Genomic DNA, 57,241 nt, shown 5'->3' on the forward strand with positions numbered 1-57,241 from the left:
AACGGCATCCCCGCCGCTTTGAGCCTTAAACCCGGAAAATTCCAGCTCTCCGTGGCCCAAAATCGGGGTGCACCTCAAAAAACCGCTGGAGCGAACTCAAAACTGGATAAAACTTGGGGGCAAGGTCAGGCTCCATCAGCAAAATTCACTCACCGGACGTTCACGTTCTGTCGTGGTCCCGCTGATATGAAGTGGGGACTTCAACAGTGATTAACTATCTTCTCACAAACTTGCAAAGATACAATCGTTGAGACGTCGCATTCATAGCGACCATTTGAATAGCCTTACTGTTTTGAATTACCTTACTCCAGTACCGGTTATGTCTCGCGTTTTCTTCACTTTGGGAATTTGAGAGATATTCACCTTAGATTTTAATTTTCCAGCACGGAACTGAAATGATCGTTTTACGGCCCCAATCAGCATTCGAAAGCTTTTCCGAATGCTGATGTTTGTATACTCGTACCTATCCAATGGATGTTTGTTCAATTTCCAATAACTTAGAACTTGGGCTAAATAATATGTATAGTGGTCAGGAGCGAGAGATACAATTTTCTGATATTTATATTCGAGGTATCCGTAGTTTTGCGCAGCCTGAGTCGGGGTCATAACATGATGAACGGTATAACCGGCATCCATAGCGGCATATCCGATGAGGCGCTCAAGGGCGTGTGCTAGGCCACCATCAATGTGGTATGGCTCTTTGTTGAAATCCGACCACTGCCATTCATGGCTGAATAACTTACGTAGTGCTTCGGGGCGAAACCAGAACATTGTTCCATACGGTGCGACGGGTGTATCCTCATCGATTTTCACTCGAATATTTAGTTCTTCACATAAATCTTGTACTTTTTCTTTGTTCTTGAACCAAGCTTTGCCAAGCGTTGGATAAGAAAAATGTATTACAGGAGGGAATGCCAAACCAAGACACTTATTCTCTTGAAAATGATGAAGTATGCTTTCGGCATACGGTGCCGATCCAACAAGGTTTTCTATCAGGTGTCTTTTGAAGACGGAGCTATGCTCTGCCGCAACTTGCGGGGACTTTTTTGTATGGAGTCGCAAAACGAGATCATATTGATCGTCGAGGAACAAATCTCTACATGCTATAAAAAGCGCAGACATGTCTCGTCCGCGATTTTGATCGACCAAGCGAACTATGATGTTGCTGATGGACGTTCTCGTGGAAGCTGCTTTTTCGATATGCTGCTTTTTTTCCAAGCTGTCGGTTGTGGCAATTAAGTCGTAAGGGAAAGGCAGATTGTCGGCTGCATCCAATAGCTCGTCTATCATATCTTCGTAATAAATATGAGCACAAAGAGCTATCTTGACCTGCTGCGGGGGTGCGCGCTCGGCTACCCGATAATCTGGTAAAATCTTTGTCAGTGCAGCATTAGTGTTTAGGATGCGCGGTTCGGCACCACGCACAATATTTTTCCAGATTAGGTTCGTGTCATAATCGGAATATTTCTCAATAAAATTGATAGCTCTTGGTACATCTACAGCATGATGATCAAGGAAAAGTGGGTCATGAAAAAATAAGCGTCTCTTTAGGATGGGACTCCTTTCTTCGAGTGACTTGCTTATGTTTAGAAAGACCGGATATGGTGTGTCGTAGTCCTTTAGATCAACATAAGTACTCCACTTATACCCATATTTCTCAAAATATGATGTGAAACGAGACTCATGCTTAAGTACGGACTCATCATACGTATTAATTTTATCCATTTTCTCCCAGTATTGGCGGAATATCTGAGAGCTTAATAATGGCTGTCGTACTGCAATGAAGTGCGAATTTATGTGCGTAGGGAGGACACCAGATCCGGTGAATGGGTTTGGGTCAAGTTGTCCATGTGAGGATATCCCCCAGAAATCATCTGGCCGCTTCTCCATCTCATCGAACATTTCTGAGAACGGGAAAATGGGTCCATAAAAGGTGTGATTGTAAAGCAGGACTTCATCATATTCTTTGAGACGGTCATAGCCGATGTGTTCAAGGCCAGCCTTATAGGCCCAAACGTCGAACCCTTCATTTTTGCGAAGAATTATCTCTTCGGCGACATCGTCCAAGGCGATCTCGGAGGCTTTGGAAAGTGGCCCGTTAGAAACAAAAATCGTATGATCAACGAATGGCTTTAGATGCCTCATGAGATAAATCATATAGTCGTCAACTATATGATTTTCGTCAAAGAAAAACGCGATAGCAAGCCGTTTAGTCATATTTTCCCAAAACCCAATGTGCCCGAAAGTTCAATACTACGCTTATTATGGCGTCACTTTATATGCAATCCGGTCGTTGTGATGTCTGCATCGTAAAAAGCATATCCGCGCACAGGCGCAGTATCTTTTTACCTGAAGGTATATGCGCGCGAATAGCTCGTCGGAATTCGTCTTACTGACACTCCCACCACATAAAGGAAGATATCATGGGTAAAACCGTTCCCGTTGGCGCGGCGCTTCGGTAATCCCCCCGTTTTTAACGGGGCTCGTCAGTAGAATTCACGCAGCCGCTTTTAGTTTGTAAGCGCGATTTTCGATGCGCCTAGACGGCCTCTTCAGGCGTAACCCTCACGGGTTCTAGCGGTACCCAGCTTTATTGGGCATTTGCCTTGGAGAAGTTGAACGGCAGCAGGTCGCCGATGTCGGCCGTTTCTTCGCGCTGAGGTAGCTCAGTAAGCACGTGGCGTAGCCAGGTGAGCGGGTCGACACCACAGGCGCGGCAAGTCAGCATCAGACTGTAGATCACAGCACTGGCCTTGGCCCCGTCAGCGGTATCGCTGAACAGCCACGATTTTCTGCCGGTGGCAAAAACTCTGATCTCGCGTTCCAGAATGTTGTTATCGATCGGCATCCTGCCGTCGCTGGTGTAACGCGTCAGGTAACTCCATTGGTTCAGGGTGTAGGACACCGCATCGCCGAGCTTGGTATCCGGCACGATCTTTGGCGCGATATTGTCGAGCCACGCCTTTAGGGCGTTCAGGACAGGCAGGCTGTGCTGCTGGCGGAAACGGCGAATGCAATCGGCCTTTGTCTCCCTCGGATCTGGGGTCTTGTCTCTCGCCTGCCTTTCGATCCGGTAGAGCTGTTCGAAGAACCGGAGAGCTTGCTCCGGCGGGCCGCCACCATTCTTTCTCGCCTTGAGGGCATCAACGAAGCGCCGCCTGGAGTGAGCCATGCATCCGACATGGGTTGCGCCATTCAATGTGCGCCAGGCGGTGTAGCCATCAGTGACGAGTATGCCACGGTAGTCACCAAGGAAGGTCTGCGGGTAAATCTGACCACGGCCGGGCTGGTAGTCGAGAAGCACGATCGGCTCGTCACTGTTCTCGCTGCTGCGGTACGCCCACATGTACGACGTGCTGGTGGCTTCCTTGTCCTTTTCCTTCAGCACCTGAACCGTCGTCTCATCGCCATGGATGAGAGACTGCGATTGCAGCCGCAGCTTCAAAGCATCGTAGATGCGATGTAAATGCTTCTCGCTCGAGCCGATGACCCAATGCGCAAGAGCACCACGGCTAATCGGAACGCCAGCACGCTCGAATGTCTGAGCCACGCGGTAGAGCGGCGTGCCATCTACGTATTTGTGGACGAGAGCAAAGGCGAGCGTCGACGCGGTGGCGATGCTGCCCGGCAGGGGTTGCGTGGGCATGGGCGCGATTACGACGGGCGTGCTAATCCCTGTACGGTCACAGTGCCGGCAGGCGTATTTGAACCGTACGTTCTGCAGGACGTTTGCCTTGATCTCGATATGGAGCTGCTCGCTAACGGCTTCTCCCATGCGATGCATTTGGCTTTTGCAGCACGGGCAAGCCTTCTGATCGTCAGCAAGGTCGTATTCGACACGCTCGCGCGGCAGGTCTGCCGGTAGAGGCCTGCGCCCCCGCTTTTTGCCCGTAGCGCCCCCGGCCGCAGGCAAGCCAGTATCCGGAAGCTCGACGTCATCGTCTTCCTCGCTACCACCTTCGACCGCAGCCTCTTCGGCCTCGTTGAAGAGACGATCAATGTGCTTTTCACTGCGCGGGGCAAAGCGGTGCAGCTTTGCCAGTGCCAGTTCTTCTTCAAGCTTGACGACCCGCTGCGAGAGCGCTTCCTTCCCGGCTTTGAGTGCGGCGATTTCGGCAGCATTGGCTGCCAATTGCGCCATCAGTTCTGCAATGCTCGGTTCGCCGGTGCGCGTCATCAGATTCTTGAATCTGAACCGCCCCTGCGCGTCAATCGCAATTTGTCATCCTCAGCCAGCAATCTGATACTGCCGCACGGGATGGCGGACCATCGCATCGATATCGATGCCATCGAGGATCCAGTGGAGTTGCTCTGTCGTCAGCGTCACCACCGCAGTTTCCCGGCGGGGCCACCTGAACCGATCTTCTGTTAGCTTCTTCAGGACCATAACAAACCCGGACCGATCAAAGAACAAGAGCTTCACCCGGTCACGCCTGCGATTGCAGAAGGCAAACACCGATGGAGCAAACGGGTCCAGCTCCATCACCTCTTGCACAAGGACCGCGAGGCTGTTGATGCCCGCGCGGAAGTCGATGGGTTCCCGATGGAGGTAGACCTTCAGATCAGCGCCCAGTCTGAACATGGCTCAACGCTCCTATGATTGCCGCCAGACCATCGACATCGCTGCATTCCAGCGTCAGGCTGATACCGTTCGGCAGCACCGCGCTCAGCTTGGATGCATGACATCGCTTGCCGACCGGCTCCACATTCGTCGGTGGACCGCTGGCAGAAGACGACTGCATATCCGTAGCTATCTGAACCGGAACGAACGTAGATACCGCAGGTAAAGCACTATCTTCTTTGGCTCTCTTTACCCACTTGCGAACGAGATTGGCGTTGACGCCGTGCTCCAGAGCTAGACGCGAAACCGAAACGCCGGGCTCTAAACACGCTGCGACAAGCCGATCTCGGGAGGCAGGGTCATATCGACGGCGGCCGTCGCGGCCAACAAGCCGCACCTGCAGTTTAGGAGTATCGTCCATGATTTGGTGTCCACCTGTTTTGGTGGACACTTCATGCATCAGAGCACTGTGCTTCAGAAGGTGCACAGAAATTCGCGCTTACTTTAGTTTCTGTGCGGGTGTGATGCCGCCGATGCCCATATTGGGCCGTTCGTTGTTGTAGGTCCAGAGCCATTGCGTGGCGAATTCCTGTGCCTCCTCGATACTTTCGATGGTGTGTTGGTCAAGCCATTCATGTCGCACGGTGCGATTGTAGCGCTCGACATAGGCATTCTGTTGCGGTTTTCCGGGTTGGATGTGGCATAAAGCAATTCCTTGCGTTTCGGCCGATTCCATCAGTTTGCCACTGACATATTCAGGCCCATTATCCACGCGAATGGCGAATGGTTTGCCGCGCCATTCGATGATCTGGTTCAGGCTGCGGATGACGCGTTCAGCAGGCAGCGAAAAATCCACCTCGATGCCCAGCCCCTCGCGGTTGAAGTCGTCCAGGACATTCAACAGCCGGAATTGCCTGCCGTCTTCCAGGCGATCCGCCATGAAATCCATGGACCAGACCATGTTTGGCGCTTCGGGCACGGCCAGCGCATCGGGTTTGTCGCGCTTCAACCGCTTGCGTGGCTTGATCCTGAGGTTCAATTCCAGCTCGCGGTATATGCGGTATATGCGCTTGTGGTTCCAGCGATGCCCCTGGACATTGCGCAGGTAAAGAAAACAAAGACCGAAGCCCCAGCTCTTCTTCGCTCGCGTTAGCCCGATCAGCAGATCGGCGATCTGCTCGTTCTCTTCGTTCAGCCTGGCGCTGTAACGATAGCAGGTCTCGCTGACACCAAAGGTACGGCAGGCCAGTGCAATGCTGACGCCGCGTAACGCCACAGCTTTCCTGGCCATCTCCCGGCGTTGAGATGACCGCGTCATTTTTTTCCAAGAGCCTCTTTTAAAAGCTCTGCCTGCATGCTCATCTCGGCATACATCTTCTTGAGCCGACGGTTCTCATCCTCCAGAGCCTTCATCTGGCTGATCATCGACGCATCCATGCCACCATACCTGGCGCGCCACTTGTAGAATGAAGCGTTGCTCATTCCATGTTCGCGGCATAGCTCCGGTACTGGAACACCACCTTCTGCCTGACGCAGGATCGCAAGAATTTGCGGTTCGCTAAATCTGCTCATCTTCATCAAAAATCTCCTCGATCATAATGCCGAGAAAATTCTACTTTTGAACCCTATTAATTCCTGGGGGGATTACCGGGTAGCCTACCCGCTTACCGTCCTGTTCCTTCAAGATTCTGATATTCTGCCCGTCAGTGAACCGTGAACGCTTCATCTGTCCGTCTCCTTGTCGTGACGGACACTACCAAGTTTGGAGGAAACGCAGGGGCTCAGGTCAATATTGCCGCAGATGCTGATTGAAAGATTGGAGAAAGTTTCTCAAAACCGGGAATTGATTTTGAGATAAAATGTTAAAAAAGCTAATAGATAGCGCATTTCCGACGATACAATTTAAACTGGAAGTGCTCTTGGTCAGATATGTCGATTGCTTAAAGAATTCCGACGGCTACGCGGACCTGTTGGACCATTGACAAGCGTTGTGGAGTTCCCTTTTTTTTCAATTCTGAAACGATAGCTTCCAGATGTCCTTCGTCGCCAGTCTCTTGGAGCCTTTTTTCAATTTCTTCGATTGAAAACTGCAGCCGGTAGACAAGGTCTCGCTTCATGATGGGGCATCCGAGGAATTTCCGGTACAAGAATGCTCCCGTATGGACCTGAGATCTTAGGGCGACTTTATCTGCGAAAGCCTGCGGAATGTCTTGCAGCAGAGTTGCTTGTAAGTCCAATTCAGTAAAACGGATTTTTTGAGGCAAGAGGTTGTTCAGATCGACAAGTTGATCTTTTCCAATGCCAGATACCGGCGCAATAAGATCATTGGGCCGATAGATAATTTCTATCTGCTCGGATAATGGAACCATGACTTTTGACAGACCGATTTCACCCTGTTGGATCGCCCAAAGCCGTGAATTAACCGGAATATAGTTTTCCCAGAAACGTTGAAATGTATCATTTAGAAATAAATTTCCACTTACAGAAAAGCAAAAAGACTGAATATGATAATGATGCTCCCAGTTCTCAAACGTACCGCAGATATCTGCGGATGATGCAGCCAGTTTTTCGAATATATTGATCAGGTTTTCTTTAAAGTAATATACGCTATCATTCATATATATCACGCGAGATGGATGGTTTTTTACAGTATTTGCGAGGTACAGGGTGGCATCCCTATATCCGCCGATATCTAGGCCTGTATTGTCCCGAATTAGTACGCGATGAGATCGTGCTTTGAGATAGGCGAGTCTCTCTTCTCCCAAATCATGATTCACGACGATAACTGGGTTTATTTCAGCCGCGTTTAATGCATCGAGCGCGTTTTCAATGTACCAGGTAAATTGGTTGGGTTGCCATATTAGGAAAATTGCATAGGTGCCACTTCCGTGGTTTTGAGTGCCTGCATGTTGAGAGAGAATGGATAGCTTTCTGAGCGAGTTGCGCCGTAGATAGGCAGATGCAACCTTCGTATCATGATAGGCAAACTTAACGACCCGCTTCGCGGTTACAAATACAGCGCGCTTGAGAAGCCATAATATATCCATCCGCTACCCGATCCCTTTTCTTTAAGGCTTTCTAGAAGTTGTATTTTTAAAAAGATGCGCAGCTTTAAAAAATTTTGATGCCATGAGACAAGAAGAATAGTACCGCCGATCGTCCAAATTGTTTAATATGCCACCAGCCTTTCCGCGCGGCATTTCCGCCGCTATGAACTATCTGAACAGTCGGGACATATGCTATTCGCGCTGCTTGACGTGCGCGTATCGAAATGTCGAAATCTTCGAAATAGAGCATGTATCGCTCGTCAAAGCCCTTTATTGCGCAGAACGTATTGCCGCGGAAAAACATGAAGCAACCACTTACGATGGGAGGGTCCCAATAAGTAATATGGTTTGTTTTATCGCGCATCTCATAGCGAGCGAGTTCGGTTCTGAACAACTTGCGCATAAAACGCGGCGCGAAACCTCTGAGGAAGAGGTCAAACAAGCTGGGATACTGTTTGCACAGATACTGCTTAGTCCCGTTTGGATAGGATGCGGATGGAGTGAGAAGCCCGCATTCTGGATGTTTGGACATAAAACCAATGGCGGCTTTTAAAGCATGGGTAGGCATCTCGACATCGGGATTGAGAACGAGATGAAAGTCCCCAACACCTTCTGCCAGGGCATAATTATTGGCTCGTGCAAAGCCGACATTACCTTGTCCATGTATGATTTTCGTTGAAATATCAGCCAGCATTGGATGGAAAGTTGTATCTATTGACACTGTATCGGAGTTGTCGACAATTAAAAGACTAAGTGAAACATCCTGAGCGGTATTATGCGCAGCTGCTTGAAGGCCAGAAAAAGTTTTATACAGTTCGTCCTTATCCGGATTATAAATGACAACGCAGACTGTAAGGATTATCTTCATAACCGTCCAAATATTTTTCTATAGTTAGAATTAATCAAGCCTACCCATGCGATTGCGAAGGCCATGACAGATTCCAAGTGACATCATTTGCAAATGTTTTAATCTTGGACGCGTCATCAAGCTGTAAAAGACAAATTTCCGCAAGAGCCGATAGGCGTCGACAATCTTCCATTCTGTATGCAGCCAGCCTTGCTTGTATAGCCAGATGGCGTTCCTGAAATGATAATAGTGTCGCAATGGGCTATGCACGGGTATATTACGACCAAAGAACTTTAGAGGAGCATCACCCAGCTGATGTTTCATAAGTGCTGCGCATACTCCAAAGGATTGGAAGCCTTTCCACTGTGCGCGTAGCCCCCATTCAATATCCACATAGTCAATAAACAACTCTTCCTGCATTGGGCCGACCTGGTCAATCGTATCCATTGGTATCAAGCAGCCGGAAGCAATGAGATAATCTACCTCCACTATCTGGTCTGCGCCAGCGCAGTTCTGCCGCTCTAATCTGTAATTTTTGATTTGAATGAACGGTACCGGGTTCTGCTGGCGGGGGTCGTCATATCGCGGTCCGGCACAGGCGACGGCAATCCCGGCTGCGCGTTTTTCTTCAATCGCGTTTCTTAACTTCTCAACCATGTCAGGTTTCGGGATACTGTCCTGGTCCAGTGTAAGGACATAATGCGAACCTAGATTCTTTGCCTGAGCGATTCCGACATTCTGAGCTTTCGCAATGCCCAAATTTTGGCCAAGCGATATATATTCAATATCCCTGCCCTGAACAGAGAACCATTCGGCCAGCTCATCCTCGTTACCATTGTTGACGACAATGAGGTGATGCAACTGAGGCAATACAGCATTAATGAGTTCGCCAAGGACAGCCAGATCAGGGCGATATGTAACAATTACACCACTGACCTTGCGGGAAGGGGAAGCCAAAGATAGTTCATCGTCGGGGTACGGCATTATAAACAGTCCAGTCGCAGCAACTCGGCGCCGCTTTTTTGTGAGAATGGCTAAGGCCCTATTAGAAAACGGGGGGCATCGCAAGTTTTCAAGGTGGAATGGTCGCCAAAAGCTGGCCATAATGTTAAAGCAGACCAGCAGCTGGACATAGTGCTTTTAAGGAGTTCCGATGAAGGGGATCATTCTCGCTGGTGGTAGTGGCACTCGTCTCTATCCTCTTACGATTGCTGTATCAAAGCAAATACTTCCGATTTATGATAAGCCCATGATCTATTACCCGCTAAGTGTGCTCATGCTGGCGGGGATTCAAGATATTCTATTGATATCGACACCTCATGACTTGCCGCTTTTCCAAAAATTGCTTGGTGATGGTAAGGAGTACGGCATAAATCTTTCCTATGCTGAGCAACCACATCCAAATGGCCTGGCTGAGGCATTTATCATCGGCCGTGATTTCATTGGCACTGATAGCGTTGCAATGATTCTGGGAGATAATATTTACTTCGGCGACGGGCTGCCGCGTCTTTGCCAGCTTTCGTCTCAGATGCAAAAAGGCGGTACGGTCTTTGCCTATCATGTTGATGATCCAGAGCGATACGGTGTCGTCGAATTTGATAAGAAAACGGGAATGGCGATTTCCATTGAGGAAAAGCCTAAAAAACCCAAATCGAACTGGGCTGTTACAGGCCTCTATTTTTATGACAACGAGGTTGTCGATATTGCGTCTTCGATCAAGCCGTCCGAACGGGGCGAATTGGAGATCACGACAGTCAATAATATCTATCTTGAACGCGGTCAGCTGAGTGTTCGCCAATTGGGTCGTGGCTATGCGTGGCTGGATACTGGGACACATGATAGCCTTCATGAGGCCTCATCCTTTGTTCGAACGATCGAAAAACGACAGGGGATAAAGATTGCGTGCCCTGAAGAGATCGGTTTGGAAAAGGGTTGGATTACCGGTGATGCGGTCCTTGAAAGAGCTGCAAAGCTGGGTAAGACAGAATACGCAGCGTATTTGCGCCGGCGGGTCGAAGAAATAGGAAGCAGATAAATGGAAGTGCGTTCTTTAGGCCTCGATGGAGTTTTCGAAATCATTCCTCGTAAGTTCGGTGATGACAGAGGTTTTTTCTCCGAAACCTATAACGCAGCAGCTTTGGAAAGCGCAGGAATTAACCTGCAGTTCGTGCAGGATAACCAGTCCTATTCTGCTGCGAAGGGCGTTCTGCGCGGGCTCCATTACCAGACTGCACCTCGTGCACAGGATAAGCTGGTGCGTGTAATCAAGGGCGCAATCATTGATGTGGCGGTTGATATAAGGAAAAGTTCGCCCACCTTTGGTAAGTGGGTGTCTCTTGAGATTTCAGCAGAAAAGTGGAATCAGATTTTAGTGCCGAAGGGCTTTGCACATGGCTTTGTGACGCTGACTGAAGACACTGAGGTTATCTACAAGGTTACTGATTATTATTCACCGGAGCATGACAGATCTATTCGATTTGACGATCCTGCTATCGGAATCGAATGGCCGGTTTTTGAATCTGAATTGCAATTATCCGAAAAAGACCGCAGGGCATCGAATCTTGCTGACATGGACGTTTTTGAGTGAAGGGAAAGAGTAAGTGAACATTCTGGTTACTGGTGGTGCAGGTTTCATCGGTTCCGCTGTCTGTCGCCATCTGGCCTCGGACCCAAAAGTCAACGTCGTCAATCTCGACAAGCTCACTTATGCGGGCAATCTGGCGTCTCTCCGTCAGATCGAAAACCACCCGAATTACAGCTTCCTTGAGGCTGACATTTGCGATGACACCGGCGTTCTGGAAGCGTTGCGCGCCAACGAAATCGACGTAGTCATGCATCTGGCAGCGGAAAGCCACGTTGACCGTTCAATCGATGGTCCAGGCGCATTCATCGAAACGAATATCGTCGGAACATTCCGCTTGCTCAATGCGGCACTTGCCTATTGGCGCGAACTACCGGAGCCACGCAAGTCGGCCTTCCGGTTTCATCATATTTCGACGGATGAAGTGTTTGGCGATCTGCCTTTCGATAGCGGCATCTTCACCGAAGAAACCCCGTATCAGCCGTCGTCGCCATATTCGGCTTCGAAAGCGGCCTCCGATCATCTGGTACGCGCATGGCATGAAACCTACGGCCTGCCGGTCGTGCTCACCAATTGCTCCAACAATTATGGACCGTTCCATTTCCCGGAAAAGCTGATCCCACTCGTCATTCTCAACGCGCTCGATGAAAAGCCGCTGCCGGTTTATGGGGCAGGGGCGAATGTGCGTGACTGGCTCTATGTCGAGGATCATGCGCGTGCCCTGGCGCTGGTTGCGACGACAGGTACGCTGGGCGAAAGCTATAATATCGGTGGTCGTGCAGAACGTACCAATCTGAGCGTGGTAGAGACGATCTGCGCTATCCTTGACAAGAAGCGGCCTCGCGCAAGTGGCAAGAGCTACGCCGATTTGATCACCTTCGTGACAGATCGTCCCGGTCATGACCGTCGCTATGCGATTGACGCTTCGAAGATCGAGCGTGAACTGGGCTGGAAGCCGCAGGAAACCTTCGAGACGGGATTGGAAAAAACCATTCAATGGTATCTCGATAACGCATGGTGGTGGGAGCCGATCCGCAGTGGTACCTATGCTGGTGAGCGCTTGGGAGGCAGCGGCGCAACAATGAATAAGAGTATTGTATGAGGGTTCTAGTTACAGGGCGGGAGGGGCAGATTGCGCGTAGCCTGAGGAGTAAGGCTGCCGCGCGATCGGACATGGAGTTAATAACACTAGGGCGACCGGACATTGATCTACTGCAGCCTGATACAGTGATGAATGCCATTACTCGCATAAACCCAGACATCGTGATTTCGGCTGCTGCTTATACGGCTGTAGACAAAGCTGAAGTTGAAAGCGAAATAGCGTACCAGGTGAATACTATTGGAGCAGGCGCGGTTTCTCGAGCTGCTGCTGCCTGCGGTGCGCCTATTGTTCACTGGTCCACGGATTATGTATTTGATGGAGCATCGGCCTACCCTTACACAGAAAAGGATGAAAAGAATCCTTGTAATGTGTATGGAAAGACGAAGATGGAGGGAGAGTCTCTCGTTGCGGAGTATAATGAAAGCCACATAATACTGCGAACATCGTCAGTTTACAGTCCTTATGGAACAAATTTCGTAAAGACTATGCTGAATATTGCTCAAACAAGAGAACAGATTTCAGTCGTGTCCGATCAATGGGTGAATCCGAGTAGTGCATTCGATCTAGCTGATGGAGCACTCCGTGTGGTGGATGTGATCCGCTCGATGGCAGATTTCTCAAATTTCGGTGTCTTTCACCTGGTTGGGGCCGGTGACACAAATTGGAGTAATTTTGCGCGTCAAGTATTTTTCGAAAGTAGAAAATATGGCGGCCCGTCGGCGGAAATTACTCCCATCAGCTCAAATGAATATCCAACAAAGGCGAAGCGCCCATCCAACTCACGTCTAAATACTGAGAAATTCACTTCAGTATTCAAATGGACAATGCCGCACTGGGAGTCGTCGCTGCAGTCTGTGGTGAAAGATATACTGGAAGAGGTCAGAAATGATCATTAGTGGTTGTGCGTTGTTTTTGTGGGCGTGGTGTCCACTTGACAGATATTACGCCTCAGCATGAGGATGAACTGATTTTGAAGCCATCCGCTTCGCAATGTTTTCCCCCATTCCCTCTCTGAACAAAAGATGATGGAAGTCCTCGTTGCTTAGGTGTATGTTTAAAGTGCTCGTAAGGAGGTGAGTTGTCTCGGCCTTCTTCTTAATTTTGAAAGGCGGCGGGAAAAAGCTGTTTAGCTTAAAGGCCTTTCTATCTAATATATCCTCAATTTTCAATTTACTGGAACAAGTGTCGAGGGTTCTTTCTTTGATTCAATGCTTTAAGTTCAATCCACTACCAAAAGGTTCTGGGCGAGAGAAATAGCAGAAATTGCTATCATTGAAAGCCAGAAGATTCCGCTCTACCGAGAGCACCAACAAAAATTACTCAATTCGCCGATTTCCAAATCACTACGCCTTGCTTCAAGTGAGGGTTAAGTCACGCGAGTGACGGTGATTGGCGTTTTAATACGCCCTTTGGCTAAGCGATGAACAAAGGCCTGCTTGTTGAAGAAATTTTCTATGTAGTGGTAGCTGGCAAAGCCCACTACCATGGCGATTGCAACGAACGACAATGCCAAAATTTCAAGTGGGACATGATTCACAATGTCTGAACTTACATACCACGATGCCATTACGGCAAAAAGTAGTTGATGCCAAAGGTACAATGAGTACGAGGAGTCTCCCAATGCGATCCATGCGGGTGAAAATGTCCACATTTTGCGCTGCTCGACCGCCATAAATCCGTATACGATAAAACCGCTGGGAAGACCGAAACAAAGCACACGCCACATGGCGGGAAGATCCCACCAGCCTCCGCTTTTACGGAATACCACTGCACCTAGAAGGAGGCCGCAGAAGCCTATCGCCAAGGATGATACGGCGAACTCTGAATAACTACGCATTGCCAACCGAGCAACAACAATCCCGAAAGCAAACTCCAAGACCATTGGCGTCATCCAAATTGAGAACGTTGCCGTGTAGCCCCAATAAGCAGCAAACCATGCCGCCAGAACAGTTGCGAGCCATGCACCTAGAAGCAGAAGTATCTTCCGAGGGAATAGAAGAATTGCAAGCGCGCAAATCGCATAGAAGTACATTTCAAATTGAAGTGTCCATGCGGCTTGAATACGATTGTTCGGCTGATCGATGAGTAGCATCAACTTCCACCAAGGCTTTTGCGCCATCCACTCGGGAGCAAGTTCAACCTTAGTCATCAACAGGGTCGCTACACCGAAAGCTATCCAGTATACTGGATAGATACGGAATATTCGTTTAATTGAGAATTCTCGGAAGGAAGAGAATCTTCCATTAGATGTGGCCTTCTTTCCAAGCCGATCCGCGGAGAGATAAACGACGAAACCGGAGATTACGAAGAAGAGGTCTACGCCAGCGGGGCCAACCGAGTCTACATAAGGAACAATCCAATGCGCGCGCAATGGCTCCAAAGGCCAAAACACATGGGCGATGACAACCATCAATGCCGCGATTGCGCGAAGTCCTTGGATGTTTTTGTAAACCATATGACCTAACCTCAGAATTTGAGGATACTTAGCAAGACAGGTGGTTGGACGCAATTAATACCGTCTGCAACTCCAATGCGGTCAATTGAAATGTCGGAAATTGACAGCGAACTGTGTTGCCGTTGCGACAAAAATCATTTTTGGGTGCGGATATCAATGATATTATCGACCGTTGATAAACCTAGCAGGACGTCTATGGCATAGTGGACGATTATGAAATGTGATTTATGCGCTCGCGAGAATTTTATTGCGGTATCGACAACACGTCCAACCCGATTGAAATTATTAACGCAGACAGCGTTAAGGATTTGAAATTGCCTGCTTATACGGATTATGACCAGCAATAAGGTGCATATGATTGCACCATTGTGGGGATGATAGTTTTCAGGCTCACGTTATAAGATGACAAAACTTTTGAGCTGGGGGGCGCTTGCGGGCGTTGCTTCTTTGATGTTCGAAAAGAACGAGTGGAAAGCATGAGCGACACATCCCTTAAATTTGGCACAAGCGGTCTGAGGGGACTGGCGGACGAACTGAATGGTTTGCCCGCTTATGCCTATTCTCTTGCTTTCGTTGAAATGCTGTCGAAAGCTGGAAAGCTGCAAAAGGGCGACAAGGTTTTTGTTGGTCAAGACCTTCGCCCGTCCAGTCCGGCTATTTTAGCACTTTGCATGGCGGCAATTGAGGATGCGGGGTTTCAGCCGGTCGATTGCGGTGTTTTGCCAACCCCGGCATTGAGCCACTTTGCGATTTCGCAGCAAGCGCCATGCATCATGGTTACGGGCAGCCATATTCCGGACGACCGCAACGGGCTTAAATTCTATCGCAACGACGGAGAAATCGACAAGAATGACGAGAGCGCCATCAGTGCGGTCTATGCCGCTCTGCCAGAAAATCTTGCCTTTCGTCATTTGCATAATGCGCCCCATAGTGGTGATGCGACCGACAACTATGTGAAGCGCTATGTCGATTTCCTGGGACCTGAAAGCCTTCAGGGACTGCGGGTCGGTGTCTATCAGCACTCGGGTGTGGCGCGCGACCTGATTGTCCGTATCCTGAGCGAGCTTGGAGCCGAAGCGGTGCCGCTCGGCCGATCCGATGTGTTTGTGCCCGTCGATACGGAAGCCCTTCGTTCCGAGGATATTGAGCTTCTCGACCGGTGGGCAAAGGAAAGTCGTTTCGACGCTATCGTTTCTACAGATGGCGACGCCGACCGCCCGTTGATCGCGGACGAGAAAGGGCATTTTGTTCGGGGTGATTTTGTGGGCGCGATTACGGCGAGCTGGCTCGGCGTAAAAACGATTGTGACGCCTGTGACGTCCAATTCCGCTTTGGAAGAAAATTTCGAGCGGGTCATCAGAACACGGGTGGGGTCGCCTTATGTTATTGAAGGCATGACGCAGGCCATCGACGAGGGCATAGAGGCGGTTCTCGGTTTCGAAGCCAATGGCGGTGTGTTACTTGGTACGGATGTCAGCCGGGGCGACCGCGTGCTGACTGCCTTGTCTACCCGCGATGCATTGCTGCCAATTCTCGGCTGCCTTGGCTCCATCAAAGAGCTTGCCAAGCCATTATCTGAAATCGCAGCCCACTTTCATTTCCGTTTTGCTCTTAGCGACAGGCTTCAGAATATCCCGCAGGAAAAGAGTCTCGCATTCTTGTCCCGGCTCAAAAATGACATGACACGAAATGAACTGTTTCAGATGGATGATCCGATTGTTCGGTCCGAAACGATCGACGGTGTGAAACTCTTCTTTCATTCAGGCAACGTAATCCATTATCGCGCTTCCGGTAACGCGCCAGAACTGAGATGTTACGTGGAAGCTTCAGATGAGAGCCAGGCAGCGAAGCTTCTGGATACGGGACTTGCCATCGCCCGCAACGCAACGAAGGACAACTGAGCAATGAGCTTTATTCCTGTCATTATCAGCGGCGGTTCCGGTTCCAGATTATGGCCGCTTTCGCGCGATGCGCACCCGAAGCCATTCATTGAGCTGCCCGATGGCAGCACCCTGATCGGCAAGACTTACAAGCGCGCGGCCCAGCTCGACGGTGTGGACCACATCCTCACAGTGACCAACCGTGACTTCCTGTTCCTGACACTTGATGCCTATGCAGATGCGAAGGCGCCCAAAGTCGACAATGTGTTTCTGCTGGAGCCGCTCGGGCGCGATACAGCACCCGCAGTTGCCGTTGCCGCGCTCCATGCCGCAGCGACTTACGGCCTGGATGCGACATTGCTTGTCATGCCCGCCGATCATCTGATTGAGGACGAGGCGGCATTTGCTGAGGCGGTATCAAAGGCCCGGCAGATGGCGGAAACCGGCCGTATCGTCACCTTCGGTATCGTCCCGGATCATCCGGAAACCGGGTTCGGTTATATCGAGGCCGAAGGCACCGACGTGCTACGCTTCGTCGAAAAGCCTGACGCACAAACCGCACAGGCATATGTCGAAAGCGGCCGTTACTTCTGGAACTCCGGCATGTTCTGTTTCACAGCCGGAACCATGCTCGCAGCAATGCAGCATTTCGCGCCGGAAATCTTCAATTCCGTGCAGGCTTCGCTCGAACATGCCCGACGCGGCGTCAACGGTGAGACCAGGACCATCGAAATCGCAAAGGATGATTTTGCGATGGCTCCTGCGATTTCCATCGATTACGCGATCATGGAAAAGGCCGAAAATATTGCCTGCATTCCGGTGTCTTGCGGCTGGTCTGATATCGGGTCCTGGGCCGCGATGGCGGATCTCATCGCGCCGGACGGTGAGGGTAACCGTCTGCGCGGCGAAACGGTTATAGAAGACACGACCGACAGCTTTGTTTTGTCCGAAACCCGGCTCGTCAGCCTCGTCGGCGTTCACGATCTGCTTGTCGTGGATACACCGGATGCTTTGCTTGTGGCGCATCGCGACAAGGCGCAGGAAGTGCGAAAGGTCTTCAATAAGCTGCGGGCAAGTGGTCATGAAGCGGCCAAGCTTCACCGCACTGCGCATCGTCCATGGGGCACTTATACGGTTCTAGAGGAAGGTGATGGCTTCAAGATTAAACGGATCGAAGTGAAGCCAGGACGGCGCTTGAGCCTTCAGGCGCATCATCATCGTTCCGAACACTGGATTGTCGTTTCGGGAACGGCGAAAGTTACCAACGGCGACCGCGAGATCCTGCTAACGACCAATCAGTCGACCTATATCCCCTGTGGCTTCCGCCACCGGCTGGAAAACCCGGGCATCCTACCGCTTGTGCTTATCGAGGTGCAAAGCGGCGAATATCTGGGCGAAGACGACATTGTGCGTTTCGATGATGTCTATGGGCGCACGTAGGGCCGCCTGACCGGCGAGACGTAAATAGGGAATCGGTGCGTGCTGCATTTATTCGGGAACCATTCGCTGCCGCGAATGTTTGCCTTTACATGCCCAGCACGGAACAGGACCCGGCTACCGATTTGATCGGTATGCCGGTCATCGATTTTCAAAAACACGCCCTTTTCTTCGATGTGGACGGAACACTGCTCGATATCGCTGCCAATCCCGATGGCGTTATCGTTCCAGTTGGCCTGCAAAAATCGCTTTCGCTCATTTCCGAGCGGCTGTCCGGTGCAATGGCGCTGGTCACGGGCCGGGCCATTGCGTTCATCGAAGAACGCTTTCCCGATTATCGCGGCCCCATAGCCGCGTTGCATGGTGCCGAGTTCCGGCACGCATCCGGGTTGGTTGAGCTGATCGAGCCGGGCGAACATTTTTTGATTGCGAAGGATTTTCTACGACAGGCTGCACTTCGCGTCAGCGGTTTTCTCGCCGAAGACAAGGGCAGTGCGGTTGCCCTTCATTATCGCTCCGCGCCAGAAAAAGCCGATCTGGCGCACGATCTCGTCGGGAAGGCACTGAAGCTCGCCGGGCCGGATTGGATCGTGCAATCTGGCAAGATGGTTTTCGAGCTGCGCCCGGCAATCAGCGACAAGGGTGCTGCCTTGCGCCGCTTCATGGAAGAAGAGCCATTTGCGGGGAGGGTGCCGATCGCATTCGGCGACGACCTGACAGATTTACCGATGCTTGGCGCGGCGCGCAAACTTGGCGGTACAGCCGTCGTGATCGGCCGTGCGATCGACCATCCGAGCGCAGCCAGACTGGCAAGCCCGGGTGAGCTGTGGCTTTGGCTTTCTGCGATCGTGAATGAGAATAATACTGAAAGGACTTGACGTATGGGCCGACTGATCGTGGTCTCCAATCGTGTTCCGTTGCCTGATGAGCAGGGCAAGGCGCCTGCGGGCGGCTTGGCAGTTGCGTTGCAGGCGGCGCTCAGCGAACGCGGCGGTATTTGGCTCGGTTGGTCCGGAAAGACACTTCCCAATCGCCAAAAACAGGAACTGGCGATCCGCGATGTGGGCTCCATTCGCTACGCGCTGCTCGATCTCCACAAGAAGGATATCGATGAATATTATGCTGGCTTCGCCAACCGCATGCTCTGGCCGCTCTGTCATTATCGTCTCGACTTGATCGATTACACGCGCAAGGACATGGCGGGATATTTCCGGGTCAATCGCTTGTTTGCGAAGCATCTTCTACCGATGATCGAGCCGGAGGATGTGATATGGATTCACGATTACCATCTCATTCCACTGGCCGCCGAACTACGCAATCTCGGTGTCACCAATCGCATCGGCTTTTTCCTACATATTCCCTGGCCTCCCGCTGATATTCTATTCACGCTGCCCGTGCATGAAACGATCATGCGTGGCCTTGCTTCATATGATGTGGTGGGCTTCCAGACCGAGAACGACGTCGATAATTTCATCGGCTGTCTGCGGCGGGAGAAAATCGGCAAGCGTCTCGATGATGACGGTCTGTTCGAGGCTTTCGGACATCAGTTCCGTGCCGAGCGCTTCGGCATCGGTATCGAGACAGCCGCATTCGCCGAGATAGCCAAAAAGGCGCAACGCCACCCGACGGTAAAGCGCATGAGCGACAGCATGCTGGACCGCGATCTTATCATCGGTGTCGATCGGCTGGACTATTCCAAGGGCATCACCAACCGAATGGAAGCTTTCGAGCATTTCCTGAAGGTTGATCCCGGCAATCGTGGCAAGGTCACTTTCCTGCAGGTCACGCCGAAATCCCGCTCGGAAGTCCCAGAATACAAGGACATGCAACGCGCGGTGGCGGAACTTGCCGGGCGAGTGAATGGTGCGAACGCTACCGTCGACTGGACGCCAATACGTTACATCAATCGCTCTTTGAACCGGGAAGTGCTGGCAGGGTTATATCGGCTTGCCGCTGTGGGACTGGTTACACCGTTGCGCGATGGCATGAATCTTGTCGCCAAGGAATATGTCGCCGCACAGGATCCCGAGAATCCGGGCGTGCTAGTCCTGTCCCGCTTTGCCGGTGCCGCGCAGGAACTGGATGGCGCAATTCTGGTCAACCCATATGACACCGAGGCGATGGCTTATGCGATGGCCCGCGCACTTTCCATGCCGCTTGAGGAGCGTAGGGAGCGGTTTGAAAGCATGATGGCTTTTCTGATCACCCACGACGTCAATCACTGGTGCGATGACTTTCTGGACCGTCTTTCTTCCGGTTGACGGGCTAGGGTTTGACAACGCCGAGTTTGGCGGCTTCTTCGGCAAGATGTATCGTATAATCGAAGTTGCCCATATCTGACGATAGCAGCGGGGCTTTTGTCTCACGAGCTTCCTTTGGGGAAATGCCAAAACGAATCTTGAATGCCCTGGTAAACTGTGCGCCGTCATGAAATCCGCAGCGATAAGCGATTTCCTTGAATGTCACGTGTCTGCAACGCTCGCGCTCGCCGACCAGAATGCGATAGGCATGATCGAGCCGCTTCTCACGAATGATTGTGGCAACACCACCCTCTGTATCAAATGTCCGGTAAAGACGTGAGCGGGAGACGCGAAGATTCTGGACGATAAGATTTGGCCCCAGCAGAGGATTGAACAGGTTATGGTCGATATAGGCGAGGATGGTCTTGCGCATGGGAAGATTGACGGGAAGGCTCTGCATTTCTTCTCTGGCAACGCCTTTGATGCCTGCGCCAAGCAGTGTCAGCATTGCTTCCTGCGCTGATTTTGCTTCGGCCTTGTCCAGTTTGCCAATCAATGATTGCAGACTATGGAGATATTCAAGAAGCAGACGCGTCAGGGGAGCATTCACTGACAAGACAAGGCCGTGTAAATTGCGCCAGCCTACTATCCCCTCCAGTTCATTGCGGGGGATTGTCACAGTGATGCGTGAGCCGGCGGATGCCTGGCTTTCTACGGTCTGTGTCAGATCGATGATAATAATATCTCCAGGCTTTGCCACGACATCGACCCCGTTGAAATCGCCGCGTAAACTGCCTGCCGTAATAAGTTGCAGAACGTAGTGATCAAGCCCACCCTGTGCGATGAGTTTACGTGTGCGTGAGTAGTTCTGGGTGTTGAAGGAAGTCGTTCCTACATGGAAAGTGCCGAGTGCGCGAGCAGCAATTGTTCCAGAAAACTGGTACTTCCTGTTCTCTGCCACGATTTCATATATGGGTTTGATTGCAGATCGCCAAAAATCATTGCGAAGCTTGTCGTCGACCATGTCGGTCGAGATTGAAATCTCATTAGCCATCACAAGTCATTCAGTCCAAGGCAGGTTGTTGATATGAAATCGCACGATGTGCGAAATATTGATAGCATGTATTATTATCAATATTTTTTGTTTAGGTGCATATTTTATGCATTATTGTACTTTAACAAATAAATTCTTCTGCATGGGGCTTTGATTTTAGCTAGCCACCAAAAGCGTATATTATTAATCTCTAATATAACTGAAACCTCCCGATTTTGACTGATAAACTCAACCCTGTTGGAACTATCACCATATGTTGTCTGATGCCGAACAGGAACTATTCTCGATAGAATGCCAGAATAGAACTTCTGCTTGTTCGCAGAAGTTTGAACGTCTCGTACAGGGGGCGCTGTTGAACGCCTGGATAAATCTTCTATCTTTGGTTTCAGGTTTGAAGATGTCCCGAATGGCCTTGTCGGTACAAATGGAGCCGGGTTGAGGAGGCGCTTTATAGTCGTGAGCCTGATCGACCTTGGGGCATTTGGGAGTGTTGTTTTGAAAGTGTTTCGATATGAGACTGTTTTTTACCGCTTTGGCGCTTGCTCTGATCAGCTTCACCAGTGTTGCGGCCTCAGCCGGATTAAACGGTACTCTCGGGACCGAGTGTCGACGTATTCCCGTTCAAGGGACAGGTGCTTCCGATACGGTGACAAGGCCGTCTTGGGCCATGCCGTTACGGAATTCACCATCGGTTCCAGCCAGCCAACGGTCGCAACGTGCCATCGTCTATCCGCAGGCAGTGCCGTCGCCACAGCTTTACCGCTATGACTGTACGCCGACACCCGCAGAACCAACTTCAATTCCGCGGGCCGATTACAGCGGTCAATAAGGGCTGTCGACCTTGCCCATCTCGACATAGACAGTCTTGATCTGGCTGTAATGGGCGAGCGCGGCAATACCGTTCTCGCGTCCGATGCCAGATTGCTTATAGCCGCCGAACGGTACTTCCACTGGCGTCAGGTTATAAGCATTGATCCAGCAGGTCCCGGCCTTGATCTGGCTGATTACGCGATGGCCCCGTGCTATGTCGGAGGTGAACACACCCGCCGCCAGACCGAACTCGGTATCGTTGGCGCGTGCGATTACTTCGTCCTCGTCGGAGAATTCCAGAACGCTCATCACCGGACCGAAGATTTCCTCGCGAGCGATGGTCATGCCGTCGGTCACATCCGTGAAGACGGTAGGCTCGATGAAAAAGCCTTTGTCGAAGCCTTGCAGTTTCGGCACGCCACCGCCGCAGGCAAGCTTCGCCCCTTCTGCCTTACCCTTTTCGATATAGGACAGCACCTTGTCGCGCTGTGCACTGTTGACTAGTGGCCCCATCTGGGTTGCTTCATCCAGCGGATCGCCAATGCGAATCTTGCGTGTACGTTCGACCAGCCGTTCGACAAAACGTTCGCGCACCTTCTTGTGAACGAAGACGCGGGTGCCGTTCGAACAGACCTGCCCGGTCGAATAGAAGTTACCGAGCATCGCGCCGCCGATAGCGCTTTCAAGGTCGGCGTCATCGAACACGATGATCGGCGACTTGCCACCAAGCTCCATGGTGACGTGCTTCAGGTGTTCGCCTGCCTGCGCCATGATGCGCTGGCCTGTCGGCACAGAACCAGTCAGTGAAACTTTGGCCGTCAAGCGATGATTGACGAGTGCGGCGCCGACATCGCCGAAGCCCTGCACGACATTGAATAAGCCATCGGGAAGGCCCGCTTCCTTGTATGCTTCCGCCAATGCAAGCGCTGAAAGCGGCGTGTTTTCTGACGGCTTGAAGATGAAGGCATTCCCCATCGCGAGTGCAGGCGCGGATTTCCACGCGGCGATCTGGATCGGATAATTCCATGCGCCGATACCGACGCAGATGCCGAGCGCTTCGCGGCGCGTATAGGCGAACGAACCGCCAAGCTCCACGAACTCGCCGTTGAAGCCTGAAATGATGCCGCCGAAAAATTCCAGTGCATCCGCGGCCGAAGCTGCATCCGCCACCAGCGTTTCCTGAAGCGCCTTGCCGGTATCAAGCGTTTCGAGCTTCGACAGCTTCTTGTTCTTTTCGCGCAGGATTTCTGCAGTGCGGCGCAGGATGCGTCCGCGTTCGACGGGCTTAAGCGCAGCCCATTCGCCTTGCGCTTTCAGCGCTGCTGCATAAGCCGCCTCGATCACATCGGGTGTCGCCGAATATAGCTTGGCAATTTCCTCGCCGGTTGCTGGATAGATGACCGGCAACGGCTTGCCCGCCTTGTCTTCCATGAATGCGCCGCCGATGAAATGCGAGGCTTTGGGTTGTGCTTTCATTGTTATCCCTTACATTTTATCAGCGGTCGGAAACTTGCCAGCGCGGATTGATCCAAGGCTCCTGATTGGAGCACGCCAGCGGCGTACGGCCGAGAATATGATCGGAAGCCTTTTCGCCGACCATGATCGACGGGCCGTTGAGATTGCCGTTGGTGATGCGCGGGAAGATGGATGAATCCGCAACGCGCAGGCCTTCGACACCGATCACCCGGCATTCAGCATCAACGACTGCCATTGGATCGTCAACCGCACCCATCTTGCAAGTTCCGCACGGATGGAAGGCGCTCTCGACATGCTCGCGGATGAAATTATCGATTTCATCGTCGCTCTGAACATGCGCACCGGGCTGGATTTCCGCGCCACGATAAGCATCAAATGCGGCCTGTCCGAAGATTTCACGGGTCAGCCGCACACAATGGCGGAAGTCGGCCCAGTCGTCTTCATGCGACATATAATTGAACTTGATGACAGGCTTTTCACGTGGATTGGCTGAGCGAAGCGTCACGCTGCCACGTGATTTCGACCGCATCGGGCCGACATGGGCCTGAAAGCCGTGCGACTGCGCTGCCGCCTTGCCGTCATAGCGGATAGCTACAGGAAGGAAGTGATACTGGATATCTGGATATTCCACACCAGCTTTCGAGCGCAGGAATGCTGCGGATTCGAAATGGTTGGTGGCACCGTCGCCGGTCTTGAAGAACAGCCATTCCGCGCCGATCTTCGCTTTCGAGAACAGGTTCAGTTTGGAGTAGAGCGTGATTGGCTGCGTGCATTCCTGCTGGATATAGACTTCCAGATGGTCCTGCAGGTTCTGGCCGACGCCGGGGCGATCGGCGACCACTTCAATTCCGTGTTCTTTCAGTTGTGCGGCAGGGCCAATGCCAGAGAGCATCAGGAGCTTCGGCGAATTGATCGACGAGGCGGCAATGATGACTTCACGCCGCGCACGGATGGTCGAGAAGCTGCGGCCCGCCTCGATCTCAACGCCAACCGCGCGCTTGCCTTCCAGCACGATCTTGCGTGCAAGGCCCTTGACCAGCTTGACATTCGGGCGCTTGAGGGCGGGTTTCAGATAGGCGTTGGCGGCAGACCAGCGACGACCGTTGTGGATCGTCTGCTCCATCGGGCCGAAGCCTTCCTGCTTCTCGCCATTATAGTCTTCGGTGACTTCAAAGCCCGCTTCGTGGCCAGCCTCTACAAAGGCATGGAACAGGGGATTGTCGCGTTTGCCGCGCTGGATATAAAGCGGGCCATTGGTGCCGCGCCAGCCTTCCTGGCCACCGCTCGAATTTTCCATCCGCTTGAAATAGGGCAGTACATCTGCATAGGCCCAGCCGCGCGCACCGCTTTCCGACCAGTGGTCGTAGTCGCGTGCATGGCCGCGCACATAGACCATGCCGTTGATTGAAGATGAACCACCAAGCACCTTGCCCCGCGGCGTTACAAGGCTGCGCCCGCCAATATGCGGCTCTGGTTCGGTCGAAAAACCCCAGTCATAGGTTTCCATATTCATGGGGAAAGAAAGGGCGGCTGGCATTTGGATCAACGGACCGACATCGGGCACGCCATACTCGATGACGATCACCGAATAGCGACCGTCTTCAGACAGGCGATAGGCCATGGCGGATCCGGCGGATCCGGAGCCGATGATGACGAAATCCGCTTCCATACTCATTTCTCCCCCATAAGCTGAACCGCGATGTAGTCTTCCACCAACGCAATGGCTGAGGCAGCATTGGGCGCATCGGCGCCAAGTGCGTGACGAATGTAGAGTCCGTCGATCATGGCACCTGCACCCTCGGCAATGCGGCTGGCCCGCTCGCGCGAGGTCAGCTGTTCAAGTGCGAAGACGAGGTTTGAATGCAGGCGGCGCGCATAGATGCGCAAGAGCCGGCGGGTGTCCTCCGACTGTTGTGCATGCACATAGAAGGTAAGCCAGGCGGCAATGGTTTCCTGCGCGAACTGCGATGCGGAAAAATTGACCGCAATGATGGCCGCGATACGTTCCCGCGGCGTCTCGGTTCGTCCGATGGCGGCGTTGAGATCCTGCCCCAGTTCACGCAGCAAATGCCGCATGGTGGCGAGAATGAGCTTGTCCTTGCCGCCGAAATAATGATGCGCAAGCGCAGGCGAAACGCCCGCCTCATGCGCGATCTGCGCGACGGTCACGTCCAGCGAACCACGCTGGCCGATGGTACGAATGGCGGCATCGATCAACTCGCGCCGCCGCAAGGGCTCCATCCCGATCTTGGGCATAATCCTGGTCCGTTCTCAGTCTAACTGAGCGGCCAGTTTAACGTTGATTGACTCATCAATCAATAAAAACCGGATATGCAAATCATGCGTTTGCCGGCGCAACAGCGGGCGATCTGCATGACGGGGAGGCTTGTCGGGGAGGTGCCGACCGCTTACATTCAACTAATGAGCAGAGCTTTCACCAAAGAACAGGATGATGCGCCGACCGACCTCGGCGAGCGCCCGGTTAGTCCGCATCGCAATCTCGTCACGCCGACGGGCTTGACGATGATCGAGGATGAAATCGCCCGGCTGCAGCGCGAGCTGGCGGACGCCAATGTCGCGGGCGAGCGTTCGGCGATTGCGCGTATCTCACGCGATCTGCGTTACTGGGTGGCGCGGCGTGAAAATGCCGAGCTTTCCGTTCCCGCTCCCGACAGCGATGTCGTGCGTTTCGGCATGACGGTAGATCTGGAAAATCTGGACGACGGCAAGGTTCGCCGCTGGACCATCGTGGGCGAGGATGAGGCTGACCCGTCAAACGGCAAGATTTCCCATGTCGCGCCCGTTGCCATTCTGCTGTTCGGCAAGCCGGTCGGCGATGTCGTGAAAATCAATAATGTCGAGTGGGAAATCGTGTCGCTGAAGATTGTTTAGTCTTCGTCTATAGCGACGGTATGGTCACGGAAAAACGCTGCTGCGCCGGCTTCATCTATTTCACTCGTCGAAACCATCAGGACGAGCTGGATAATGTCTTCCTGTACGGCTTCAAGACTGAAGCCGTTGAAATAAAGAAACAAGTCAGCGGCAGCCAGTCCAGTTCTCTTGTTGCCGTCCACGAAAGGGTGGTTTTTCAGCACACCGAACAGATAGGCCGCCGCCAGATCGAAGATACCCGGATCGCCATAGGCTTCCTTTTGCAACGGACGCGCAAGCGCTGAATCAAGCAAACCGGAATCGCGAATACCCGCTGCACCACCATGCAGACGCAACTGCTCCTGATGCAGCGCTTCTATGAAAGCCCGCGAATGAAAGTCGATCATTGAGCGAGCACGCGATAAGCGGTCTCATATTTTTTCATCCGCTCGCGGGCAATCTTCATTTTCTTCTCGAAGACCTCCGGATCTTCCGTGCTCCTGGTCAGTCTCAGTCCATCCTTTTCTGCGGTCAGGACCAGAGTGTCGCCAGTTTGCACGTTCAACTGCTCCAGCATTTCCTTTGGGATGATCACACCGTCGGAATTGCCGATCTTGCGCAGGGTTACGTTCATGGCTGCTCTCCTATGTTATAACGCATGATATAACATGGTGCGCCTGCGTTGTCACCACAAGCTACAGCCAACCCTTTCGGCGGAAATAGTAAAGCGGCAGCAGGGCGGAGGCGATCATCAGACCAAGCGCCATCGGATAACCCCATGGCGATTGCAGCTCCGGCATGAAGGAGAAATTCATGCCGTAGATGGAAGCCACTAGCGTCGGCGGCATAAAACCGACCGCCGCCACAGAGAAAATCTTGATGATGGCGTTCTGTTCTACCGAAATCAGACCAACGATCGTATCGAGAAGGAATGTGACCTTGTTGGACAGAAAATCCACATAGGCGGTCAGGGATTGCGTGTCGCGTTCCAGCGACTTGATCCAGCTGCGCGTTTCCTTCTTGCCGGCTGCGGGATTGTTGATGGCCGACAGATAGACCAGCATGCGGCTGATACCGGCCAGACTTTCGCGCATTCGCGAGAGGAAGGTTCCCTGTCCACCGATCTGGGTCAGTATGTGCCGGAAATCCTCCGTCGTCATCGGGCGGGCTTTCGGTTGACGGCGATAGATGGAATGCGAAGCTGCATCGATCTTACCCGCGACACCTTCCAGAATATCGGCGAGGCGGTTCGTCGTGGCTTCGGTAATGCCAAGCATGATCGACAGGCCCGAGCATTTGGGTGATATCAACCCGTTGCCCGGCTTGGTCGAACGCAGGATATAGGTGCTGAACGATTTCGGATTGGCATAACGAACAGTGATCAGCCGCGAACCATGCAGGATGAAAGTGACGGGCGCCAGCTCGCGATGGTCGAGATCGACCGCGTGCAGGATCGGCACTGTGAGATATTGCGCGCCGGTTTCCATGTAGAATCGGCTCGATTCCTCGATTTCCGTCATGTCTTCGCGGGTGGGGATCGAAATGCCCATCCATGCTTCGACAATACTGTCTTCATTGACGCCAGGAGCAAACAGGTCGATCCAGATAACATTTTCGGGCAGCGGAGTGCCGGGCTCGACTTCCACTTGTTCGAGGTGGTCTCCGGAAAGGCTGTAAAGTGTGATCATATTGGCACCTGAAGTCTGGCCCGAAATCTCGAGCGGCTGGATTATGGGGCACTGTGCGCGAAAATTGTTAACGGAATGCGGCAGTGGTTTCCAGCCCGCAATCAGCTTTCTTCACGACGGTTGACAGCTCCATTGCATAGGTCTAATTCATCAAGTCATCAGATGAATTTGGTGAAGATATGAAGGCGATATCCCGCAAGACTTTGACGGATTCGGCCACGCAGGCATTGCGAGGCGAAATCACGTCGGGACGCTGGTCGATAGGCGACCAGTTGCCAAATGAAGCCGCACTTTCCGCAACGCTCGATGTCAGCCGCGGCACGGTGCGCGAAGCTGTTCGGGCGCTGGTGGCGCAAGGAATGCTGGAAACCCGGCAGGGTTCGGGAACATATGTCCGTTCCACTACCGACACGGCACGCAGCCTCGACCGCATCCGCCATACCAGCCTGCGCGACCGCTTTGAGACCCGGGCAGTTCTCGAAACGGAAGCCGCACGTCTGGCCGCCTTACGCATCAAGCCGAAGGGGATTGTGCATCTGGAGAAAATGCTGGCACAACGCGGCAATCGCGATGAACTCGACCGGGCAACGTTCGTGGCCCGAGACTTTGCCTTTCATGAGGCCATCGTCGCTGCCTCGGGCAACAGCGCACTGATCGAGGTCTATGCCTTTTTCTCCGCCTCCATTCGCGAATCCATAGAAGCTACGCTCGACGGCGAACTGCCCGAGCCAAACCATGAGGCGCACCGCCAGATCGTTGAAGCTATCGCTTCGGGCGATCCTGACCAGGCCGGTGCAACGGTTCGCCGCTTCATGGCGCCCCTGATTGAAGAACTTGAAAGGTTGCTGGCATCATGAGCCACACGAACACAGGCCTGTCGGAAGCGGCAGAAAGCGAGGCGATATTTCAGCCCGAGGCGTTGGTCGACGCTGAGGCGGACAGCGTTCCGCCGCCGCCAGTCCAGCAACCGCCAAGCAAGGCGATGCGCATTTTGCTGGGTCTGAGCCTCGTGCTGATCGCCGCCAATCTGCGACCGGTATTTTCCAGCGTTTCCGTGCTTTTGCCGGAAATCATCGATGCCACCGGCATGTCATCCGTTGCAGCCGGTATCCTGACCACGTTGCCGGTTGTCTGCCTTGGCGTCTTTGCGCCATTCGCACCACGGCTGGCGCAGCGTTTCGGCGCCGAACGCGTTCTGCTTTTCGTGCTGGTCGTGCTGACTGTCGGCACCGCCATTCGCGGCTTCGGTTCGTTCTATTCGCTTTATATTGGCGCAGCATTGGCCGGTGCCGCAATTGCTACTGGCAACGTGCTGCTTCCGGGCGTCGTCAAGCGTGATTTCCCGAAAACTGCGGCCATCATGACCGGTCTTTATACGATGGCGCTATGCGGCGGCGCTGCCTCCGCAGCCGGATTCACCATTCCCATCAAGGGGATGCTCGGCGGTTCCTGGAATCTTGCTCTGGCATTCTGGGCTGTTCCGGCGGCAGTCGTTCTGCTGTTGTGGCTGCCGCAGGCCATGCGTGCGAAACACAATGTCGCCCATTCGGGTTTCAAGGTGATCGGCTTGTGGAAGGATAAGCTGGCCTGGCAGGTAACCCTGTTCATGGGTCTGCAATCCTCCACCGCCTACATCGTTTTCGGATGGCTGGCGCCGATCCTGCGCGAACAGGGCCTGAGCCCGGCAGCGGCCGGCGGTCTGGTCTCTTTTTCGATCCTGGCTCAGGTCATCACCTGTCTCGCGGTACCGTCGATTGCTACCCGCCAGAAGAACCAGAGCCTGCTCAATGTCATTCTCTGCGCTTGTGCGGCCTTGCCGCTGATCGGCTTTCTCTATCTGCCGCTATGGACCTATTGGGGACTGGCGGTCATTCAGGGCATCGGGCAGGGCGGTCTGATCGCCGCCGCCATGATGGTGATCGTGCTGCGGGCGCCGGACTCACACACGGCGGCGCATCTGTCCGGCATGGCGCAGTGCGTCGGCTATACGCTTGCCGCAATCGGCCCGCTCATCGTCGGGCTGATCCACAGCGCAACGGGCAGCTTTACCGCCTGTGGTCTTTTCTTCGCTGTGTTGGGGCTGGGGGCTGCCATCGCCGGATGGGGAGCCGGGCGCGCGCAACATGTAGGTGTGCAGGTAATCAAGGAATAGCAGCAACAAAAAACCCCGGCAAAACCGGGGTTTTTCTTTATTGTTGTATGAAGGCTCAGGCCTTTTCGTACAGTTCTTCGACGAATTCCCAATTGATGAGGCTATCGATGAAGGCCTCGAGGTACTTCGGACGCAGATTGCGATAATCGACATAGTAGGAGTGTTCCCACACGTCGACGCCAAGGATCGGCGTTGCACCGTGAACCAGCGGGTTTTCGCCGTTCGGGGTCTTGGAGATTTCAAGCTTGCCGTCCTTGACTGACAGCCAGGCCCAGCCTGAACCGAACTGGCCGACGCCGGCAGCGATGAAATCCGCCCGGAACTTGTCGTAGCCGCCAAGATCGGACTCGATTGCCTTTTCAAGCTTGCCCGGCAGCTTCTTGCCGCCACCGTTCTTCTTCATCCACTTCCAGAACAGGATGTGGTTGTAGTGCTGGCCGGCATTGTTGAAGAGTCCCTGGTTCTTGCCGTAGCTTTCCTTGACGATCTCTTCCAGGCTCTTGCCTTCGAGGCCGGAGCCTTCGAGCAGCTTGTTGCCGTTGGTGACATAAGCCTGATGGTGCTTGTCGTGATGAAGTTCAAGCGTCTCGCGCGACATGAAAGGCGCAAGGGCGTCATAGTCATACGGCAGGGCGGGCAGTTCGAAAGCCATTGGAAACTCTCCTCTTTTCTTTGAGCTTACATGGGCAGCTTGCGGCGGGCCGAGCAGATGCTGCCTCAAAACTTGCGTGCGGAATCTACATAGGCCGCATCGGTGCGCGCGGCAATGGCGTGAATGAGCAATTCAGCTTCAAGACAATGAATTATTATTGAAATCACAGTAGGATGGCGCAATTCTAGATTTTATGCTTCGCCATGCGTGGCGGACCCTCACAGGAGGAAACGGTGTCCCACAGTTCTTATGTCTTCGACGCTTATGGCACATTATTCGATGTCCATTCGGCGGTGCGGCGACATGCAGACAAAGCCGGGCCGGACGGCCGGGCATTTTCCGAACTGTGGCGGGCCAAGCAGCTCGAATATTCCTGGGTGCTCAGCCTGATGGGTGCCTATAGCGATTTCTGGAAACTCACCGAGGAGTCGCTCGATTTCGCATTCGCGCGTTACCCGTCCGTAGATCCGGCACTGCGCAATGATTTGCTCGATGCCTATTGGAAGCTCGATTGCTATCCGGAAGTGCCCGCTGCTCTCAAAAGCCTGAAGGAGAAGGGCGCACGGCTTGCGATCCTTTCCAATGGTTCGCCCGCCATGCTCGAATCCGCAGTGCGTTCGGCAGCGCTCGACGTCCTGCTGGACGACGTGATTTCGGTTGATGAAGTCAGGAAATACAAGACTGCCCCGGCGGTCTATGAGCTCATCACTCTGCAATGGCGGCTTTATCCTTCCGCAATCTCGTTCCAGTCCTCGAACCGCTGGGACGTGGCAGGGGCGGTGCGGTTCGGCATGCGCGGGGTCTGGATCAATCGGACCAACCAGCCCGACGAATATAAACAGTTTGCTCCGGCACTGATTCTGCCAAGCCTCCAGTTGCTTGATTGAGTTCTCACTAAAATTTGAACTTGCCGGGTTTATGGAAAGCTGGCTCCTGCACCCAAAATTGTGTCGCGGCTGCAACACGAGCCATGCTGGTGGGCTTTCGCCACGTTTAGGCCGCATTACGAACGGGCGTACGCCACATTTTTCGGGCGTTTTCCGTGCAACCAAACACCGGAAACAGCCGTTTACGGCCTTTTCGATGGCTCACTGCGTATCTGCCACAATTGGCCGGGTCGCAATTCGTTAACCCTGAATGTGTATCTGTAACTCCTCCCGTCACTAAACTGGTTTTCATATGCAAACGACCCTTACCCGCCGTTCCTTTCTGACGGCAATGACAGCAACAGCGGCCGCCGGTCTGGCCGGTTGCGCTCAGTTGGGGCAGAATGTTCCAATCATTGATGTGGATCAGTCGGGCAACCCGATCAACCGCACCCCGCAGGCTAATGTCGATTCCTCCTATGGCGGATGGGCGCAGATGTATGCTGCCGTCGAGGATGGCGGCTTCCAGCTTCCGGCAATTCCGATCCAGAAGATGGACAAGCGCTTCCTGCGTCAGGTTGTGCAGGATCCAACCGGCGAACTGCCCGGTACATTGGTCATCGATACGGCCAACCGCTTCTGCTATCTGGTCCTCGAAAACGGACAAGCAATGCGCTACGGCGTGGGCATTGGCCGCGAAGGTTTCGCGTGGTCGGGTCGCGCTGTGATCCAGTACAAGCGCCAGTGGCCGCGCTGGACCCCACCGGATGAAATGGTCGCCCGCCAGCCGGAACTGGTGCAGTACAGCGCCAGGAACGGCGGCATGGCTCCGGGCCTCAAGAACCCGCTCGGCGCCCGCGCCCTCTATATTTTCCAGGATGGCAAGGACACGCTGTACCGCCTGCACGGCAATCCGGAATGGTGGTCCATCGGCAAGGCGGTCTCGTCGGGCTGCGTGCGCTTCCTGAACCAGGACATCATCGATCTCTATGATCGCGTTCCGGCGAAGTCGCCGATTCTCGTGATGTAATAGCGATTGTCTGAACGACAGATTGCAAAAGCCCCGGATAGCCAGCTGTCCGGGGCTTTTTCCATTGTGCCGCGCGCCAACTTGCCACCGCCTTGAAAATAAGTCACTTTCCGCGCGGACAAATCGTCGGAACAAGGGGAGGGAAGTCATGTCCGAGGAAAAAGTCGCCAAGGAAGTCGTGAAAGGCCCTGCATCCTATTTCCCGTCCATCGAGAAAAAATACGGGCAGCCTGTCCAGCATTGGCTTTCGCTGATCGTGCAGCGAAAGGGCGACAAGCATATGGAAATCGTCAACTGGCTGAAGTCGGAATTCGAGATGGGGCATGGCCATGCCAATGCCCTTGTCGCCTACGCCCTCGCCAAACCGGCGAAGGCGTGACACTGGCACCTTCTACCGTTTGAAGCCGCCGAGAATGCCGCGCACAAGTGCGCGGCCAAGCGAATTGCCGACCGAGCGGACAACGGACTTCATGGCCGTTTCCGCGACCGTCTGGCGACCGGAGCGGCGACCAGTACCAAGTGCGGTGCCGACGAGATCGCCAAGGATACTACCGCCGCCTTCTTCCTCTTCCTTGGTCTTTTGCTGGGCTGCTGCAGCATTCTGCGCCTTGCGGGCCAGCATTTCGAAAGCGGAATCGCGATCCAGTACCTGATCGTACTGCCCGGCAACCGGGCTTGCGGCGATGATCTTCGCGCGTTCTTCCGGCGTCAGCGGGCCGATACGCGATGAAGGCGGGCGCATAAGCGTGCGCTGCACGATTGAAGGCACCCCCTTGGCTTGCAGCGTCGACACCAGTGCTTCGCCAGTGGCGAGATTGGTGATCGCCTGAAACGTGTTGAAATCCGGGTTCGGACGGAATGTATCGGCTGCCGTCTTCACGGCATTGGTTTCGCGCGGCGTATAGGCGCGAAGCGCGTGCTGCACGCGATTGCCGAGCTGCGCCAGAACGGTTTCCGGCACATCGAGCGGATTCTGCGTCACGAAATAAACGCCGACACCCTTGGAGCGGATCAGGCGCACCACCTGTTCGACACGGTCGACCAGAGCCTTCGGCGCTTCATCGAAGAGAAGATGGGCTTCATCGAAGAAGAAGACGAGCCGCGGCTTATCGGGATCGCCGACTTCCGGCAGTTCCTCGAAGAGTTCCGACATCAGCCAAAGCAGGAAAGTGGAATAGAGCCGCGGGCTCATCATCAGCTTGTCGGCAGCAAGCACGCTCACTACACCGCGCCCGTCGGTCGTGGTGCGCATCAGGTCTGAAATCTTGAGCGCTGGTTCCCCGAAGAATTTCGAGCCGCCCTGCTGGTCGAGGACCAAAAGCGAACGCTGGATCGCACCCACCGAAGCCTTGTTCACATTGCCGTACTTGCCCGAAAGTTCTGCCGAGCGCTCCGCCATTTCGGCGAGGATGGCCTGCAAGTCCTTCAGGTCCAGAAGCAGCAAGCCTTCTTCGTCCGCCAGGCGGAAGGCGATGTTCAGCACACCTTCCTGCGCCTCGGTCAGGCTCATCAGGCGCGACAGGAGGAGTGGCCCCATTTCGGAAATGGTGGCGCGAACAGGGTGTCCCTGTTCGCCGAAAATATCCCAGAAGATCACAGGCGCGGCGCGCATTTCGTACGGATCGAGCTTCACTTCCGCTGCACGTTTGAGAAGGCCGTCATTTTGAACGCCGATCGCGCCAATGCCGGAAAGATCGCCCTTGATGTCGGCGCAGAAAACCGGAACGCCAGCCGCTGAAAAGCTTTCGGCCAGAACCTGCAGCGTGACAGTTTTACCCGTGCCGGTCGCGCCGGTGACGAGACCGTGCCGGTTGCCGTATTTCAGCGCTAGATATTCCGGCTGCTGGTAGGAGTCGTCAGGCTTGCGGCTCGCGCCAAGAAAAATAGCGTCTTCGGCAGTCATCAGGCAGCTTGCTCCCTCTGTTCAACTATAACTTATGATATAGAGCAAAATCCGGCCGGAGTGAAACGAGGATCGGTAAGATTATGCCGGATCGCGGCCCTCAACGCGCAGGATAGCCGTTTGGGTGCGCCGGAATAGCTTCCAGATAGGCGGCAATGGCATTGCGGTCGGCTTCGGCAAGGTGAGCCATGTTCGCAACCACATCGGTCATAGATCCGCCGAGCGAATCGAAATCCGGGGTAAAGCCGCTCTGCAACGCGTAGGAGATGTCTTTCCCGCTCCAGGCGCCGATGCCCGCTTCATCCGGCGTGATGTTCGGCACGACGCCTTTTTTCCCGTCACTGCCGGTTTCAGGCGACAATGCTCCGGCGAGCCACTTGCTTGTGTCTACCCCCCCAATCGCATTGCGCGGTGTGTGACATTCGCCGCAATGGCCAAGGGCTTCAGTCAGATACTGGCCGCGCTTCACCTGGTCGGAAGCATTTGCGATTTCCACCGCAGGCTGGTCGGACAGGTAAAGCTGTTTCCAGAGGCCGAGCCCCCGTCGGACCGTGAAGGGGAAGGAAAGCTTGTGCGGCGCTGCGACATTATCGGAGGGCGGCAATGTTTTCATAAACGCAAAGAGATCGGCCACATCCTGCGGCTGCATTTTGGTATAAGAAGTGTAGGGGAACGATGGATAAAGATGTTCGTCCTGCTTGCCGACCCCCTTCAGCATCGCATTGGCAAAGTCCTGTATGGTCCATGTGCCGATACCTTGCTCTGACGGGGAAATATTGGGCGCGATGAATGTCCCGAAATCTGAAACCAGTTCATGTCCGCCTGCCAGAACCTTGCGTGCATCGCCGGAGGCACCTGGCGCGGCATGGCAGGAGGCACAGCCGCCTGCCCAGAAAACCTGTTCGCCCTTGATGGGATCGCCCGGCTTCATCGCGTCCAACACGGTCGCGTCCACCTTCTGCGGAGCGGTCAGAATCCAGAAGGCAGCGGCTCCAAGGACGACCACGGCGCCTGCGGCATATGCCAGTTTTCGGACCATTCCATCTGTTCCCGTGAGGCGGTTCCAGGACGAGCCAGACCGCTCTTATGACCGTTATTCAGCGTGACAGTTCCAAAGTACAGATGCACTGGAATTGCACCGCACTTTTGCTGCAAATTTTTTGCACACAGAGTGTTTCCGTTCGGTGTGCTCTCTGTCAACAGCGAAGATCAGTTCTTCTTGACGCGATAGGCTTGATGGCAGGAACCACAATTGGCGGCGACCTGCTGGAAGGCTGGCTTCAGCGCATCAAGATCCTGCGGTTTGGCAGCCAGTGCCGTAGCGGCGTCGGTCCGGAATTTTTCGACGTGCTTGACGAAGTCGTCTTTGGTTTCCCAGATTTTCGGCGAAGCTTCAGTATCGCCCTGATCCGAACCGGCCGGGAACAACGCATCCACATCCAGCTTCTTGGCATCGGCATCGATCTTTTCCAGCGCAGCAAGTGCTGTGGTGGCGTCGAATGGCTTCTCACCCTTGATCATCGGAGCAATTGACCCGACTGAGCGTCCAAGGTCCTTCATGATTGCCTGACGATCTGCGGTGACGTCAGCCTGTGCTGCGCCGGCGATCAATACAGCTGCAGAGCTGATAGTCAGGAAAAACAAACGCATGCGATCCTCCGCATTTAAAAATTGAACAGACTTCGTCCCTTGGTTCAAATATCCGATACAATCCGGGGCATTGCAATCATTGCGTCGGTTAAATCCCCAGTGCAGCAAGTATCATCCTGAATTTATAGGGATTATTACATAGGCTTCACGTTATCGTGAAAAACATGACTTGAATACTATTGTTTTATACTGATCGGTGTCATTATTTGTGCCGGTATACTCGGTTGGGCAGCCCAAAACAAAAAGGCCCTGGAACCCGGGGCCTTTTCGAGCATGTAAAGTTTGATCAGACGAACTGGCCGAGGCCCGGAATTGCACCGATGACGGCATCAACTGGTTCGTCACCAGCCTTTTCCTTGGCAAAGCGGATGGTTTCCTTGGCAACGCCGGAAATTTCACCCATGCCCAGACCAGCGCCCATGAGCTGGGAGCCGAGACCCATCACGCCGCCCATCAGGCCGGACAGGAAGCCGCCGCCCTTGACCTGCGCGATTGCTTCTTCAGCGCCGGGGAATGCTGCCAGAAGCTTCTGGACTTCCGCTGCCGGGCCTTCCTTCTGCAGGAAGGCGAGGATCATGCCGACTGCCTTTTCTGCCGTTGCCGCATCGATGCCAACTTTGGAGGTGATGCGTGCGATCAGTTCTTCCATGGAAACTCTCCCAAAAATCTTACGTTTACGTAATATGCATTCTCGCCTTCGCTTTGCAAGCCGCCATGAGCGAAAATATTAGAGCATGATTCCGAAAAGTGGGAACCGGTTTTCGGATAAAATCATGCTCAAACAAAAACTTGGAGCGAAACGACGATACACTTACAAACATCCCGCTCTTGGAGAATATGTCTCGTGATGTGACGAGATAATTACGCTGTTCGAATTTCCTGCAATTCGAGTTCCTCGATCATGACCTGCCGCATGACGAATTTCTGGATTTTGCCGGTCACGGTCATCGGAAACTGATCCACGAAGCGGATATGGGCCGGAACCTTGTAATGCGCGATGCGCTGCCGGCAATATTCAATCAGGTCTTCGTCGGAAAGCTGGCCATCGTTGTGCAGCTTGACCCAGGCACAGATAATTTCGCCGAACTTGCGGTCGGGAATACCGAATATCTGGACATCGCTGATCGCGGGATGGGTGAAGAGGAACTCTTCTATCTCGCGGGGATAGATGTTCTCGCCGCCGCGAATGATGAGATCCTTAATGCGCCCGACAATGTTGCAATAGCCTTCGTCGTCTATCGTGGCGAGGTCTCCCGTGTGCATCCAGCCAGCATCGTCGATGGCGCCAGCTGAACTTTCCGCATCGTTCCAGTAGCCGCGCATGACGCTATAGCCGCGCGTCAGCAATTCACCCTTTTCGCCACGCGGTACCACCTTGCCATCCGCATCGACGATCTTCACCTCCAGATGCGGATGGATGCGCCCGACGGTGGAAACGCGCCGCTCCACAGGGTCAGTCGTCGAGCTCTGGAAGCTGACCGGGCTGGTCTCCGTCATGCCATAGGCGATGGTGATTTCGCTCTGGTGCATCTCGCTCACCACCCGCCGCATCACTTCGATGGGGCAGGGCGATCCGGCCATGATGCCGGTGCGCAGGCTGGTGAGGTTGAAACGGCTGAATTCCGGGTGATCGAGCATCGCAATGAACATTGTCGGCACGCCATGGAGGCCGGTGCATTGCTCCTCTTCAACGGTCTGGAGCGTCAGGAGCGGATCGAAACTGTCGTTTGGAATTACCATGCAGGAACCATGGGTCACACAGGCAAGATTGCCGAGCACCATGCCGAAGCAATGATAGAACGGCACCGGGATGCAGAGCCGGTCCTGTTCGGAAAGTTGCATCGCCTCGCCGACGAAAAACCCGTTATTGAGGATATTGTGGTGGGAGAGCGTGGCACCCTTCGGGCTGCCGGTCGTGCCGCTGGTGAACTGGATATTGATGGGATCGTCAAATTGCAGTTCTTCGGAAAGCTGCGCCAGTTCTTCCCGCGTAACCTCGTCGCCGGATTGGGTGACATCATCGAAATTCAACATGCCCGGCGTCTGTTCCGCACCGAGCCGGATCACGCATCGCAGATTGGGAAGCCGCTCGGACATCACATGACCGGGCCGGGCTTCATCAAGTTCAGGCACGATGCTGCGCAGAATATCGATATAGTTGCTGGTTTTCAGCGATGGCGCGAGGATCAGCGCCGCGCATTCGACTTTCCCCAGCACATATTCCAGTTCATGCGCCCGATAGGCCGGGTTGATGTTGACAAGGATCAACCCGGCTTTTGCGCTGGCAAACTGGGTGAGAATCCATTCGAGATTGTTCGGCGACCAGATGCCGAGACGCTCGCCGGGGCGGAGCCCGATGGCGAGGAAGCCTTCAGCCAGCTGGTCGGTCAGTTGTCTGAGTTCGGAATAGGTCAGCCGGATATTCTGGTGCCGGACAATGACGGCAGGACGTTCGGGATATTTTTCCGCGATCTGGTCAAGATGCCGACCGATCGTATTGCCAATGAGAAGCTTGTCGCTCGCACCATGTACATAACTGGCCTGCTGCATTTCCGATCCTCCCAAACCGAAGATGACGCCCGAAGGCGATGCATCAAGTGGTGGGAGGATGCCATCCGCAGAGCTTCGTGAAAACCGCAGTTTTTATGTTGAGGTTCAGCGCTTGGTGCAGCGCACCAGAGTGGCGGCACCGGCATTGGTGTATTTGCTCTGCATCGTATAGAGCCATCCCTTGCATTCCGACATGCTGCTGAAGCACCGGACGCGGTCGATCGCGACCAGACCGTCACCGCCAGTGATGAAGGGCGAGTCGTCCACGCCGCTGAACTGGCCGACGATGATGCCGCTGCCTCGTCTCGGCACGTTGCAGCGCTGGCCTGCATATTCGCTGACATCCTTGCGTACCTGCGCTTCAGCCGACATCGGCAGTGCGACAAGACCGGAAACCGCAAGCGATGCGGAAGTGAGGCAAACAGCAATGACCTGACGCAACATCGGTCTCTCCTTAAGAAGAATAGATGTAAAACAATATTATATGTGAAATAGCGCGTTCTTCCAGAGCATGTCTCCCGAAAGTGGGAACTCGTTTCGGGATAAAGACATGTGTAAAAAGAAGGAAGCATCGCACCCTTAAAACCTGGATGCGATGCTTGTTGTAACGGATCAGAGTACGCTGCCCGCCTTGCCTGCCACCTTGAGTGCGAAGGCATAGGTATAGGCGACTTCTTCCAGTCGCGAGAAGCGACCCGACGCGCCGGCATGGCCCGCATCCATATTGATACGGAACAGAACCGGATGGCTATCGGTCTTCAGTTCACGCAGTCTGGCGACCCATTTGGCAGGCTCCCAGTAAGTGACACGCGGATCGGTAAGGCCTGCCACGGCCAGAATGGCCGGATAAGCCTGGCGGCTGACATTGTCGTAGGGCGAATAGCCGGCAATCGTCCGGTAATCCGCTTCCGATGTGATCGGATTTCCCCATTCGGGCCATTCCGGCGGAGTCAGCGGCAGGGTGTCGTCCAGCATCGTGTTCAGCACGTCGACGAACGGGACTTCGGCAATGATGCCGCCGAATGCGTCGGGTGCCATATTGGCAATTGCACCCATCAGCATGCCGCCTGCGGAACCGCCATGGGCAACGATGCGGTCATGACTGGTGAAGCCTTCGGCGACGAGGTGGTTTGCAGCGGCGATGAAATCGGTGAACGTGTTCACCTTCTTGTCGCGCTTGCCGTTTTCGTACCAGGCAAAACCCTTGTCCTTGCCGCCGCGGATATGGGCGATGGCATAGACGAAGCCGCGATCCACGAGCGACAGCCGTGACGTGCTGAAGCTTGCGGGAATGGTGATGCCATAGGAACCATAGCCATAGAGCAGGCAGGGTGCCGAGCCGTCGAGCTTCGTATCCTTGTGGTATAGCAGGGACACCGGCACCAGTTCGCCGTCCGACGCCGTGGCAAAGACCCGGCGCGTAACATAGTCCTGGGCGTTGTGGCCGGAAGGAACTTCCTGCGTCTTCAAGAGCTTCCGCTCCCGTGTCCGCATATTGTAGTCGAAGAGCTGTTCCGGCGTTGTCATGGACGAATAGGAGAAGCGGATCACATCCGTATCATATTCGGCGCTGCCATGAAGGCCGAGCGAATAGGCCTCCTCATCGAATGCGATGGCATGTTCCTCGCCGGTCTCGCGATCGCGGATCACGATGCGCGGCAGGCCGTTATCGCGTTCCATCCAAACTAGTTGGTGCTTGTAGGCGGAGTGCGACAGGATCAGCCGTCCCGGCTTTTCCGCCACGACCTCTACCCAGTTTTCAGGCTGCGGCGAGGCGGCAGGCGCCTGACAAATCTTGAAATCCTTGGCGCCGCCTGCATTGGTCAGGATGTAGAAGACGTCACCGCCCGGTGCGATGTCATATTCCGTGCCGGTCTTGCGCTCCATGACGAGCTGCGGCTTTGCCGCCGGATCGTTGGCGGGAAGGAGCCAGCATTCCGATGTTTCATGGTCGTGAATGTCGATAAAGATATAGTCGTCCAGCGCCGAGCCGCCGACACCGAGGAAAAAGCCTGGATCTTTCTCTTCATAGATCAACGGATCATCCGACTGATCCGTGCCGACCTTGTGATAGAAGACTTTAGACGGTCGGTGGTTCTCGTCGAGACGCGTATAGAAGAAGCCCTTGCTCTCCGCGTCCCACGCGCCGCCGCCATTCGTATCGGTGACAATGTCTTCAAGGTCTTTCATGGAAGACAGATCACGGACTTTCAGCTTGTAGAATTCCGACCCCTTGTCGTCATATCCCCAGATCAAAAGCTTGTGATCCGGTGCATGATCGGCCGATGCAAGGCGGAAATAGGCCTTGTCCTTGCCTTCGACATCGCCGTCGAGAAGGATGGTTTCCGCGCCACCATCGCGCGGTGTGCGAATGAAATAGGGCTGCTCGCCACCGGTGCGATAGGACACGCCATAGGCGAAAGGGCCATCCTTGGAAGGAACGGAGGAGTCGTCTTCCTTGATGCGCCCGCGCATTTCGGCAAACAGGCCGTTCTGCAGCGCTTCCGTGTCCTTCATCAACGCTGCCTGATAGGCATTCTCTGCTTCCAGATGCGTGCGGATTTCGGGGGCCAGCACCGATGGATCCCTGAATACTTCCTGCCAGTTATCTGCGCGCAACCAAGCATAATCGTCGGTGCGTGTGATCCCGTGACGAGTGTCATTGACCGGATGCTTGGCTGCATGCGGTGGTTGAAGTTGGGAGGAGCTTTGAGACATCCACAATTCCGATGAAAACTGTTTCAATTTGCTGCAAGGCCGGTAAGCCGTGCCTTCTGGCGGGTGATAGTGATATTTATATAGTTGGCCGAAGTGGCGAAAGCGAGTTGATTTCGTTGAAATATATTTGAGCAATGCCTTTTTGAGGCCCGATTCTGCCGCCAAAAGCTACCCAGCGGAAACATGTTAGTCTTGGACTTCGTACAAGAAAACTTGAGGGAGAAAACTATTGCTAACGCAGGTCGAGCAAATTAAAGGAAGCACGGCTGTGAACTGCAGCTTCATCCATATCCTTGAATAAACGGCAGGGGCGGCAACGCGAACACATCGCGATTCAAAGTTTCCCCATCTTAGTAAGGTTGAGTTCGAGTTTTTCTATTTGGTGATTCAAGAAGAAAGACTTGTTGTTAATGTAATGTGGTTTGACAATTCTATTGCAAATGACATTATCAACTGGTATTCGCAGTCGGGAACGGATGGGCAGGGTTTAGGAATACGTAACGACGATGGCAGGCGGGGATCTCCAGTCGTCGATTACGCAACAATAAGAAGTAAAAAGGAAATACAATGGAAAATCTGGACACGCACGACGAAAGCGCAGAACTGCTTCTGAGCCTTACTGCAGATGTTGTCGCCGCATATGTCGGCAATAATTCGATTCGCGCTGGTGAACTGCCGCTGCTGATCGCTGAAGTGCACGCCGCTTTCAAGCGTCACGTCGAACGCGAAGAAGCGCCTGTCGTTGTCGAGAAGCCGAAGCCTGCCGTCAATCCGAAGAAGTCGGTTCACGACGACTACATCATCTGCCTCGAAGACGGCAAGAAGTTCAAGTCGCTGAAGCGTCACCTGATGACCCATTACAACATGACGCCGGAACAGTACCGCGAAAAGTGGGATCTCGACCCGAACTATCCGATGGTCGCTCCGAATTACGCTGCTGCTCGCTCGCGCCTGGCTAAGAAGATGGGCCTGGGCCGCAAGCCTAAGGACGCTTAATCGCTCCGACTTTCGAGCGGACCGCGCTTTGCAGTGTCTGTTCTGAGAGCTTTATAGAAATGGCCAGTATCGTTGAGCTTACGCTCCTTGATGCTGGCCATTTTGTTTTGGATTTGAGCACGTCCGGAAGCGCATGGTCTTTTCAACCAATCCGGTCGAATGCTTGTTTTAGTGCAATGTGCCTGTTCAGGTCATAACTCCAGTGACCGCACATTCCTTTCAGTCGCTCCCTTTCCATGAGGCGTGTCAGGCGCCGTTTGGTCCGTTCCTTCTCTTCCAGCGGGGCCTTGAGAACTTCATCGAGATCGATGCTGGCGATGATCTGCAAGGCAATGCGTTGCATCGCGGTCAGTTGATTCTGTTTTTGCCGGGCAAAAAATAGTGAGCGGGCTTGCTTCAGATCCGCGTCCATGGCGATCATTCCTCATTTCTTGATGCGAATGAGCATGAGCCACGCAAAATGTTGTTGGATAATATTCCTAGATTTTTTCTGATTTTTCTGTAAGATGGCCATCAAACGCGATGGATTCAAACGCGTTAATGCCGTGTTGGCAAGGTTTTAGCCTATGTTAGGGCTGTCGAAACTAACCACAGACAGCAATTCCTTCTACGAAACTTATCCACACTTGCAATTTTCTCCGTATAAGAAGATATTCCTATTCTGGCGAGGAAAGATGAATGTCTTTGGAACTATCGGATGTCATTCATACACGGGCGGAAGCTTTCGAAGCATTGAAGTTGCTTGCGGTGCGGCATGGGCGAAGCCTTAACCTTGGAAGGGTGGAGGGTGTCGCCGACCGGTCGCGGGAGCAGCAGAACATAGCGCTGTGCGATGCCCTTATTGATCTGCTGGTGACTATGTTCGGTGTTTCCGGCGCTGAATTGCGGTCACCGCTGCGGTGCAGGCGAGAGGTGGCGCGTGTGCGGCAGATCGGCATGTATGTCGCGCACACGGCTTTCGGGCTGGCCATGCGTGAAGTGGCTGCCGGATTTGGGCGAGACCGGACAACCGTGATGCATGCCTGCCATCTGGTGGAGGACATGCGCGACGATACGGAGTTCGATGCGATCGTCTCGACATTCGAACGCATTGCGCAAAGTGCTTTCACGGCCTGGAGGATGGCGGCATGACCACCCAATTGTCAGTGTCCGAAGCGAGAATTATGCGCTTTCTGAAAAATGGCGGCTGCGAGGTTCAGGATTCCATTCGCGCTTCGCATGTCTTGCTTGCAACGGATCAGGGGACCATCGCTGCTTCCCGTGCCGAACTGGAGGCGATGCAGAAAAAGGGATTGTTGCATTGGAATGAGGAACGGCTTGTTTCATCGCAGCCCGCTATCAAGCGCGCAAAGGAAGGCGGCAAGCCGTTGCGCAACCCGGCAAGAACCTTGCAGACCATTGACTATGAGCAGGGCGAAAAGATTGAGATCAATCCAGAGGAATCGCCGCTTGCGATGCTCTACAGGCGCAAGAATGCGAATGGTTTTTCCTTTATCTCGGAGAGCGAGTTCCTTGCCGGTGAAAGGCTGCGGGCTGACTTCACACGCGGATCGCTGATGCCGTCCGTCACCATGCGCTGGGACACCAGTGTTGGCGGCGGGCGCAGCGGGCCGGGCGGCATGGCAGAGCTGACCGATATCGCGCTGGCCAGCCGCATCCGTGTCGAGCGGGCGCTGGAAGCAGTCGGGCCGGAACTGAACGGCGTTCTGGTTGATGTCTGCTGCTTCCTGAAAGGGCTTGAAACCGTGGAACGTGAGCGGCAATGGCCCGTTCGTTCTGCCAAGATGCTGCTCAAGGTCGGTCTGGCCGCGCTGCACCGGCACTACAATCCTCAACTCGAAAAGGAGCGGGGCAGAGCCGCTGTCCTGCATTGGGGAACAGACGACTACCGGCCGCAAATGCGTCCGCAGAATATGTGAGGTGACGCCCTCATTGACACCTTTCCGGGGCGGGGCTATCGCCTCTTTCTCAAAGGGACTTTGTGCCCGTTGGGGAAGTGGGGAGAAATCACATGAATTCGGTACGGGATCGGCTGGAAAGCATCCTGTCGCGCCTGGAAGCGCGGACAGCAAGCGAACACGTTTTCAGCAAGGTCTATGCACAACAGGCGCGCGCTGAGGCTGACGCCGCCGATGCGCGTCTTCGTGACGGGCGCGCCGTTGGGCCGCTCGACGGTCGCATTGTTTCGATCAAGGATCTCTTCGATGTTGCCGGAGAGCCGACGCTTGCCGGTTCGGTTATTCGTCGCGATGCTGCCCCGGCGACACAGGATGCCAAGATTGTCAGCCGTCTGCGTGATGCGGGTGCGGTCATTGTCGGCAAGACCCACATGACGGAATTCGCCTTCACGCCGGTCGGTCTCAATCCGCATTACGGCGAGCCGGGCAATGCGATTGATCCGACGCGTGTTCCGGGTGGATCGTCGTCGGGTGCTGCAGTTTCGGCAGCGGAAGGAACAAGCGAGATCGCTATCGGTTCGGATACCGGGGGATCGGTGCGCATTCCGGCAGCGCTGAACGGCATTGTCGGCTTCAAGCCGACCGCCCGGCGCATTCCGCTCGACGGTGCGTTTCCGCTGGCGCCGTCGCTCGACTCCGTTGGCCCGCTAACCAAGACGGTCGCTGATGCGATCATCACCGATGCGATTATGGCAGGCGAAACGCCCGTGTTGCCGAACGCCTTGCCGCTGAAGGGCCTGCGTGTTGCTCTGCCGAAAGACTACCTTCTGGCCGATATGGAGCCGGACGTTGCAAAACACTTCGAAGCAACGGTTGCGCTTCTTGAAAAGGCAGGAGCGATCATCGCCGATCTGGAAGTCGACGATCTGATCCAGCGCCTGCGTGAGGCAACCCGCGTCGGCTCCATCGCCGGGATCGAGGCAAGTCATATCCACGCATCGACCTGGCTTGGCGATCCTGACGCCAATGTCGATATCCGCGTGAAGCACCCGCTGTCCGTCCGCGTCAAGGTTCCGATGGAAACCTATCGCGGGATCATGGAAACACGCGCGACGCTTGTTCAGCAAATGGACGAGCGCCTGAGCGACTTCGATATGTTCGTAACGCCCGCTACGCCGATTGTTGCGCCGACGATTGCTTCGGTCAGCAATGACGAGGTTGAATATGACCGTGTGGAAGGGCTGCTGCTGCGTGACACGCAGGTCGGAAACCAGTTCGACCTGTGCAGCATCACCGTGCCCATGCCGGACATGACACTGCCGACCGGCTTCATGCTCAGCGCGCGCGGCGGCACGGATAAAAAGCTGCTCGCCGCAGCCTTGTCGGTTGAGAAACTTTTAGAGCCTGAATCAAAAAGCGGCATGTGAGTGCGAGAATGGTAATTTTCGAGTACCGGAGCGCAATGTACTTTTTGGTACATGAGCACCGGAACGCAGGTAAATTGCCATTTGCAGCCGCACAGGGCGACTTTTGGAACGGGTTCTTAGGCTGATTCTTTCGCCAGCTCTGCTTCGCGACGGATGCGTGCCACCATGGCGCGCAGGCCGTTGGAGCGCTGCGGCGTCAGATGTTCATCGAGGCCGAGCTTTTTTAAAATAGCTTCCGGGTCCACGGCGAGAATTTCTGAAGCCTTGTGGCCGGAATATAGTGCCAGCACGATGGCCACCAGACCACGCACGATATGCGCATCGGAATCGCCGAGAAACTCGATGACCGGATCGTTGCCGTCTTGCGGAAGCGTTTTCAGCCAGACCTGGCTGACGCAGCCCTGAACCTTGTGCGCAGCATCGCGTGCATCGTCGGGATAGGGCGGCAATTCCTTGCCGAGGTCGATGACATAGCGATAGCGGTCTTCCCAATCGTCGAGAAATTCGAAATCGGACATGATGCTATCGATGGTCGTGGTCATAATACTCGCCTGAAAGAAGTTTCTTGCCGCTTATATAGTCATGAAACGCTGCAAGGTCACGGAAAACTAGCGTTGAATTGAACCAGTCGGGCGACGGTCCAGTGCACGCAGGGCTTCTTCGCGCGATGTCGGGATGGGAATGCCGATTGCGGCCTGTGCAGGTGCGGCGACTGCCGGTTCCACTTTTGCAGGCGGTTGCGGCTTGGTGCCGAAACGGTCGCTCAGATATTCGAGCGCGGCGCGGCTTCCTTCCAGAAGGCCGCTCCCGGCGCTGGAAACAAGCGAGGTACCGTTCTGGCAGAAGGATGGGTTGTCGATGCACAGCTTGCCCAGTTCCACGGCGGTTTTGCCATTGGCGAGAAGCTGATCGATTGAATCCGGCTCCCGCTTCGTCTCGGCAATGGCTGGCTTCTTCTGCGGTTTGTTTTGCTCATCCGCAGGGAAGAAGCGCGGCATCACGATGAATGCCAACGACAACCAGAAAACGGATTTGATGAGAAAACGGATCATTGCCTTCTTGCGGTTGCGTGCCTTCGGTTTGCGTCAATGTCGGATGAATTGGAAAAGATTCCGTAACTGTTCGGTTTATTGGAGCGCATCGCGAAAAGTGTGAAACGGTTTTCGGACAAGATGCGCGTCATGGTAAAGCATTTGAACGTCAAAATTGTGCCGTGGCTGTGGTTTCGCCACCTGATCGCTACTCTCTGTTTACCATAGGCAGAAAAGCAGACCCGGCGCGTCACTTATCCGCTTTGGGCGGTCTCGTTTTATCGTTTCTTTAAAGCCTCGGCTGCAATCTGTTGCTGGCTGGGAGGGCGTCGTCACGGCGAACGGTTTTCCGGTTTTGACAATGCAAGAGTATTGAGTGAGTACGGCACGTTGAACGCCATTCTTTTGAAAACAGCCGAGACCGTCCGCATGAATGTGCAGGCGATCAGCCGTTTTTACGAACGTTTCTGCCGCCGTTGGGTATCCAGTCCCGATGCGGTCTCCATACGTGTTATCGGTTCGGTCATCACCGCGCCGGTCCTGCTTTGTGCGGCCGTGCTCGCTTCGGGTGTGACACCGGGCTTTACGGAATTTGCGATTCTTGCAGCAAGCTTTGCAGGCGTCGCCATGATCCTTTGCGCGCTGTCGCTGATGGGCATCGCCGCACCTGTTCTGGCTGGCCTGAACTTCGCTGCCTATGGCGCGGGTCTTGCTGCCGTTGGCGCTTTTTCTCATGGCAACGCGGTTTTGTGGTTGATGGCGGCTGGTCTGCCGCTTGAAGTCTGGTTTGCGACCCGCAAGCCTGCCGCCGCAGCAGCAGGCGCCGCATTCGCGGCCATGGTTCTCGGCTATTTTGCGACGGCAAGCGGTGGCCCCATTTCCGGCGGCAGCTATGTGTCCGTCGCTGTTCTGGTACTTTATGCGGCAAGCCTTGTTGCACGTGGTTATGCGAGCGCCGCCAAGCCCGCGCAGATCAAGGTCACCGCGCCGCAAGCCGCGGTTGCTGCGGGTGACCTGCAGTTCAGCCTCGATTCGGATGGCGTGGTTGCCTCGGTCGATATGAATTCGGCAAAGCTTCTGGGCGTACAGTCCAAAATGCTGGAAGGCACGGCGCTCATCGACCGTGTTCATGTCGCCGACCGTGTAGAATATCTTTCGCTTCTGGCCGATCTTCGCGCCGGTTCCGCTTCCAGCAAGGTCGATGTGCGCCTGCGTTCCATCGAAAATGGCGATACGGTCTTCCGCACTTATCGTCTCGAAGGTGCCGCAAGCGCTCGCGCTATCACGCTGGTTGGCCGCTCGCTCGAAGGCGAGCAGAAGCTTCTGGACGAGATTGCAACACTGAAAGCGGAGCTTGAATCGGAGCGCATCGGCAAGGGCCGTCTGCTTGCAGCCGTCAGCCATGAGCTGCGCACGCCGCTCAATTCGATCATCGGCTTTTCCGATATGCTGTCGCATGAAATGGGCGGCAAGCTGGCCAATGAGAAGCAGCGCGAATATGCAGGCCTCATTCACCAGTCCGGCCATTACCTGCTGGAACTCGTAAATGCTGTTCTCGACAATTCGCGTCTGGAAACCGGCAATTACAGCATCGACCCGCAGAATTTCGCTTTCCGTGACGCGGCTGAAATGTGCACCTCTGTCATGCTGCCGCAGGCTGAAAAGAAAGGCGTTGCCTTCTGCCACCGCGTCGGCGCAGGCATTGGTGAGCTGGTGGCGGATCGCCGCGCCATTCAGCAGATTCTGCTCAATCTGGCCAGTAATGCGGTGAAGTTCACACAAAGCGGCGGCTGCGTCACCATCGATGCAACCCGCGTGATGGCGAGCGGGCGTGCGATGCTGGAAATCAGTGTGTCGGATACGGGCATCGGCATCGAGCCGGAAGATATGCAGCGCATCGGCACGCCATTCGTGCGCGCCGACAATAACTATACGCGCGCGCAGGAGGGAAGTGGCCTCGGACTTTCCGTGGTCAAGGGGCTGGTGGAACTGCATCAGGGAAGCATGCAACTCAAGAGTTGCCCCGGCGAAGGCACGATCGTCACGATTCGCCTTCCGGTGGCAGGCCCGCAGGTTGTCATGGGAGAAGACGAATATCAGGAACTTGGCCCAGAGCTTGGCATGGTGATCGACATGCACCGTCACCAGGGGGAAAGGCGTAATGACTGGCAGAACGACGAAGACAACAGCCAAATCCGGGAGCAGAAAGATGCGCAAACCCGCAAAACGGCGTAGTCTCGGCTCGCGGCTCCTCCACTTCTTCTTCACATCAGCTTCGGCACTTGCAATTGCTGCCGGAGATTTCATCGTGCGCAACCCCGTCCTGACTGGCGGGGCAACTGCGTTTCTGGTGGTGATGAGTTTCGTCTCGGCTAATGCGCTCTGGTATCAGCCGGAGGCGCACAAGGCGGTATTCTTCAGCACAAGACCGGACTTTGTGTTCAAGCCGACTCCACGTGCAGTCCTGCCTGGCACGGCGGCGGCAAGTGACAATGCCCCGAAGTCCACCGAGACCGCCTCTGCCGAACCTGCAAACAATGAGACTGCCCAGTCGCTGGAAGCCGCGAGCCTGTCGGCGGACCGGCTGAACATGAGCGCATCGGTTGATGACATGCTGCCGGCACTTGCGCCCAATGCCGATCTCGAAATCGCACGGCTGCAGCAACGTCTTTCGACGCTTGGAATTTACAAGGGACCGGTGGATGGTTTCACCGGGCCGCAGACCCGCGAAGCGGTGGAACGCTGGCGCGCTTTGCAGCAGAAGCTCGGCGTGCAGGAAGCAAATATTCCGGCGCAGTTGCAGGCCGATGCCCAAAACAGTGCCCCGGCTCAGGACGATGTTGCCAAAGTCATCGAGGTAGCAGTTCCGACGCCGCGCCCGCAGCCCGCCGTTTTGAAGACGGAAACGGTTTCAAAACCGAAACCCGCTCTCGCTTCCTATGAAAAGCCCGCGCCGAAAAAGCAGGTGGCGGCAACGCCCACCGTGCAATCGGTGAAAGTGAGTTCGCAGGATATCATCCGCGTACAGGCCGGGTTGAAAGCATTCGGCAATGACACCGTGCCGGTGAACGGACAGCCGGGCAAGACGACACAAGAAGCGGTGCGCGAATTCCAGAAACTGTTCAGTATGCCGGTAACCGGCGAAATCGATGCGACGCTCATCACCAAGATGCGCGAGATCGGCCTGATAAGCTGATGGGGGTCCGATGCGCCTGACATCCGACTTCTGGGTTTCGGCTTTGATCCGCAATGTTCAGGGCGAGGGCGGCTTTGCCTATCTTGCCCGTCGCGGATCGCCGGAGGCGGGCGCAATCTTCATCAAGGTAAGCTCACGCTTCGGCACCTGCGATCTATATTCGCCTGCTCCGCAAACTTCTTATGAAGAAGATAATGACGGCGAGCGCATGTTCCTGCGCATTCTGCACGATGCCGATGACATGGCGGCAAGTGACCGTATGGCGCGGGAAACCCGCTTCGACCCCGACCTGTGGCTGGTCGAACTGGAAGATATAGCCGATGCGTCGGCACTGTTCTCGATTTCGCAGGACGGAGAAGCTTTCTAAAACTTCTTCCTGATGAACTCTATTTCACCAATCGCTGAAGCGACGGGTGATCGGAATTGGCGGCGTCGGCGAGTGGCGTGTCGTCCTCGGCCATTTCACGCAATTTCCCACGCAGCATGGCCGACATGTCTTCCGCCTTCCAGCGCCGCACGAGCGCCATCGCTTTTTCGCGGTCGATGGAGCGATAAATATGCACAAACTCACGCAGGCTGTCGCGGTTGGTGTCGATAGGCCCCAGAATGGCAGTCATGACGAGATAGCATTCCGCAGGCGACAATCCGAGCGCCTTGAGTGCAATCGGCAGATGCGAATCCGGCCACCGTCCGATGATCGCGTCGGACCGTTCAAAGGACAGGTCGAGCGTATCGGCCAGCGCATTGCGGAAAAACTGGCTGTCGATCAGCAGTGCGGTATCGATGAGATGCTGCGAACCGGTGGTCGCACCAGCCTCGAAGAAAGGCTGTTGCAGCGCGCGCGCCAGCCGTTCGGAACTGTCTTCCTTCATCAGCGGCGCTCTGGCCGCAGAAAGGTCAGGTACATCCGGCCTTTCGAGCGGTTCGGCTTCGATATTGGCGAGATTTTCCTGAAGGGTCAGCGTGCGATCGATGACCGGATCGGCGAAACTGCGCAGCACGCCTTGCAAAAGAACGTCACCGGACTGGCGTCGCGCAATGGCGCGCGCATGGGCAAGACCGTTCTTGCCGATGATCTCGATGAGGTCGGAAGGGCGCAGAAGGGGAGAGCGCAACAGGATCGGTGCGGAGATTTCGACGGGGTCGTCGGCCAGCGTCAGAATGAGGCGGCGCGGTGCGTCTTCCAATTGTGCCAGCGCATTGGCTGCATGACGCTTGCCGCGGGTGGACGCGCATTGCAGTAGCGGCATGGCGAGATCTTCAAGCTGTTGCATGTCCTGCCGTCCGGGGCGCGTGATACCCGCGAACGCCGAAATTGCGGCCGCCAGAAGGTCGTCCGCCTTGCTGCTCCCCGCTTTTGAATTCGACGGGCTCCGGTGGCCTGAAATATCCTCCAGGGCGCGGAACTGATCATTTGTCACGCAGAATACTCCGGTAGGCACACAACTCACCCGTCCCAAATTGCAGATCGCGCATCCGGCAGCAGCCGGTTAATGCGGAAGTGCTCCCCGCATGGGTCGGTATTCCGGATAGTAGCGTTGAAGCCTTAGCAACTCATTAACCGTGCCATAAAGAAACAGCATTTGGCTGGGGTAATGCCTGACGACTTTTGGGGCAGGCAATTAGAGCCCTTCAAACGGAGCGCATTCCGCCTCCGCAAAGAAGCGCCGCACTTCCGTGTTCCACGTCGCGTCAGGCACGAAAACGCGCAGCACGGCGGCACCTTCGCCGATATTCTGCTCAATCAGGATCGAACGGGCATCGGCTTGCGAGCCATCCGAGCGCAGACTTGCCATGCCGATGGGATCGGCAAGGATCAGATCGAGCTTGCTTTCGTTAGAAACGCTGTCGTTGAGGCTATAGAGATTGTCCCCGTTGGGCGCATAGATCGAGAGCGACCAATAAGGCACATTTGCTCCGGTCGTGATGTGCACGGGACCATCGGCAAGATCGAAGCGACAGGTGGCTTCCTGTACCAGCGGGTCGCTGTCGCTGACCGGGCCGGTCTTTTCGTCCAGCCTGTGGAAGCGGTATGGCTCGCTTCCGGTTTCGATCCGCGACCAGGCGTTCTTGTCGGAATAGAAGGGAACGAGGAAAAGAACTGCGATATGCACAATCGCGGCACCGACGATGCCGAGGAGAACGAGGTGGAGAATTCTAGCCACGGCACGTCCCCTTGTTTGCACCCGGAACACGGGCGAGACCTGGCATCACCAGATCGGAGAGGCCGGAGGATGATGCCGCAGGCGTATCATAGAGCGTCATGACAAGAACGAAATCGCCGCTTCCTTCCACTGGCAACCAGTTGCCGGAAGCTGCATCGGGGCCGATGGTGATCGTGACGCTGCCGTCATCGTCATAAAGCACTTCGCGGGAATGCAGCGCTGCCTGCAATCCTTCGCGCGGCGTGATCGGCTCGAGATCAGGCGAGGCAGGAAAGACGGTCCAGAATCGGGCCGGTGGCGTCAAGCCGCTCAGGCGATAGGTGCAGCCGCGCCGGAGGGTGCGCCCGCTATTGTCGCTGCGCGCATAGAAGGGCAGGCCTTCAGCCGTTCCAAGCGCCAGATAGGCTTTGCGAGCAGCCCGAGCCTTGGAATAGGGGTCGGCATCGGGGGTGCCTGCCGCCGGATAGGCGCTCCAGACCCCGACACGAAGTTCTCCGAAACCCTCAAACCGGTCGAGAACCTTGTCGACGCTCCAGATGCCGCCGCCAAGCGCCAGCACAAGCACAATCGCCGTGTTGAATATCCTTTTGAACATCGCCCTCAGAGTACCGATATTTTCGTGCGTTCGGCGATCTTAGGCAGAGGCGGAGCCGCAAGGAAGCGGTCATGCAGTTCTTTGATAATTTTTGTCGACATGGGCGAAAGGACGCGCGGCGGTGCTGCCATGGTTTCTTCCGGCTTGGCATTTGCCACTTGCGGCTCGCTCTTTTTGGGCGGCGACGGGAAAGGCGGAGTAACGCCGGGTATTGGCTTCAGCTCGATATTCTGGTGCGCATAGGCCATCATGCGCTGCCAGGCCATGGCTGGCAGGATGCCGCCGGTCAGGTCTTTCATCGGCGTGAAATTATCATTGCCGAACCAGACAGCCGCCGTGAAATTACCGGTGAAGCCGACGAACCATGCATCGCGATAGTTCTGTGTTGTGCCGGTCTTGCCACCCACCCGCGTCATCGGCAATGCCGCCCGGCGTCCGGTGCCGCGTTCGGGCACCTGCACCAGCATGGAATTCATTTCGAGTGCGGCCTTTTCCGACAGCGCCCTGTGCGGCTTCGGTGCATCGCGACCAAAGTCCCACAAAACCTTGCCTTCCGACGAAACGATCTGCGTAAATGCATGACGGTTACCGGCCATGCCCGCATTCGGAAACACGTTGAAGCCGGTGGCCTGATCCATCACCGTCATTTCCGATGTGCCGAGCACCATGGTCTTGTGTGACGAGATCGGCGATTCCACGCCCATCGCCTTGGTGAGGGCTACGATGGGGGCTGTGGTCAGATAATCGCGCGCCAGCCGCACCGGTACGCTGTTCAATGAACGGACAAGTGCGGTCGTCAGGTCCACACGACCGGCAAAACTGCGGCCGTAATTACGAGGCGACCAGTTACCCCAGCTGATCGGACCATCCGAAACGATGGTGCTGGGCGTCAGGCCCTTTTCCATCGCTGCCGCGTAGACATAGGGCTTGAAGGACGAACCGGCCTGCCGCAATGCCTTGGTGGCGCGGTTGAACTGGCTTTCGCCGTAGTCCCGCCCGCCAACAAGCGCACGGACGGACCCGTCATTGGCAATGACCACGGTCGCAGCTTCTGCAGCATTATAATCCTTGCCGAACTGGCGCAGATGATACTCCAGTGATTCCTCTGCCGCCTTCTGCAGGTTGCGGTCGAGCGTCGTGCGCACGATCAATGTGTGCTGTGGAATTTTGGCGGCGACCTTTTTCACCTCCTCGAAAGCCCAGTCGAGGAAGTAATCCGGGCTCTCATTCTTGGCGCGGTCGATGACGCTTGCCGGATGACGGCGTGCAACGGCCACTTGTCCGTCGCTCAGGAAGCCGCTTTCAACCATGTTGGAAAGCACGACATTGGCACGCGCACGCGCTGCGGGCAGATTGACATGCGGCGCAAACTTGGCGGGCGCCTTGAAAAGGCCGGCCAGCATCGCGGCTTCTGCCAGCGAGACATCCTTCACGCTTTTGCCGAAATAGAATTCCGAAGCGGCAGCAATACCGAAGGTTCCGCCGCCCATATAGGCGCGGTCGAGGTATAGCTGCAGGATCTCCTTCTTGCTGAGATTGCTTTCCAGCCAGAGCGCGAGGAAGGCTTCCTTGATCTTGCGTTCGATGGTGCGCTCGTTGGAGAGAAAAAGGTTCTTGGCAAGCTGCTGCGTGATGGTCGAGCCGCCTTGCACGACACCATTGGCGCGCATGTTCTGGCTGAGTGCGCGGGTCAGGCCCCAGAAATCAATGCCGTAGTGGTCGAAGAAGCGCCGGTCCTCGGTGCCGAGCACAGCCTTGATGACGTGATCCGGCAATTCGTCGATGGGCACGGCCTGACGATGCAGAATGCCGCGCTGGCCAATTTCATTGCCGTAGCGATCAAGGAAGGTAACGGCATAATCGTCCTGCGCGCGCCAGTCCTTCTTGGTTTCCTCGAAGGCGGGCAGGGCCAGGACGAGCATCAACACCGCACCGCCAACGCCAAGCGTAAACCCTTCATCGAGAACTTCGACCACGAAACGCCGGAAGCCGCGCACGCGAAAACGCCGTGAGAAAATGGTGATATTTTCCCACCACTCGCCGAGATTGTAGCGCAGGCTGTAGAGAGTGGAATCGATCCATGCGTCAAGCCCGATCAGGCGCGACGCCCTGAAGGGTTTGCGCTTCTCGCTTTCGGGGTCTTTATCTGCCGTTTTACGCATGAACACTGACTTCGGCATGGTTGGTTTCGGAGAAAGGCGAAATTACCGTTCCATCATAGCAGATAAATAAGCCACACCTCATGTGAAATGGTTAAGGCGCTCGCAGCTTTTTGGCGTCAGGAATAAAATCAATTATAGGAAAATAATCCTTGACTGCGTAACGCTGCTTTGCTAGGTTTCATATACAATCAAAGAGTTCTGACTAATCAGGTTTATCTCCCTTCGACGCATGCAAACATCACCCTGAAAAGCTGTGGAGGCTTTTCAGGGTGATGTCTTTTGAGGCCACTGGTCGAGGATAAAGTTTTTGCCGCAAAAATCGTAATGAGACATTGGCCAATTTGGGTCTTCTTCTCTTTGGACAACGAAAAGATGATCTCGCGCCGCGCCGCAAGTGCAACAAAACTCCCGATTAAACTCATGAGGCGGAGTTCAGTGGGGCAGTACACTTGCGGAGTAGTTTTCATAGACAGAAAAAATGCGATGCGGTTGGCATCTGGGTCTGCAACATGAAAGGAAACCATCGTGATTGACCTTAAGGATGCAATATTTACCTCTGAGGTTACGTGGATCTGGTTCGCCAAGATGGCGGGTGCAATGGCAGGCTCTTTTATGTCGCTCGCCTATATGGCTCCGCGAGGAAAGCGAGAAGCTGCGATCCGTTTCGCGGTCGGCGTGATCTGTGGCATTGTTTTCGGTGGCGCAGCAGGCGTCAAGATTTCAGAAGTATTGGTTCTTGGAGGATTGCTTGGCCGGGAGGAACTGATGTTGATAGGATCCGCGGTTACAAGCTTGGCGGCGTGGTCGGTTCTCGGGGTTTTTCAGCATTTGTCAGAACGACTGAAACATGCGCCTATACCCGGGCTACTTCCTGAAGAAAAAGAAACGATGACGAATCCTGACGATGGATGAAATCGTAAAATACTGTTCTCGGTGTTCAAGAAGAGTTTGGCAGCCACCTTTCGGGAATCAAGTGTCCCCCCTAGCTGTTTTGCTATAGAGGAAGCAAAAAGCAGTCAGACCTAGACACTTGTCGATATGTCAGAAGACAGACCGATCTCGTCCATGGCATTCCTGTTTAGTGTTGTATGGGTCTGGGCAAGGAACGGACATGTAGGTTCAGTCGTCCTCCGCATGTCGACAATAATTCCCCAGAAAGAAAGGCTCATTGGTTGAGATAGAGGATGGCCTTGGTCGATCCTGGTTCAACTGGTTTCGTTTCGTTTCGTTTTTTAATCATTCTCTAGTGCTTCCGGAACCGCAACCGTCTTGATCGATCAGGATGCTTTAACGGATATTCTGCTACAACAGGTGACCGCAATTGTCGGAATTGTTACGGTAATCGGTCGTATAGAAGGCACTTCACGCATTTCATAATTTCACAAAGCGTGATAGTCAGGGGCTGAATTTTCCTTTGGGCCCGGAAGAGGAATGGTTGTTCATGCATCGTTCAGCTGTGGGGCGCTATATAAGGCGGCATGATGAAACAAAATTCTGCACTCAAAGTTTTCGCGCTTCTAGCGGTTAGTATTGGCTTGCTGCCGGTCGATGCCGGTGCCTTGCCGATGACTGCGCCGCAGAAATCCAATCTCATTGTCGCTGCCGCCGGAGATTGTGCGGCGGTCGGCGAACAGGTGGCTGCCCAGCAGGGCGGTCAGCTTGCCAAGGCCACCGCCACGACTCAGAACGGGCGTCCCATGTGCGTGGTCGTGGTGCTTGTGCCAGGCCGCGATGGCGAGCGTCCACGCCGCGTTGAAGTGGCTGTTCCCGCTCAATAACTACAGCTTTTGCCGCTGTTTTTCGTAGATTGAGGGAGAATGTCCGCTTGCGTATCCTGATCGTTGAAGACGACAAGGACCTGAACCGGCAGCTTTCCGAAGCAATGGCTGCTGCCGGTTATGTGGTCGACCGTGCCTATGACGGCGAGGAAGGGCATTATCTTGGCGATACGGAGCCCTATGATGCTGTGGTGCTCGACATCGGCCTGCCGCGTATGGATGGCATCAGCGTCGTGGAGCGTTGGCGGCGCAGCGGGCGTACAATGCCTGTTCTCATGCTTACGGCCCGCGATCGTTGGAGCGACAAGGTTGCCGGTATTGACGCCGGAGCCGACGATTATGTGGCCAAGCCCTTTCATATCGAGGAAGTGCTTGCGCGGTTGCGCGCGCTGATCCGCCGCGCTGCGGGACATGCTTCGTCGG

The 57,241-nt window shown here is 54.7% G+C and carries 56 protein-coding genes (1 of these 56 cut by a window edge); 25 read left to right on the top strand and 31 right to left on the bottom strand.

All coding sequences use genetic code 11. From position 1 onward, the window contains the following. On the top strand, positions 1-210 hold a 210-nt coding region (locus AC1RHM_RS21820; RefSeq protein ID WP_492332616.1), incomplete at its 5' end, for a hypothetical protein. Between the two features lie 87 nt (positions 211-297). Here the strand turns inward: AC1RHM_RS21820 and AC1RHM_RS21825 are convergent. The 8 genes from AC1RHM_RS21825 to AC1RHM_RS21860 all read right to left on the bottom strand — a co-directional run bounded on the left by AC1RHM_RS21825 (position 298) and on the right by AC1RHM_RS21860 (position 9,439). Then, a complete protein-coding gene (locus AC1RHM_RS21825; protein ID WP_492332617.1) occupies positions 298-2,217 on the bottom strand; it encodes a rhamnan synthesis F family protein in 1,920 nt (639 codons plus the stop codon). A gap of 373 nt (positions 2,218-2,590) precedes the next feature. Next, positions 2,591-4,177 (bottom strand): IS66 family transposase, encoded by a 1,587-nt coding sequence (tnpC, locus tag AC1RHM_RS21830; RefSeq protein WP_492332618.1) that lies wholly within the window; start codon positions 4,175-4,177, stop codon positions 2,591-2,593. A gap of 51 nt (positions 4,178-4,228) precedes the next feature. Then, positions 4,229-4,582, bottom strand: coding sequence for an IS66 family insertion sequence element accessory protein TnpB (gene tnpB, locus AC1RHM_RS21835; protein ID WP_012477958.1), 354 nt, complete (start codon positions 4,580-4,582; stop codon positions 4,229-4,231). Continuing rightward, positions 4,563-4,982, bottom strand: a complete 420-nt coding sequence (gene tnpA / locus AC1RHM_RS21840; protein WP_282188661.1) for an IS66-like element accessory protein TnpA — start codon at positions 4,980-4,982, stop codon at positions 4,563-4,565. The genes tnpB and tnpA overlap by 20 nt, the downstream gene beginning before the upstream one ends. 78 nt (positions 4,983-5,060) lie before the next feature. Further along, positions 5,061-6,139, bottom strand: a protein-coding gene (locus AC1RHM_RS21845) for an IS3 family transposase (RefSeq protein ID WP_492332619.1) whose coding sequence is annotated in 2 segments (ribosomal slippage) — positions 5,061-5,884 and positions 5,884-6,139 — 1,080 coding nt in all. Because the reading frame shifts where the segments join, the coding sequence is not laid out codon by codon here. A gap of 362 nt (positions 6,140-6,501) precedes the next feature. After that, positions 6,502-7,608 carry a rhamnan synthesis F family protein gene (locus tag AC1RHM_RS21850; RefSeq protein ID WP_123218597.1) on the bottom strand — a complete coding sequence of 369 codons (1,107 nt, stop codon included), beginning with the start codon at positions 7,606-7,608 and terminating at the stop codon, positions 6,502-6,504. A 64-nt stretch (positions 7,609-7,672) separates the two neighbouring features. Further along, on the bottom strand, positions 7,673-8,476 hold the full coding sequence (locus AC1RHM_RS21855) for a glycosyltransferase (RefSeq protein ID WP_492332620.1): 804 nt from the start codon (positions 8,474-8,476) through the stop codon (positions 7,673-7,675). A gap of 30 nt (positions 8,477-8,506) precedes the next feature. Then, a complete protein-coding gene (locus tag AC1RHM_RS21860; RefSeq protein WP_123218598.1) occupies positions 8,507-9,439 on the bottom strand; it encodes a glycosyltransferase family 2 protein in 933 nt (310 codons plus the stop codon). Positions 9,440-9,608: 169 nt separating this feature from the next. Between AC1RHM_RS21860 and rfbA the strand changes: the two genes are divergently transcribed. Genes rfbA through rfbD form a run of 4 tightly spaced genes read left to right on the top strand, consistent with a single transcriptional unit; the run spans position 9,609 to position 13,034 of the window. Continuing rightward, positions 9,609-10,490 (top strand): glucose-1-phosphate thymidylyltransferase RfbA, encoded by an 882-nt coding sequence (gene rfbA / locus AC1RHM_RS21865; protein ID WP_123218599.1) that lies wholly within the window; start codon positions 9,609-9,611, stop codon positions 10,488-10,490. Continuing rightward, positions 10,491-11,042, top strand: coding sequence for a dTDP-4-dehydrorhamnose 3,5-epimerase (gene rfbC / locus AC1RHM_RS21870; RefSeq protein WP_123218600.1), 552 nt, complete (start codon positions 10,491-10,493; stop codon positions 11,040-11,042). A 13-nt stretch (positions 11,043-11,055) separates the two neighbouring features. After that, positions 11,056-12,138, top strand: a complete 1,083-nt coding sequence (rfbB, locus tag AC1RHM_RS21875; RefSeq protein WP_492332621.1) for a dTDP-glucose 4,6-dehydratase — start codon at positions 11,056-11,058, stop codon at positions 12,136-12,138. Continuing rightward, complete coding sequence (gene rfbD / locus AC1RHM_RS21880) at positions 12,135-13,034, top strand: dTDP-4-dehydrorhamnose reductase (protein WP_492332622.1); 900 nt, start codon at positions 12,135-12,137, stop codon at positions 13,032-13,034. Before rfbB ends, rfbD begins: the two co-directional genes overlap by 4 nt. A gap of 470 nt (positions 13,035-13,504) precedes the next feature. On the opposite strand, the gene AC1RHM_RS21885 is transcribed toward rfbD, so the two are convergent. Beyond that, positions 13,505-14,593, bottom strand: coding sequence for an acyltransferase family protein (locus AC1RHM_RS21885; RefSeq protein ID WP_492332623.1), 1,089 nt, complete (start codon positions 14,591-14,593; stop codon positions 13,505-13,507). Between the two features lie 476 nt (positions 14,594-15,069). Between AC1RHM_RS21885 and AC1RHM_RS21890 the strand changes: the two genes are divergently transcribed. The 4 genes from AC1RHM_RS21890 to otsA all read left to right on the top strand — a co-directional run bounded on the left by AC1RHM_RS21890 (position 15,070) and on the right by otsA (position 20,171). Beyond that, entirely contained in the window at positions 15,070-16,494 is a 1,425-nt protein-coding gene (locus tag AC1RHM_RS21890; protein WP_492332624.1) for a phosphomannomutase, read from the top strand. 3 nt (positions 16,495-16,497) lie between these two features. Next, positions 16,498-17,913: a mannose-1-phosphate guanylyltransferase/mannose-6-phosphate isomerase gene (locus tag AC1RHM_RS21895; RefSeq protein ID WP_492332625.1), complete on the top strand. Its 1,416-nt coding sequence runs from the start codon at positions 16,498-16,500 to the stop codon at positions 17,911-17,913. A gap of 89 nt (positions 17,914-18,002) precedes the next feature. After that, entirely contained in the window at positions 18,003-18,788 is a 786-nt protein-coding gene (otsB, locus tag AC1RHM_RS21900) for a trehalose-phosphatase (RefSeq protein ID WP_122241967.1), read from the top strand. A gap of 3 nt (positions 18,789-18,791) precedes the next feature. Next, positions 18,792-20,171, top strand: a complete 1,380-nt coding sequence (gene otsA / locus AC1RHM_RS21905; protein WP_122241959.1) for an alpha,alpha-trehalose-phosphate synthase (UDP-forming) — start codon at positions 18,792-18,794, stop codon at positions 20,169-20,171. A gap of 4 nt (positions 20,172-20,175) precedes the next feature. Here the strand turns inward: otsA and AC1RHM_RS21910 are convergent, their stop codons facing one another. The 4 genes from AC1RHM_RS21910 to betI all read right to left on the bottom strand — a co-directional run bounded on the left by AC1RHM_RS21910 (position 20,176) and on the right by betI (position 25,746). Next, positions 20,176-21,204 (bottom strand): AraC-like ligand-binding domain-containing protein, encoded by a 1,029-nt coding sequence (locus tag AC1RHM_RS21910; protein ID WP_122241958.1) that lies wholly within the window; start codon positions 21,202-21,204, stop codon positions 20,176-20,178. Between the two features lie 822 nt (positions 21,205-22,026). Beyond that, a complete protein-coding gene (betB, locus tag AC1RHM_RS21915; RefSeq protein ID WP_122241957.1) occupies positions 22,027-23,490 on the bottom strand; it encodes a betaine-aldehyde dehydrogenase in 1,464 nt (487 codons plus the stop codon). A gap of 19 nt (positions 23,491-23,509) precedes the next feature. Then, positions 23,510-25,159, bottom strand: a complete 1,650-nt coding sequence (gene betA, locus AC1RHM_RS21920) for a choline dehydrogenase (RefSeq protein WP_036585846.1) — start codon at positions 25,157-25,159, stop codon at positions 23,510-23,512. A gap of 2 nt (positions 25,160-25,161) precedes the next feature. Next, positions 25,162-25,746, bottom strand: coding sequence for a transcriptional regulator BetI (betI, locus tag AC1RHM_RS21925; protein ID WP_012092476.1), 585 nt, complete (start codon positions 25,744-25,746; stop codon positions 25,162-25,164). A 165-nt stretch (positions 25,747-25,911) separates the two neighbouring features. On the opposite strand from betI, the gene AC1RHM_RS21930 reads away from it, so the two are divergent. Then, positions 25,912-26,382 carry a GreA/GreB family elongation factor gene (locus tag AC1RHM_RS21930; RefSeq protein WP_029925347.1) on the top strand — a complete coding sequence of 157 codons (471 nt, stop codon included), beginning with the start codon at positions 25,912-25,914 and terminating at the stop codon, positions 26,380-26,382. On the opposite strand, the gene AC1RHM_RS21935 is transcribed toward AC1RHM_RS21930, so the two are convergent. From AC1RHM_RS21935 to AC1RHM_RS21945, 3 genes are all read right to left on the bottom strand, one after another. Further along, the gene (locus tag AC1RHM_RS21935; RefSeq protein ID WP_492332626.1) at positions 26,379-26,768 is read right to left on the bottom strand and encodes a type II toxin-antitoxin system death-on-curing family toxin; all 390 of its coding nucleotides are present in this window, start codon (positions 26,766-26,768) and stop codon (positions 26,379-26,381) included. The genes AC1RHM_RS21930 and AC1RHM_RS21935 overlap by 4 nt on opposite strands. Next, positions 26,765-26,995: an AbrB/MazE/SpoVT family DNA-binding domain-containing protein gene (locus tag AC1RHM_RS21940; RefSeq protein WP_029925342.1), complete on the bottom strand. Its 231-nt coding sequence runs from the start codon at positions 26,993-26,995 to the stop codon at positions 26,765-26,767. The genes AC1RHM_RS21935 and AC1RHM_RS21940 overlap by 4 nt, the downstream gene beginning before the upstream one ends. 61 nt (positions 26,996-27,056) lie before the next feature. After that, complete coding sequence (locus tag AC1RHM_RS21945) at positions 27,057-28,049, bottom strand: magnesium transporter CorA family protein (RefSeq protein ID WP_010661562.1); 993 nt, start codon at positions 28,047-28,049, stop codon at positions 27,057-27,059. 179 nt (positions 28,050-28,228) lie between these two features. On the opposite strand from AC1RHM_RS21945, the gene AC1RHM_RS21950 reads away from it, so the two are divergent. Then, entirely contained in the window at positions 28,229-28,906 is a 678-nt protein-coding gene (locus AC1RHM_RS21950; RefSeq protein WP_122241955.1) for a FadR/GntR family transcriptional regulator, read from the top strand. Continuing rightward, on the top strand, positions 28,903-30,201 hold the full coding sequence (locus tag AC1RHM_RS21955) for a CynX/NimT family MFS transporter (protein ID WP_012092470.1): 1,299 nt from the start codon (positions 28,903-28,905) through the stop codon (positions 30,199-30,201). Before AC1RHM_RS21950 ends, AC1RHM_RS21955 begins: the two co-directional genes overlap by 4 nt. Before the next feature lie 55 nt (positions 30,202-30,256). On the opposite strand, the gene AC1RHM_RS21960 is transcribed toward AC1RHM_RS21955, so the two are convergent. Next, positions 30,257-30,853, bottom strand: coding sequence for a superoxide dismutase (locus tag AC1RHM_RS21960; RefSeq protein WP_151576889.1), 597 nt, complete (start codon positions 30,851-30,853; stop codon positions 30,257-30,259). 233 nt (positions 30,854-31,086) lie between these two features. Between AC1RHM_RS21960 and AC1RHM_RS21965 the strand changes: the two genes are divergently transcribed. From AC1RHM_RS21965 to AC1RHM_RS21975, 3 genes are all read left to right on the top strand, one after another. Then, a complete protein-coding gene (locus tag AC1RHM_RS21965) occupies positions 31,087-31,740 on the top strand; it encodes a haloacid dehalogenase type II (RefSeq protein ID WP_010661566.1) in 654 nt (217 codons plus the stop codon). A gap of 292 nt (positions 31,741-32,032) precedes the next feature. Then, on the top strand, positions 32,033-32,749 hold the full coding sequence (locus AC1RHM_RS21970) for a L,D-transpeptidase (protein ID WP_010661567.1): 717 nt from the start codon (positions 32,033-32,035) through the stop codon (positions 32,747-32,749). 148 nt (positions 32,750-32,897) lie between these two features. Next, positions 32,898-33,128 carry a DUF4287 domain-containing protein gene (locus AC1RHM_RS21975; protein ID WP_036585843.1) on the top strand — a complete coding sequence of 77 codons (231 nt, stop codon included), beginning with the start codon at positions 32,898-32,900 and terminating at the stop codon, positions 33,126-33,128. Positions 33,129-33,140: 12 nt separating this feature from the next. On the opposite strand, the gene AC1RHM_RS21980 is transcribed toward AC1RHM_RS21975, so the two are convergent. The 7 genes from AC1RHM_RS21980 to AC1RHM_RS22010 all read right to left on the bottom strand — a co-directional run bounded on the left by AC1RHM_RS21980 (position 33,141) and on the right by AC1RHM_RS22010 (position 41,570). Further along, positions 33,141-34,652 (bottom strand): helicase HerA-like C-terminal domain-containing protein, encoded by a 1,512-nt coding sequence (locus tag AC1RHM_RS21980; protein WP_010661569.1) that lies wholly within the window; start codon positions 34,650-34,652, stop codon positions 33,141-33,143. Positions 34,653-34,752: 100 nt separating this feature from the next. Continuing rightward, positions 34,753-35,691, bottom strand: a complete 939-nt coding sequence (locus AC1RHM_RS21985; protein ID WP_029925337.1) for a c-type cytochrome — start codon at positions 35,689-35,691, stop codon at positions 34,753-34,755. A 170-nt stretch (positions 35,692-35,861) separates the two neighbouring features. After that, positions 35,862-36,302, bottom strand: coding sequence for a c-type cytochrome (locus AC1RHM_RS21990; protein WP_010661571.1), 441 nt, complete (start codon positions 36,300-36,302; stop codon positions 35,862-35,864). A gap of 286 nt (positions 36,303-36,588) precedes the next feature. Continuing rightward, positions 36,589-36,951 (bottom strand): DUF2267 domain-containing protein, encoded by a 363-nt coding sequence (locus AC1RHM_RS21995; protein WP_010661572.1) that lies wholly within the window; start codon positions 36,949-36,951, stop codon positions 36,589-36,591. 212 nt (positions 36,952-37,163) lie between these two features. Continuing rightward, positions 37,164-38,852, bottom strand: coding sequence for an AMP-binding protein (locus AC1RHM_RS22000; RefSeq protein ID WP_036585841.1), 1,689 nt, complete (start codon positions 38,850-38,852; stop codon positions 37,164-37,166). Positions 38,853-38,957: 105 nt separating this feature from the next. Then, on the bottom strand, positions 38,958-39,296 hold the full coding sequence (locus AC1RHM_RS22005) for a hypothetical protein (RefSeq protein WP_010661574.1): 339 nt from the start codon (positions 39,294-39,296) through the stop codon (positions 38,958-38,960). 168 nt (positions 39,297-39,464) lie between these two features. After that, positions 39,465-41,570: a S9 family peptidase gene (locus tag AC1RHM_RS22010; RefSeq protein WP_029925333.1), complete on the bottom strand. Its 2,106-nt coding sequence runs from the start codon at positions 41,568-41,570 to the stop codon at positions 39,465-39,467. 567 nt (positions 41,571-42,137) lie between these two features. Here AC1RHM_RS22010 and AC1RHM_RS22015 point away from each other — a divergent pair. Next, the gene (locus AC1RHM_RS22015) at positions 42,138-42,566 is read left to right on the top strand and encodes a Ros/MucR family transcriptional regulator (protein WP_010661576.1); all 429 of its coding nucleotides are present in this window, start codon (positions 42,138-42,140) and stop codon (positions 42,564-42,566) included. Positions 42,567-42,708: 142 nt separating this feature from the next. On the opposite strand, the gene AC1RHM_RS22020 is transcribed toward AC1RHM_RS22015, so the two are convergent. Then, on the bottom strand, positions 42,709-42,978 hold the full coding sequence (locus AC1RHM_RS22020) for a hypothetical protein (RefSeq protein WP_036586122.1): 270 nt from the start codon (positions 42,976-42,978) through the stop codon (positions 42,709-42,711). Positions 42,979-43,250: 272 nt separating this feature from the next. Between AC1RHM_RS22020 and AC1RHM_RS22025 the strand changes: the two genes are divergently transcribed. The 3 genes from AC1RHM_RS22025 to AC1RHM_RS22035 all read left to right on the top strand — a co-directional run bounded on the left by AC1RHM_RS22025 (position 43,251) and on the right by AC1RHM_RS22035 (position 45,891). Beyond that, the gene (locus tag AC1RHM_RS22025; protein ID WP_036586120.1) at positions 43,251-43,697 is read left to right on the top strand and encodes a helix-turn-helix domain-containing protein; all 447 of its coding nucleotides are present in this window, start codon (positions 43,251-43,253) and stop codon (positions 43,695-43,697) included. Further along, complete coding sequence (locus AC1RHM_RS22030; protein ID WP_036585837.1) at positions 43,694-44,485, top strand: DUF6456 domain-containing protein; 792 nt, start codon at positions 43,694-43,696, stop codon at positions 44,483-44,485. The genes AC1RHM_RS22025 and AC1RHM_RS22030 overlap by 4 nt, the downstream gene beginning before the upstream one ends. Positions 44,486-44,577: 92 nt before the next feature. Beyond that, on the top strand, positions 44,578-45,891 hold the full coding sequence (locus tag AC1RHM_RS22035) for an amidase (RefSeq protein WP_492332627.1): 1,314 nt from the start codon (positions 44,578-44,580) through the stop codon (positions 45,889-45,891). 116 nt (positions 45,892-46,007) lie between these two features. Here the strand turns inward: AC1RHM_RS22035 and AC1RHM_RS22040 are convergent, their stop codons facing one another. Beyond that, positions 46,008-46,433 carry a SufE family protein gene (locus tag AC1RHM_RS22040; protein ID WP_012092456.1) on the bottom strand — a complete coding sequence of 142 codons (426 nt, stop codon included), beginning with the start codon at positions 46,431-46,433 and terminating at the stop codon, positions 46,008-46,010. A gap of 66 nt (positions 46,434-46,499) precedes the next feature. After that, positions 46,500-46,943, bottom strand: a complete 444-nt coding sequence (locus tag AC1RHM_RS22045; RefSeq protein ID WP_012092455.1) for a hypothetical protein — start codon at positions 46,941-46,943, stop codon at positions 46,500-46,502. Between the two features lie 369 nt (positions 46,944-47,312). Here AC1RHM_RS22045 and AC1RHM_RS22050 point away from each other — a divergent pair, with 369 nt between their 5' ends. Genes AC1RHM_RS22050 through AC1RHM_RS22060 form a run of 3 tightly spaced genes read left to right on the top strand, consistent with a single transcriptional unit; the run spans position 47,313 to position 50,485 of the window. Next, entirely contained in the window at positions 47,313-49,157 is a 1,845-nt protein-coding gene (locus tag AC1RHM_RS22050; protein ID WP_012092454.1) for an ATP-binding protein, read from the top strand. Next, positions 49,132-50,118: a peptidoglycan-binding domain-containing protein gene (locus AC1RHM_RS22055; RefSeq protein WP_036585833.1), complete on the top strand. Its 987-nt coding sequence runs from the start codon at positions 49,132-49,134 to the stop codon at positions 50,116-50,118. Before AC1RHM_RS22050 ends, AC1RHM_RS22055 begins: the two co-directional genes overlap by 26 nt. A gap of 10 nt (positions 50,119-50,128) precedes the next feature. Continuing rightward, entirely contained in the window at positions 50,129-50,485 is a 357-nt protein-coding gene (locus AC1RHM_RS22060) for a DUF1491 family protein (protein WP_029925319.1), read from the top strand. A gap of 19 nt (positions 50,486-50,504) precedes the next feature. On the opposite strand, the gene AC1RHM_RS22065 is transcribed toward AC1RHM_RS22060, so the two are convergent. The 4 genes from AC1RHM_RS22065 to AC1RHM_RS22080 all read right to left on the bottom strand — a co-directional run bounded on the left by AC1RHM_RS22065 (position 50,505) and on the right by AC1RHM_RS22080 (position 55,058). Further along, complete coding sequence (locus AC1RHM_RS22065; protein ID WP_036585831.1) at positions 50,505-51,539, bottom strand: DUF2336 domain-containing protein; 1,035 nt, start codon at positions 51,537-51,539, stop codon at positions 50,505-50,507. Between the two features lie 201 nt (positions 51,540-51,740). Further along, entirely contained in the window at positions 51,741-52,283 is a 543-nt protein-coding gene (locus tag AC1RHM_RS22070; RefSeq protein WP_036585829.1) for a DUF1254 domain-containing protein, read from the bottom strand. After that, a complete protein-coding gene (locus AC1RHM_RS22075) occupies positions 52,276-52,878 on the bottom strand; it encodes a DUF1214 domain-containing protein (RefSeq protein WP_036585828.1) in 603 nt (200 codons plus the stop codon). The genes AC1RHM_RS22070 and AC1RHM_RS22075 overlap by 8 nt, the downstream gene beginning before the upstream one ends. 5 nt (positions 52,879-52,883) lie before the next feature. Then, the gene (locus tag AC1RHM_RS22080; protein WP_036585827.1) at positions 52,884-55,058 is read right to left on the bottom strand and encodes a penicillin-binding protein 1A; all 2,175 of its coding nucleotides are present in this window, start codon (positions 55,056-55,058) and stop codon (positions 52,884-52,886) included. 507 nt (positions 55,059-55,565) lie between these two features. Here AC1RHM_RS22080 and AC1RHM_RS22085 point away from each other — a divergent pair. The 3 genes from AC1RHM_RS22085 to AC1RHM_RS22095 all read left to right on the top strand — a co-directional run. Then, entirely contained in the window at positions 55,566-55,952 is a 387-nt protein-coding gene (locus tag AC1RHM_RS22085; RefSeq protein ID WP_012092448.1) for a DUF6107 family protein, read from the top strand. A 569-nt stretch (positions 55,953-56,521) separates the two neighbouring features. Then, on the top strand, positions 56,522-56,818 hold the full coding sequence (locus tag AC1RHM_RS22090; RefSeq protein WP_010661592.1) for a hypothetical protein: 297 nt from the start codon (positions 56,522-56,524) through the stop codon (positions 56,816-56,818). Positions 56,819-56,865: 47 nt separating this feature from the next. Further along, positions 56,866-57,241, top strand: partial view of a response regulator transcription factor gene (locus AC1RHM_RS22095; protein ID WP_010661593.1) — the 5' portion only. Its footprint extends 317 nt past the window's final position; only the first 376 of its 693 coding nucleotides appear in the window; its start codon is at positions 56,866-56,868; its stop codon lies off the right edge, out of view.

It is taken from the genome of Brucella sp. GW823-FHT04E01, from assembly GCF_058796175.1.

Coding starts and splice junctions, on each gene's coding strand:
- AC1RHM_RS21825 (WP_492332617.1), bottom strand. CDS start 2,217: ATGACTAAACGGCTTGCTATCGCGTTTTTCTTTGACGAAAATCATATA.
- tnpC (WP_492332618.1), bottom strand. CDS start 4,177: ATGACGCGCACCGGCGAACCGAGCATTGCAGAACTGATGGCGCAATTG.
- tnpB (WP_012477958.1), bottom strand. CDS start 4,582: ATGTTCAGACTGGGCGCTGATCTGAAGGTCTACCTCCATCGGGAACCC.
- tnpA (WP_282188661.1), bottom strand. CDS start 4,982: ATGGACGATACTCCTAAACTGCAGGTGCGGCTTGTTGGCCGCGACGGC.
- AC1RHM_RS21850 (WP_123218597.1), bottom strand. CDS start 7,608: ATGGATATATTATGGCTTCTCAAGCGCGCTGTATTTGTAACCGCGAAG.
- AC1RHM_RS21855 (WP_492332620.1), bottom strand. CDS start 8,476: ATGAAGATAATCCTTACAGTCTGCGTTGTCATTTATAATCCGGATAAG.
- AC1RHM_RS21860 (WP_123218598.1), bottom strand. CDS start 9,439: ATGCCGTACCCCGACGATGAACTATCTTTGGCTTCCCCTTCCCGCAAG.
- rfbA (WP_123218599.1), top strand. CDS start 9,609: ATGAAGGGGATCATTCTCGCTGGTGGTAGTGGCACTCGTCTCTATCCT.
- rfbC (WP_123218600.1), top strand. CDS start 10,491: ATGGAAGTGCGTTCTTTAGGCCTCGATGGAGTTTTCGAAATCATTCCT.
- rfbD (WP_492332622.1), top strand. CDS start 12,135: ATGAGGGTTCTAGTTACAGGGCGGGAGGGGCAGATTGCGCGTAGCCTG.
- AC1RHM_RS21885 (WP_492332623.1), bottom strand. CDS start 14,593: ATGGTTTACAAAAACATCCAAGGACTTCGCGCAATCGCGGCATTGATG.
- AC1RHM_RS21890 (WP_492332624.1), top strand. CDS start 15,070: ATGAGCGACACATCCCTTAAATTTGGCACAAGCGGTCTGAGGGGACTG.
- AC1RHM_RS21895 (WP_492332625.1), top strand. CDS start 16,498: ATGAGCTTTATTCCTGTCATTATCAGCGGCGGTTCCGGTTCCAGATTA.
- otsB (WP_122241967.1), top strand. CDS start 18,003: ATGCCCAGCACGGAACAGGACCCGGCTACCGATTTGATCGGTATGCCG.
- otsA (WP_122241959.1), top strand. CDS start 18,792: ATGGGCCGACTGATCGTGGTCTCCAATCGTGTTCCGTTGCCTGATGAG.
- AC1RHM_RS21910 (WP_122241958.1), bottom strand. CDS start 21,204: ATGGCTAATGAGATTTCAATCTCGACCGACATGGTCGACGACAAGCTT.
- betB (WP_122241957.1), bottom strand. CDS start 23,490: ATGAAAGCACAACCCAAAGCCTCGCATTTCATCGGCGGCGCATTCATG.
- betA (WP_036585846.1), bottom strand. CDS start 25,159: ATGGAAGCGGATTTCGTCATCATCGGCTCCGGATCCGCCGGATCCGCC.
- betI (WP_012092476.1), bottom strand. CDS start 25,746: ATGCCCAAGATCGGGATGGAGCCCTTGCGGCGGCGCGAGTTGATCGAT.
- AC1RHM_RS21930 (WP_029925347.1), top strand. CDS start 25,912: ATGAGCAGAGCTTTCACCAAAGAACAGGATGATGCGCCGACCGACCTC.
- AC1RHM_RS21935 (WP_492332626.1), bottom strand. CDS start 26,768: ATGATCGACTTTCATTCGCGGGCTTTCATAGAAGCGCTGCATCAGGAG.
- AC1RHM_RS21940 (WP_029925342.1), bottom strand. CDS start 26,995: ATGAACGTAACCCTGCGCAAGATCGGCAATTCCGACGGTGTGATCATC.
- AC1RHM_RS21945 (WP_010661562.1), bottom strand. CDS start 28,049: ATGATCACACTTTACAGCCTTTCCGGAGACCACCTCGAACAAGTGGAA.
- AC1RHM_RS21950 (WP_122241955.1), top strand. CDS start 28,229: ATGAAGGCGATATCCCGCAAGACTTTGACGGATTCGGCCACGCAGGCA.
- AC1RHM_RS21955 (WP_012092470.1), top strand. CDS start 28,903: ATGAGCCACACGAACACAGGCCTGTCGGAAGCGGCAGAAAGCGAGGCG.
- AC1RHM_RS21960 (WP_151576889.1), bottom strand. CDS start 30,853: ATGGCTTTCGAACTGCCCGCCCTGCCGTATGACTATGACGCCCTTGCG.
- AC1RHM_RS21970 (WP_010661567.1), top strand. CDS start 32,033: ATGCAAACGACCCTTACCCGCCGTTCCTTTCTGACGGCAATGACAGCA.
- AC1RHM_RS21975 (WP_036585843.1), top strand. CDS start 32,898: ATGTCCGAGGAAAAAGTCGCCAAGGAAGTCGTGAAAGGCCCTGCATCC.
- AC1RHM_RS21980 (WP_010661569.1), bottom strand. CDS start 34,652: ATGACTGCCGAAGACGCTATTTTTCTTGGCGCGAGCCGCAAGCCTGAC.
- AC1RHM_RS21985 (WP_029925337.1), bottom strand. CDS start 35,691: ATGGTCCGAAAACTGGCATATGCCGCAGGCGCCGTGGTCGTCCTTGGA.
- AC1RHM_RS21990 (WP_010661571.1), bottom strand. CDS start 36,302: ATGCGTTTGTTTTTCCTGACTATCAGCTCTGCAGCTGTATTGATCGCC.
- AC1RHM_RS21995 (WP_010661572.1), bottom strand. CDS start 36,951: ATGGAAGAACTGATCGCACGCATCACCTCCAAAGTTGGCATCGATGCG.
- AC1RHM_RS22000 (WP_036585841.1), bottom strand. CDS start 38,852: ATGCAGCAGGCCAGTTATGTACATGGTGCGAGCGACAAGCTTCTCATT.
- AC1RHM_RS22005 (WP_010661574.1), bottom strand. CDS start 39,296: ATGTTGCGTCAGGTCATTGCTGTTTGCCTCACTTCCGCATCGCTTGCG.
- AC1RHM_RS22010 (WP_029925333.1), bottom strand. CDS start 41,570: ATGTCTCAAAGCTCCTCCCAACTTCAACCACCGCATGCAGCCAAGCAT.
- AC1RHM_RS22015 (WP_010661576.1), top strand. CDS start 42,138: ATGGAAAATCTGGACACGCACGACGAAAGCGCAGAACTGCTTCTGAGC.
- AC1RHM_RS22020 (WP_036586122.1), bottom strand. CDS start 42,978: ATGGACGCGGATCTGAAGCAAGCCCGCTCACTATTTTTTGCCCGGCAA.
- AC1RHM_RS22030 (WP_036585837.1), top strand. CDS start 43,694: ATGACCACCCAATTGTCAGTGTCCGAAGCGAGAATTATGCGCTTTCTG.
- AC1RHM_RS22035 (WP_492332627.1), top strand. CDS start 44,578: ATGAATTCGGTACGGGATCGGCTGGAAAGCATCCTGTCGCGCCTGGAA.
- AC1RHM_RS22040 (WP_012092456.1), bottom strand. CDS start 46,433: ATGACCACGACCATCGATAGCATCATGTCCGATTTCGAATTTCTCGAC.
- AC1RHM_RS22045 (WP_012092455.1), bottom strand. CDS start 46,943: ATGATCCGTTTTCTCATCAAATCCGTTTTCTGGTTGTCGTTGGCATTC.
- AC1RHM_RS22055 (WP_036585833.1), top strand. CDS start 49,132: ATGCGCAAACCCGCAAAACGGCGTAGTCTCGGCTCGCGGCTCCTCCAC.
- AC1RHM_RS22060 (WP_029925319.1), top strand. CDS start 50,129: ATGCGCCTGACATCCGACTTCTGGGTTTCGGCTTTGATCCGCAATGTT.
- AC1RHM_RS22075 (WP_036585828.1), bottom strand. CDS start 52,878: ATGTTCAAAAGGATATTCAACACGGCGATTGTGCTTGTGCTGGCGCTT.
- AC1RHM_RS22080 (WP_036585827.1), bottom strand. CDS start 55,058: ATGCCGAAGTCAGTGTTCATGCGTAAAACGGCAGATAAAGACCCCGAA.
- AC1RHM_RS22090 (WP_010661592.1), top strand. CDS start 56,522: ATGAAACAAAATTCTGCACTCAAAGTTTTCGCGCTTCTAGCGGTTAGT.